Origin of the sequence: Agromyces mediolanus, assembly GCF_023715325.1 — a bacterium.
GTDB lineage: Bacteria > Actinomycetota > Actinomycetes > Actinomycetales > Microbacteriaceae > Agromyces > Agromyces mediolanus_A.
Map to the genome: position 1 here is coordinate 169058 of NZ_JAMBNX010000005.1, position 55723 is coordinate 224780.

56 protein-coding genes and 1 tRNA gene (2 of these 57 cut by a window edge) are annotated in these 55723 nt (G+C 71.0%); 36 read left to right on the forward strand and 21 right to left on the reverse strand.

The window, feature by feature from the left end:
- The 8 genes from kdpA to M3147_RS10765 form a co-directional block, all read right to left on the reverse strand.
- Nucleotides 1–1242, reverse strand: partial view of a potassium-transporting ATPase subunit KdpA gene (kdpA, locus tag M3147_RS10730; protein ID WP_251203468.1) — the 5' portion only. The gene continues 432 nt to the left of window position 1, outside the view; the window shows 1242 of its 1674 coding nt (coding positions 1–1242); its start codon is at nucleotides 1240–1242; its stop codon lies off the left edge, out of view.
- Entirely contained in the window at nucleotides 1242–1331 is a 90-nt protein-coding gene (locus M3147_RS10735; RefSeq protein WP_189085485.1) for a potassium-transporting ATPase subunit F, read from the reverse strand. The genes kdpA and M3147_RS10735 overlap by 1 nt, the downstream gene beginning before the upstream one ends.
- Entirely contained in the window at nucleotides 1328–1519 is a 192-nt protein-coding gene (locus M3147_RS10740; protein ID WP_251203469.1) for a hypothetical protein, read from the reverse strand. Before M3147_RS10740 ends, M3147_RS10735 begins: the two co-directional genes overlap by 4 nt.
- 137 nt (nucleotides 1520–1656) lie before the next feature.
- On the reverse strand, nucleotides 1657–2145 hold the full coding sequence (locus M3147_RS10745) for a GbsR/MarR family transcriptional regulator (protein WP_251203470.1): 489 nt from the start codon (nucleotides 2143–2145) through the stop codon (nucleotides 1657–1659).
- 27 nt (nucleotides 2146–2172) lie between these two features.
- Complete coding sequence (locus M3147_RS10750; RefSeq protein ID WP_251203471.1) at nucleotides 2173–3792, reverse strand: ABC transporter permease; 1620 nt, start codon at nucleotides 3790–3792, stop codon at nucleotides 2173–2175.
- Nucleotides 3789–4757 carry an ABC transporter ATP-binding protein gene (locus M3147_RS10755; RefSeq protein WP_251203472.1) on the reverse strand — a complete coding sequence of 323 codons (969 nt, stop codon included), beginning with the start codon at nucleotides 4755–4757 and terminating at the stop codon, nucleotides 3789–3791. The genes M3147_RS10750 and M3147_RS10755 overlap by 4 nt, the downstream gene beginning before the upstream one ends.
- A gap of 63 nt (nucleotides 4758–4820) precedes the next feature.
- Nucleotides 4821–5489 carry a potassium channel family protein gene (locus M3147_RS10760; protein WP_189085488.1) on the reverse strand — a complete coding sequence of 223 codons (669 nt, stop codon included), beginning with the start codon at nucleotides 5487–5489 and terminating at the stop codon, nucleotides 4821–4823.
- A complete protein-coding gene (locus tag M3147_RS10765; RefSeq protein ID WP_251203473.1) occupies nucleotides 5482–6927 on the reverse strand; it encodes a TrkH family potassium uptake protein in 1446 nt (481 codons plus the stop codon). The genes M3147_RS10760 and M3147_RS10765 overlap by 8 nt, the downstream gene beginning before the upstream one ends.
- Before the next feature lie 70 nt (nucleotides 6928–6997).
- Here M3147_RS10765 and M3147_RS10770 point away from each other — a divergent pair, with 70 nt between their 5' ends.
- Complete coding sequence (locus M3147_RS10770) at nucleotides 6998–7417, forward strand: ArsR/SmtB family transcription factor (RefSeq protein WP_251203474.1); 420 nt, start codon at nucleotides 6998–7000, stop codon at nucleotides 7415–7417.
- 169 nt (nucleotides 7418–7586) lie between these two features.
- Here M3147_RS10770 and M3147_RS10775 read toward each other — a convergent pair whose 3' ends face one another.
- Complete coding sequence (locus M3147_RS10775) at nucleotides 7587–8096, reverse strand: GNAT family N-acetyltransferase (protein ID WP_251203475.1); 510 nt, start codon at nucleotides 8094–8096, stop codon at nucleotides 7587–7589.
- Between the two features lie 120 nt (nucleotides 8097–8216).
- On the opposite strand from M3147_RS10775, the gene M3147_RS10780 reads away from it, so the two are divergent.
- The 5 genes from M3147_RS10780 to M3147_RS10800 all read left to right on the forward strand — a co-directional run bounded on the left by M3147_RS10780 (nucleotide 8217) and on the right by M3147_RS10800 (nucleotide 13870).
- Nucleotides 8217–8315, forward strand: coding sequence for a 30S ribosomal protein bS22 (locus tag M3147_RS10780; protein WP_003792170.1), 99 nt, complete (start codon nucleotides 8217–8219; stop codon nucleotides 8313–8315).
- Nucleotides 8316–8578: 263 nt separating this feature from the next.
- Nucleotides 8579–8845: a glutaredoxin family protein gene (locus M3147_RS10785; protein WP_251203476.1), complete on the forward strand. Its 267-nt coding sequence runs from the start codon at nucleotides 8579–8581 to the stop codon at nucleotides 8843–8845.
- 98 nt (nucleotides 8846–8943) lie between these two features.
- Nucleotides 8944–11292: an arylsulfatase gene (locus tag M3147_RS10790; RefSeq protein ID WP_308201063.1), complete on the forward strand. Its 2349-nt coding sequence runs from the start codon at nucleotides 8944–8946 to the stop codon at nucleotides 11290–11292.
- Nucleotides 11293–11294: 2 nt separating this feature from the next.
- Nucleotides 11295–12233, forward strand: a complete 939-nt coding sequence (locus tag M3147_RS10795; protein ID WP_251203477.1) for an HAD family hydrolase — start codon at nucleotides 11295–11297, stop codon at nucleotides 12231–12233.
- Between the two features lie 2 nt (nucleotides 12234–12235).
- Nucleotides 12236–13870 (forward strand): SulP family inorganic anion transporter, encoded by a 1635-nt coding sequence (locus tag M3147_RS10800; protein ID WP_251203478.1) that lies wholly within the window; start codon nucleotides 12236–12238, stop codon nucleotides 13868–13870.
- A gap of 56 nt (nucleotides 13871–13926) precedes the next feature.
- Here the strand turns inward: M3147_RS10800 and M3147_RS10805 are convergent, their stop codons facing one another.
- Both M3147_RS10805 and aspS read right to left on the reverse strand, forming a co-directional pair.
- A complete protein-coding gene (locus M3147_RS10805; RefSeq protein WP_251203479.1) occupies nucleotides 13927–14886 on the reverse strand; it encodes a formylglycine-generating enzyme family protein in 960 nt (319 codons plus the stop codon).
- Between the two features lie 53 nt (nucleotides 14887–14939).
- Nucleotides 14940–16325: an aspartate--tRNA(Asn) ligase gene (gene aspS, locus M3147_RS10810; protein ID WP_251203480.1), complete on the reverse strand. Its 1386-nt coding sequence runs from the start codon at nucleotides 16323–16325 to the stop codon at nucleotides 14940–14942.
- Nucleotides 16326–16402: 77 nt separating this feature from the next.
- Between aspS and M3147_RS10815 the strand changes: the two genes are divergently transcribed.
- Genes M3147_RS10815 through ccsB form a run of 5 tightly spaced genes read left to right on the forward strand, consistent with a single transcriptional unit; the run spans nucleotide 16403 to nucleotide 21257 of the window.
- Nucleotides 16403–17056, forward strand: a complete 654-nt coding sequence (locus M3147_RS10815; protein WP_251203481.1) for a histidine phosphatase family protein — start codon at nucleotides 16403–16405, stop codon at nucleotides 17054–17056.
- Entirely contained in the window at nucleotides 17056–17652 is a 597-nt protein-coding gene (locus M3147_RS10820) for a TlpA family protein disulfide reductase (RefSeq protein ID WP_251203482.1), read from the forward strand. The genes M3147_RS10815 and M3147_RS10820 overlap by 1 nt, the downstream gene beginning before the upstream one ends.
- Before the next feature lie 28 nt (nucleotides 17653–17680).
- Complete coding sequence (locus M3147_RS10825) at nucleotides 17681–18433, forward strand: cytochrome c biogenesis CcdA family protein (protein ID WP_251203483.1); 753 nt, start codon at nucleotides 17681–17683, stop codon at nucleotides 18431–18433.
- The gene (gene resB, locus M3147_RS10830) at nucleotides 18411–20162 is read left to right on the forward strand and encodes a cytochrome c biogenesis protein ResB (RefSeq protein WP_251203484.1); all 1752 of its coding nucleotides are present in this window, start codon (nucleotides 18411–18413) and stop codon (nucleotides 20160–20162) included. Before M3147_RS10825 ends, resB begins: the two co-directional genes overlap by 23 nt.
- Before the next feature lie 54 nt (nucleotides 20163–20216).
- Nucleotides 20217–21257: a c-type cytochrome biogenesis protein CcsB gene (gene ccsB, locus M3147_RS10835; RefSeq protein ID WP_251203632.1), complete on the forward strand. Its 1041-nt coding sequence runs from the start codon at nucleotides 20217–20219 to the stop codon at nucleotides 21255–21257.
- A gap of 201 nt (nucleotides 21258–21458) precedes the next feature.
- On the opposite strand, the gene M3147_RS10840 is transcribed toward ccsB, so the two are convergent.
- Nucleotides 21459–22688, reverse strand: coding sequence for an MFS transporter (locus M3147_RS10840; protein ID WP_251203485.1), 1230 nt, complete (start codon nucleotides 22686–22688; stop codon nucleotides 21459–21461).
- Between the two features lie 59 nt (nucleotides 22689–22747).
- Here M3147_RS10840 and M3147_RS10845 point away from each other — a divergent pair, with 59 nt between their 5' ends.
- Nucleotides 22748–23110, forward strand: coding sequence for a MerR family transcriptional regulator (locus tag M3147_RS10845; protein ID WP_251203486.1), 363 nt, complete (start codon nucleotides 22748–22750; stop codon nucleotides 23108–23110).
- Here M3147_RS10845 and M3147_RS10850 read toward each other — a convergent pair.
- The gene (locus M3147_RS10850; protein WP_251203487.1) at nucleotides 23100–24083 is read right to left on the reverse strand and encodes an o-succinylbenzoate synthase; all 984 of its coding nucleotides are present in this window, start codon (nucleotides 24081–24083) and stop codon (nucleotides 23100–23102) included. The genes M3147_RS10845 and M3147_RS10850 overlap by 11 nt on opposite strands.
- A gap of 54 nt (nucleotides 24084–24137) precedes the next feature.
- On the opposite strand from M3147_RS10850, the gene M3147_RS10855 reads away from it, so the two are divergent.
- The 3 genes from M3147_RS10855 to M3147_RS10865 are packed head-to-tail and all read left to right on the forward strand — an operon-like array spanning nucleotide 24138 to nucleotide 27329.
- On the forward strand, nucleotides 24138–25088 hold the full coding sequence (locus M3147_RS10855; RefSeq protein WP_251203488.1) for a 1,4-dihydroxy-2-naphthoyl-CoA synthase: 951 nt from the start codon (nucleotides 24138–24140) through the stop codon (nucleotides 25086–25088).
- Between the two features lie 31 nt (nucleotides 25089–25119).
- Nucleotides 25120–26316 carry an AMP-binding protein gene (locus tag M3147_RS10860; RefSeq protein WP_251203489.1) on the forward strand — a complete coding sequence of 399 codons (1197 nt, stop codon included), beginning with the start codon at nucleotides 25120–25122 and terminating at the stop codon, nucleotides 26314–26316.
- Nucleotides 26317–26339: 23 nt separating this feature from the next.
- Nucleotides 26340–27329, forward strand: coding sequence for a 1,4-dihydroxy-2-naphthoate polyprenyltransferase (locus M3147_RS10865; protein WP_251203490.1), 990 nt, complete (start codon nucleotides 26340–26342; stop codon nucleotides 27327–27329).
- A gap of 19 nt (nucleotides 27330–27348) precedes the next feature.
- On the opposite strand, the gene M3147_RS10870 is transcribed toward M3147_RS10865, so the two are convergent.
- On the reverse strand, nucleotides 27349–27666 hold the full coding sequence (locus M3147_RS10870; RefSeq protein WP_251203491.1) for a DUF4229 domain-containing protein: 318 nt from the start codon (nucleotides 27664–27666) through the stop codon (nucleotides 27349–27351).
- A 97-nt stretch (nucleotides 27667–27763) separates the two neighbouring features.
- Here M3147_RS10870 and M3147_RS10875 point away from each other — a divergent pair, with 97 nt between their 5' ends.
- The 3 genes from M3147_RS10875 (at nucleotide 27764) to M3147_RS10885 (ending at nucleotide 31107) form a co-directional block, all read left to right on the forward strand.
- Nucleotides 27764–28195, forward strand: coding sequence for a PLD nuclease N-terminal domain-containing protein (locus M3147_RS10875; RefSeq protein WP_251203492.1), 432 nt, complete (start codon nucleotides 27764–27766; stop codon nucleotides 28193–28195).
- On the forward strand, nucleotides 28188–30146 hold the full coding sequence (gene menD, locus M3147_RS10880; RefSeq protein ID WP_251203493.1) for a 2-succinyl-5-enolpyruvyl-6-hydroxy-3-cyclohexene-1-carboxylic-acid synthase: 1959 nt from the start codon (nucleotides 28188–28190) through the stop codon (nucleotides 30144–30146). Before M3147_RS10875 ends, menD begins: the two co-directional genes overlap by 8 nt.
- 103 nt (nucleotides 30147–30249) lie before the next feature.
- Nucleotides 30250–31107: a polyphosphate kinase 2 family protein gene (locus M3147_RS10885; protein WP_251203494.1), complete on the forward strand. Its 858-nt coding sequence runs from the start codon at nucleotides 30250–30252 to the stop codon at nucleotides 31105–31107.
- A 69-nt stretch (nucleotides 31108–31176) separates the two neighbouring features.
- Here M3147_RS10885 and M3147_RS10890 read toward each other — a convergent pair whose 3' ends face one another.
- Nucleotides 31177–32478, reverse strand: coding sequence for an isochorismate synthase (locus M3147_RS10890; protein WP_251203495.1), 1302 nt, complete (start codon nucleotides 32476–32478; stop codon nucleotides 31177–31179).
- A gap of 92 nt (nucleotides 32479–32570) precedes the next feature.
- Here M3147_RS10890 and M3147_RS10895 point away from each other — a divergent pair, with 92 nt between their 5' ends.
- The 5 genes from M3147_RS10895 (at nucleotide 32571) to M3147_RS10915 (ending at nucleotide 37749) form a co-directional block, all read left to right on the forward strand.
- A complete protein-coding gene (locus M3147_RS10895) occupies nucleotides 32571–33353 on the forward strand; it encodes a class I SAM-dependent methyltransferase (protein ID WP_251203496.1) in 783 nt (260 codons plus the stop codon).
- An 86-nt stretch (nucleotides 33354–33439) separates the two neighbouring features.
- Nucleotides 33440–34561 (forward strand): polyprenyl synthetase family protein, encoded by a 1122-nt coding sequence (locus M3147_RS10900; protein WP_251203497.1) that lies wholly within the window; start codon nucleotides 33440–33442, stop codon nucleotides 34559–34561.
- Between the two features lie 25 nt (nucleotides 34562–34586).
- On the forward strand, nucleotides 34587–35966 hold the full coding sequence (locus M3147_RS10905) for an FAD-dependent oxidoreductase (protein WP_308201064.1): 1380 nt from the start codon (nucleotides 34587–34589) through the stop codon (nucleotides 35964–35966).
- A gap of 77 nt (nucleotides 35967–36043) precedes the next feature.
- Nucleotides 36044–36757, forward strand: coding sequence for a prepilin peptidase (locus M3147_RS10910; RefSeq protein ID WP_251203498.1), 714 nt, complete (start codon nucleotides 36044–36046; stop codon nucleotides 36755–36757).
- A complete protein-coding gene (locus M3147_RS10915) occupies nucleotides 36754–37749 on the forward strand; it encodes an alpha/beta hydrolase (RefSeq protein ID WP_251203499.1) in 996 nt (331 codons plus the stop codon). Before M3147_RS10910 ends, M3147_RS10915 begins: the two co-directional genes overlap by 4 nt.
- A 28-nt stretch (nucleotides 37750–37777) precedes the next feature.
- Here the strand turns inward: M3147_RS10915 and M3147_RS10920 are convergent, their stop codons facing one another.
- Together M3147_RS10920 and M3147_RS10925 are read right to left on the reverse strand one after the other, a co-directional pair.
- Nucleotides 37778–38266: a YajQ family cyclic di-GMP-binding protein gene (locus M3147_RS10920; RefSeq protein WP_251203500.1), complete on the reverse strand. Its 489-nt coding sequence runs from the start codon at nucleotides 38264–38266 to the stop codon at nucleotides 37778–37780.
- 36 nt (nucleotides 38267–38302) lie between these two features.
- Nucleotides 38303–39142 (reverse strand): MOSC domain-containing protein, encoded by an 840-nt coding sequence (locus tag M3147_RS10925; RefSeq protein ID WP_251203501.1) that lies wholly within the window; start codon nucleotides 39140–39142, stop codon nucleotides 38303–38305.
- 123 nt (nucleotides 39143–39265) lie between these two features.
- On the opposite strand from M3147_RS10925, the gene M3147_RS10930 reads away from it, so the two are divergent.
- From M3147_RS10930 to M3147_RS10940, 3 genes are all read left to right on the forward strand, one after another.
- Nucleotides 39266–39430, forward strand: coding sequence for a hypothetical protein (locus M3147_RS10930; protein ID WP_251203502.1), 165 nt, complete (start codon nucleotides 39266–39268; stop codon nucleotides 39428–39430).
- Between the two features lie 19 nt (nucleotides 39431–39449).
- Entirely contained in the window at nucleotides 39450–40142 is a 693-nt protein-coding gene (locus tag M3147_RS10935) for a PH domain-containing protein (protein WP_251203503.1), read from the forward strand.
- A gap of 114 nt (nucleotides 40143–40256) precedes the next feature.
- A tRNA-Tyr gene (locus M3147_RS10940) sits at nucleotides 40257–40338 on the forward strand.
- A gap of 84 nt (nucleotides 40339–40422) precedes the next feature.
- Here the strand turns inward: M3147_RS10940 and M3147_RS10945 are convergent.
- Nucleotides 40423–40761 (reverse strand): hypothetical protein, encoded by a 339-nt coding sequence (locus M3147_RS10945; protein WP_251203504.1) that lies wholly within the window; start codon nucleotides 40759–40761, stop codon nucleotides 40423–40425.
- A gap of 200 nt (nucleotides 40762–40961) precedes the next feature.
- On the opposite strand from M3147_RS10945, the gene M3147_RS10950 reads away from it, so the two are divergent.
- Nucleotides 40962–41195 (forward strand): hypothetical protein, encoded by a 234-nt coding sequence (locus M3147_RS10950; RefSeq protein WP_251203505.1) that lies wholly within the window; start codon nucleotides 40962–40964, stop codon nucleotides 41193–41195.
- Between the two features lie 22 nt (nucleotides 41196–41217).
- Nucleotides 41218–41658: a hypothetical protein gene (locus tag M3147_RS10955; protein ID WP_251203506.1), complete on the forward strand. Its 441-nt coding sequence runs from the start codon at nucleotides 41218–41220 to the stop codon at nucleotides 41656–41658.
- A gap of 117 nt (nucleotides 41659–41775) precedes the next feature.
- On the opposite strand, the gene M3147_RS10960 is transcribed toward M3147_RS10955, so the two are convergent.
- The 3 genes from M3147_RS10960 to M3147_RS10965 all read right to left on the reverse strand — a co-directional run bounded on the left by M3147_RS10960 (nucleotide 41776) and on the right by M3147_RS10965 (nucleotide 43147).
- Complete coding sequence (locus M3147_RS10960) at nucleotides 41776–42276, reverse strand: DUF6941 family protein (protein ID WP_251203507.1); 501 nt, start codon at nucleotides 42274–42276, stop codon at nucleotides 41776–41778.
- 302 nt (nucleotides 42277–42578) lie between these two features.
- Nucleotides 42579–42833, reverse strand: coding sequence for a type II toxin-antitoxin system HicA family toxin (locus tag M3147_RS19630; RefSeq protein WP_368859830.1), 255 nt, complete (start codon nucleotides 42831–42833; stop codon nucleotides 42579–42581).
- 47 nt (nucleotides 42834–42880) lie between these two features.
- Nucleotides 42881–43147, reverse strand: coding sequence for a hypothetical protein (locus M3147_RS10965; protein WP_251203508.1), 267 nt, complete (start codon nucleotides 43145–43147; stop codon nucleotides 42881–42883).
- A gap of 226 nt (nucleotides 43148–43373) precedes the next feature.
- On the opposite strand from M3147_RS10965, the gene M3147_RS10970 reads away from it, so the two are divergent.
- From M3147_RS10970 to M3147_RS11005, 8 genes are all read left to right on the forward strand, one after another.
- Complete coding sequence (locus tag M3147_RS10970) at nucleotides 43374–43868, forward strand: helix-turn-helix domain-containing protein (RefSeq protein ID WP_251203509.1); 495 nt, start codon at nucleotides 43374–43376, stop codon at nucleotides 43866–43868.
- 8 nt (nucleotides 43869–43876) lie between these two features.
- Nucleotides 43877–44311: an ImmA/IrrE family metallo-endopeptidase gene (locus M3147_RS10975; protein WP_251203510.1), complete on the forward strand. Its 435-nt coding sequence runs from the start codon at nucleotides 43877–43879 to the stop codon at nucleotides 44309–44311.
- Nucleotides 44312–44329: 18 nt separating this feature from the next.
- Entirely contained in the window at nucleotides 44330–45556 is a 1227-nt protein-coding gene (locus M3147_RS10980) for a tyrosine-type recombinase/integrase (RefSeq protein WP_251203511.1), read from the forward strand.
- A 350-nt stretch (nucleotides 45557–45906) separates the two neighbouring features.
- Nucleotides 45907–49218 (forward strand): SpaA isopeptide-forming pilin-related protein, encoded by a 3312-nt coding sequence (locus M3147_RS10985; RefSeq protein WP_251203512.1) that lies wholly within the window; start codon nucleotides 45907–45909, stop codon nucleotides 49216–49218.
- Nucleotides 49219–49394: 176 nt separating this feature from the next.
- Nucleotides 49395–51023 (forward strand): ABC transporter substrate-binding protein, encoded by a 1629-nt coding sequence (locus M3147_RS10990; protein ID WP_251203513.1) that lies wholly within the window; start codon nucleotides 49395–49397, stop codon nucleotides 51021–51023.
- Nucleotides 51024–51200: 177 nt separating this feature from the next.
- A complete protein-coding gene (locus M3147_RS10995) occupies nucleotides 51201–52823 on the forward strand; it encodes an ABC transporter substrate-binding protein (RefSeq protein ID WP_251203514.1) in 1623 nt (540 codons plus the stop codon).
- 109 nt (nucleotides 52824–52932) lie between these two features.
- Nucleotides 52933–54288 carry an amidohydrolase family protein gene (locus tag M3147_RS11000; protein ID WP_251203515.1) on the forward strand — a complete coding sequence of 452 codons (1356 nt, stop codon included), beginning with the start codon at nucleotides 52933–52935 and terminating at the stop codon, nucleotides 54286–54288.
- A gap of 225 nt (nucleotides 54289–54513) precedes the next feature.
- A protein-coding gene (locus tag M3147_RS11005; RefSeq protein ID WP_251203516.1) for an amidohydrolase family protein crosses the window boundary here: on the forward strand, nucleotides 54514–55723 show its 5' portion. The gene runs 137 nt beyond the window's last position; the window shows 1210 of its 1347 coding nt (coding positions 1–1210); it begins with the start codon at nucleotides 54514–54516; the stop codon falls past the right edge of the window.

Below are 55723 nucleotides of genomic sequence, written 5' to 3' on the forward strand. Positions count from 1 at the left end.
GAGGCTCGCGAGCTTGATCTCCCGCGGCCCGATCTTCTTGCCGAGGTACTCGGGCGTGCGGCCGACGAGGAGCCCCGCGATGAACACCGCGATGACGGCGAGCACGAGCATGCCGTAGAGGCCGGAGCCGACGCCGCCGGGGGCGACCTCGCCGAGCATCATGTTCAGCATCGGCAGCATGCCGCCGAGCGCGGTGTACGAGTCGTGCATCGAGTTCACGGCGCCCGTCGAGGTGAGCGTCGAGGTCGTGGCGAACAGGGTCGAACCGAAGATGCCGAACCGGGTCTCCTTGCCCTCCATCGCGCCGCCCGCGAGTTCGGGTGCCGTGCCGCGGCCGGCGGCCTCGAGCGCGCTGAGCGCGACGAGCGAGAGCGCGAACAGCGTCGCCATGACCGCGAGGATCGCGTAGCCCTGCTTGTTGGAGCCGACGATCCGGCCGAAGGCGCGCGGCAGCGCGAACGGGATGGCGAGCATCAGCACGACCTCGAAGAGATTCGTCCACGCGGTGGGGTTCTCGAAGGGATGCGCCGAGTTCGCGTTGAAGAACCCGCCGCCGTTCGTGCCGAGGAGCTTGATGACCTCCTGGCTGGCGACCGGGCCGCCGGGCAGCTGCTGGATGCCGCCGGTGAGCGTGTGCACCTCGGTGAAGCCGGCGAAGTTCTGCACCACACCGCCGGCGAGGAGCACGATCGCACCGACGATCGCGAGCGGCAGCAGCACGCGCAGGCAGCCGCGCACGAGGTCGACCCAGAAGTTGCCGAGCGTGGGCGAGCCGTGCCGGGCGAAGCCGCGCACGAGGGCGATGGCGACGGCGATGCCGACGGCCGCGGAGACGAAGTTCTGCACGGCGAGCCCCGCGAGCTGCACGGTGTAGCCCATCGTCAGCTCGGGGGAGTAGGACTGCCAGTTCGTGTTCGCGACGAAGGAGGCCGCGGTGTTGAACGCGAGCCCCTCCGGCACGGCCGGCAGGCCGAGCGAGTACGGCAGCACCGCCTGCGCCCGCTGCAGGACGTAGACGAGCAGCAGGCCCACGAGCGAGAAGGCGAGCACGCCGCGGAGGTACGCGGGCCAGGACTGCTCGGCGCGAGGATCGACGCCGATGAGGCGGTAGAAGCCGCGCTCGACGCGCCAGTCGCGGTCGCTCGTGTAGGTGCGGGCGAGGTAGTCGCCGAGGGGGCGGTAGAGGAGGGCGAGGATCAGCGCGAGGGTGGCCGCCTGCAGGGCGGCGAAGAGCACCTCCATCAGAACCTCTCGGGCTTCACGAGGGCGATGACCAGATAGATGACGGCGGCGATGCCCAGCGCGGCGGCGAGGAGCTCGAAGACGATCACAGCTTCTCGACCCCCTTGGCGATGAGGGCGACGACCGCGAACACGGCGAGGATGCCGAGGATGGCGACGACGTCGAGCACGGGGACTCCAGGATCGGGCGCCGCCTGCCGCGGTCGCGGCGGGCGGGCAGCGCATCGGCTGCACCTGCGATGCAACACCCGCGGCGGGCCCGTCGGGCGGGTCCTCACGGTTCCCTAACGCCGGCTCCAGGCTTCCCTACGCGCCCCTCACGGCCTGGCCCGCTCCCTGGTCCGCTGAGCCTGTCGAAGCGGTGGCGCTCCCCTCGACAAGCTCGGGGAACCAACAAGCTCGGGGAACCGACCGCCTACTCCCCGCGGCGCAGCGCCTCGCGCTCGACCTCCCACTCCTCGAGGAGCTCCGGCATCCGTGCCGCCATGAAGCGGAAGAACCCGGCCATGTCCCGTCCCCGCGCGGCCGCGGCGTCGTCGTGGGCGGCGTCGGCGATCTCGTCGATGAGCTCTGCGAGCCGCGAGTAGATCGGCAGTCCGCTCGTGAGCACGGCGTGCCAGGTGTCGTCGAACAGGCGGTAGCGGTCGCGGCGGCTGTCGGGGCTCGAGATCCGGTGCGCCATCCGCGCCGTCTGCAGGTACCGCACCGCGCCCGACACGGCGGCCGCGCTCACGCCGAGCCGCTCGGCGAGCTCGGCGGCCGTGGAGCCCTCGGCGGGCGAGGCCACGAGGGCCATCAGCACGCGCGAGGGCATCCGCGGCATCCCGGCGGCGGTGAGCATCGCCGCCCCCTCTTCGGCGGCGGCGATCGCGCGGTGGCGGCCGCGGTCCTCGGATGCCGTCACGCGTCCCTCCTCACGTCGATCCGTCGCTCAATCGCCCGCCGCGAGCTCGCGCCGCCGCATCAGGCCGAGGGCGAGCACGCCGCCCGCGGCGACGGCGCCGAGCAGCCACCAGAGCCCCTTGACGTCGACCCCGTCGGCGGTGGCGACGGGCGTCACGGCGACCGGCGAGAGGTTCGTCACCCAGTCGGGCAGTCCGAACAGCGGACCGAACATGCCGAGCAGCAACGCGACGAGCACGAGCACCCAGCCGAGCGCGATCGTGAGCCGCGGTGCGAGCACGAACACGAGCGCCGTGAGCACCAGGAACACTGCCGCGGCGGCGAGCTGGCCCGCTCCCGCGACGAGCGCGTCCCAGGAGAGCGAGGCGTCGGCGCCCTTCGCCTGCACGCCGAGCCAGGCGCCGAGCACCGCGGCCGCGCACACGGCGAACGCGGCCCCGAGGCCGACGAGGAGGAACGCCCAGAGCCAGCGCACCCGGCCGACGGGCGCGGCGAGCACCTGCTCGGCAGTGCCGTGCGCCTCCTCCTGACGTGCCCGCGTGACCGTCTGCACCGCCGCGCACGCGGCGAGCACCCCGACGATGGTGAAGAAGATCACGACCATGCCCTGCTCGAGGCTGCCGCCCTTCGAGAGCGCGGCGAACAGCTCCTCGACCGCCGGGATCTTCGTGCCGATCTCGTCGATCACCGCGCCGAGGCTCGTGGCGAGCGCGCCGGTGAGGAGGCCGCCGATCGCCCAGCCGACGACGGAGCCGCGGGCGAGCCGCCACACCAGTCCGAGCGGTGAGCCGAGGCTCGCGGGGGCGTCGAGTCGGCCGGCGCGCTCGGCGATGAAGCTGCCGTCGAGGTCGCGCACGCGCTGCAACCCGAAGGCGAGCCCCGTGAGCGCGACGGCGACGATGCCGCAGAGCACGAGCGGCCACCACGCGTCGTCGGCGAACGGGCGGGCGTTCTCCGCCCAGCCGAACGGCGAGAGCCAGGTCAGCCAGGAGCTCTCGATGCGCTGCAGGTCCGCCGACGGCGTGCCGAGGGCGTTGCCGAGCCCGCAGACGACGAAGCTCACGAGCAGCACCCACACGCCGAGCGAGTTCGCCCCGCGCGAGGTGCGCATGAGCTGCGCGGCCACGAGCCCGACGCCGAGGAAGACGAGCCCGACCGCCGCGGCGGCGAGCCCCGACACGATCGAACCGAGGGGTGCGTAGCCCGCCCCGGCGAAGCACGCCGCCACGAGCACGGCGAGCGCGAGGTTCGCGCCGAACCCGTGCAGCACGGTGGCCGTGAGGGGCGCGGTGCGCCCGGCCGGGGTGGCGGCGACGAGTTCGGCGCGGCCCAGTTCCTCGTCCATCCGGGTGTGCCGCACGGCGAGGAAGCTCGACATGAATGCCGCCATCATCGCGAGGAACGGCAGGATCAGGAACAGCGTGAACGCGTCGAGCTCCGCGCCCGACGGCAGCCCGCGGAAGAGCATGATCACCGGATTTGCGGCGACCGCGGCGAGCACCTCCCGGCGGTCGGCCTCGGTGCCGTAGGACTGCGCCACCCCGCCGATCGCCGCGATCGCGAGCAGCGCAGTGCCGCCGACCCAGAGCACGAGCTGCCAACGGTCGCGCCGCAGACGCTGGCCGAGCAGCGCGCCGACGGTGCTCATCGCCTGGCTCCGGCGGCGGATGCCTCGTCGGCGGATGCCGCGTCGGCGCCGATCTCGTCGCCGTAGTGCCGCAGGAACAGCTCCTCGAGCGACGGGGGCTCGATGCGCAGGCCGGTGACGTGCCGGCCGGCGAGCGCGGGTAGGATGCCGGCGACGCGGTCGCTGTCGACCGTGAACCGGGCTCGCCCGTCGGTGACGGCGGCGTCGTGGATGTCGGTGATGCCGGCGAACACGGCGCCGCCCGAGGCATCCGCTCCGTCCGTCGCGTCGAAGGAGACCTCGGTGCGGGTGAGGTGGCGGAGCTCGGGGAGGGTGCCGCTCTCGACGACGCGCCCCGCGCGGATGATCGACACCCGATCGCACAGCTGCTCCACCTCGGAGAGGATGTGGCTCGACAGCAGCACGGTCGCACCGGCCGCGCGCACGCGCGCGATCTCGCGACGGAACACGAGCTCCATCAGCGGGTCGAGACCGCTCGTCGGCTCGTCGAGGATGTAGAGCTCGGCGGGCACCGCGAACGCCGCGATGAGCGCGACCTTCTGCCGGTTGCCCTTCGAGTACGCGCGGCCCTTCTTGCGCGGGTCGAACTGGAACGCGTCGACGAGTCTGGCCTTCTCCGCCCGGTAGCCGGCGTCGCGGTGCGCGGCTCCGCGCAGCCGGGCGAGGAAGTCGATCGCCTCCCCGCCGGAGAGGTTCGGCCAGACGCTCACGTCGCCGGGCACGTAGGCGATGCGCCGGTGCAGGGCGACGGCGTCGCGCCAGGGGTGGGCGTCGAAGACGCTCGCCACCCCGGAGCTCGCGCGGGCGAGGCCGAGGAGGATGCGGATCGTCGTGGATTTCCCCGCGCCGTTCGGGCCGAGGAATCCGTGCACCTGGCCGGCGTCGACCTGGAGGTCGAGCCCGTCGAGGGCGCGGGTGCGACCGTAGCGCTTCACGAGGTCGCTGGTGCGGATGACGGTGGTCATGGGCGGGACGCTACGCCGATTTCACGAATTCGTGAATCTTCCTAACGGAATCCTTACGGCCCGCTACTCGAGCGCGGCGAACTTCTCGATGTCGCCCTCGGTGCCGGTGACGATGATGAGGTCGTGGTTCGACACCACGGTCTTCTCCGTCGCGTAGGTGAACGGTTTGCCCGGGCTCTTCACGCCGACGACCGTGACGTTGTGCTTCGTGCGCACGCCCGACTCGGTCAGGTTCTTGCCCCGGATCGGCTTCGGCGGGTACATCTTCACGAGCGCGAAGTCGTCGTCGAACTCGATGAAGTCGAGCATCCGCCCGCTCACGAGGTGCGCGGTGCGCTCGCCGGCCTCGCGCTCCGGATAGATCACGTGGTTCGCCCCGATGCGTTGCAGGATCTTGCCGTGCGAGGCGGAGATCGCCTTGGCCCAGATCTGCGGCACGCCGAGGTCGACGAGGTTCGCCGTGATGAGGACGGAAGCCTCGATCGAGGAGCCGACCGCGCAGACCGCGGTCGAGAAGTCCTGGGCGCCGATCTGCTTCAGCGCGTCGATGTTCTTCGCGTCGGCCACGACGGCGTGCGTGACCCGCTCGGCCCACTTCTGCACGAGCGACTCGTCGGTGTCGACGGCGAGCACCTCGCGGCCGAGCCGGTCGAGCTGCCCCGCGGTCGCGGCGCCGAAGCGGCCGAGGCCGATCACGAGGACGGGGGCGTTGTGCTTGATGCGATCAACCAACGATGGGCCTCTCTTCCGGTCGTTTGAACAGCTGTCGGCGGGTGCTCGCGGCGAGCGCCGCGGCGAAGGTGACGGTGCCGACGCGTCCCATGAACATCGTGGTCGCCATGACGTACACGCCCTCCGGGGGCAGCTCGGCGGTGAGCCCCGTCGACAGTCCGGTGGTGGCGAAGGCGGAGATGACGTCGAAGAGCACGTTCTCGAACGGCGCCTTCGTGATCTGGAGGATCGCGATGGATGCCGCGGCGACGATCGTCGCGCCCCAGAGCACGACCGAGACGGACAGCCGCAGCATGTCGCGCGGGATGCGCCGGCCGAACGCCTCCATCGAGGGGGCGCCGCGCGCCTCGGCGACGGCGGCGAGGAACAGCACGGCGAGGGTCGTCACCTTGATGCCGCCCGCAGTCGACGCGGAGCCGCCGCCGATGAACATCAGCATGCTGCTGACGAGCTGGCTCGAGCCGTACAGGTCGTGCATGTCGATCGTCGCGAAGCCGCCGGATCTCGTCATCGCCGACATGAAGAACGACTGGAAGATCGTCGGTCCCGCGTCGAGATGGCCGTAGGTCTTCGGGTTCGCGTGCTCGAGCAGGATGAACATCGCCGCGCCGGCGATGAACAGGATGATGGTCGTGGTGAGCGTGAGCTTCACGTGCACGCTCCACTTGCGCGGGGTGCGCCAGGCCTTCGCGAGCGCGAAGATCACCGGGAAGCCGAGGCTGCCGAGGAACACGCCGATCATGAGCAGCGACTGCATCCAGTAGTCCTGCTCGAACGGTGCGAGCCCGCCCGGGTTCGGCGAGAATCCGGTGTTCGTGAACGCCATGGCCGAGTAGTACAGGCTGTACCAGATCGATTGCCCGACGTCGTATCCCGCGGCGAGCATGCTGGGCATGAGCCCGATCGCGAGCGCCGCCTCGATGACGAGGGCGCTGACGGCGACGGTGAAGAGCAGGCCGCCGACCTCGCCGAGGCGGATGGCCTGACGCTCGGCGACGGGTCCGACGTGCAGTCGCGACGGGTTCGTGTCGCTCGCGGCCATGAGCTTCGCCCGGAGTCCGAGCCGCCGCGAGATCACGAAGCCGAGCGTCGTCGCGAGGGTCAGCACACCGATGCCGCCGATGTTCACGCCCAGGTAGACGAGCCCGTGCCCGAACGGCGACCAGTACGTCGCCATGTCGACCGTCGACAGGCCGGTGACGCAGATGACCGAGACGGCGGTGAACAGCGCGTCGTGCAGCGGAGTGGCGGAGGCCTCGCCAGCGCGTGCGATCGGCAGCGAGAAGAGCAGGGTGAAGACGAGGATGAGCGCCGAGAAGACGAGGATGGCGAATCGTGACGGCGAGTGCTTCACCAGCCCGTCGACGGCGTCGCGGACGACCCCGAGCCAGCTGCGGCTCCCGCGACCGGGGTTCCCGATCGTCGGCGGTGCGTGCATCCAGCTCCCTCCAGCCTTGCGTGACGCGTGTGTCATGGTACTCCCCGGCGCGAGTGGCTACCCTTGCACCATGGCGGACATCTTCGACGTGGTGGCGGATTCGACCCGGCGAGACATCCTCGCCGTGCTTCTCGAGCGCGAGCAGAGCGAGCCGTCGTCCGGTGGGGAGATCAGCGTGTCCGAGATCGTCGCCGCCCTCGGCGTCAGCCAGCCGACCGTGTCGAAGCACCTCAAGGTGCTCCGCGAGGCGGGGCTCGTCGCCGTCCGCGAAGAGGGACAGCACCGCTATTACCGGCTCGACCGGGAGCCGCTCGAGACGATCGAGGACTGGCTCATTCCGTTCACGGCATCGGATGCCGCCGCCGACGCCGCGACCCTCGCGAGCGCCGCCATCGCCCTGAACGACGAGCAGCGCGCCTTCGCCTCGCGGCTCGGCGCCGCCTTCGCCGAGACGGCGCAGCGGGTCACGCAGGCCGTCAAGCGCAAGTAGCCCTGGTTCCCCGAGCCCGTCGAGGGGCCTGGTTCCCCGAGCTCGTCGAACCATTCGCTTCGACGGGCTCAGCGAACCACCTGGTTCCCCGAGCTCGTCGAGGGGCGAGGGGCCGCTTCGACGGGCTCAGCGAACCAGGCGCTTCGACGGGCTCAGCGAACCACCTGGTTCAGCGGAGCGGCTTGATCATCTCCAGCTCGAGTCCGCCCGGCGCGAGCTCGTACTCGCGGCTGCGGCCGGTGGGCGTGAACCCGAGCTTCTCGTAGAAGCGTCGCGCGCGACCGTTGGTCTCGTGCACCTCGAGGCGCAGGGTGTCGCCGAGGCCGAGTGCCCAGCGTTCGACCCCGTCGAGCAGCTCCCGGGCGACGCCGTGCCCGTCACCGCGGCGGTCTGGCGCGACGAAGACGCCGACGAGCATCGGGCCCGTCGCGGCATCCGGCACGTACCCGCCCATCGTGCCGATCCAGCGCTGGCCCTCGATCGCGACGAGCGCGGTCTGCCCGGGCGTCTCGCCGCGCTTGGCGCGCAGGCGCCAGCCGGCCTCGTCGACGTCGAGCGCGTGCTCGAGCGTCTCGGCGTAGGCGACGGGCTCGTCGCGGAGCATTTCGAGGCGGAGGGCGCGCACCTCGCGCCAATCCGCTTCGCGGGTGGGACGGATGGTGAACGGCGCGCCAGGCATCCTCCGACGCTACCCGAGGCCGCGGTCGGGGCCCGCAGATGAATCGGGTAGACTACTCCGAGGCTCTTTGGGCCCTCGGCTGCGGCACGCGCGGCCGACACGATCTTCAGTGAGGTTTCGATGGGTTCCGTCATCAAGAAGCGTCGCAAGCGCATGGCGAAGAAGAAGCACCGCAAGCTTCTTCGCAAGACGCGCCACCAGCGTCGCAACAAGAAGTAGTCGTTCGACTACGGCTGAGCGTCAGGTCTGCGGACCTGGCGCTTTTCGCTGTCCCCGGATGGTTCGCTGAGCCGGTCGAAGCGGATGGTTCGCTGAGCGGGTCGAAGCGGATGGTTCGCTGAGCCCGTCGAAGCGCCCCTCGACGAGCTCGGGGAACCATCGGGCCCCTCGACGGGCTCGGGGAGCCACCGGGCCCCTCGACGAGCTCGGGGGACCAGGGCCTCGACAAGCTCGGGGGACCAGGCGCGGCGTAGGCTGAGGGGATGGCCCGAGACCTCCGCCTCACCCTCGTCGGCAAGCCCGGCTGCCACCTCTGCGACGACGCTCGAGACGTCGTCACCGCCGTGCGCGAGGAGCTCGCGCAGCTTCCCGAGGCGCCCGCGATCGCCTTCGACGAGCAGTCGATCCTCGACGACGAGGCGCTCGCCGAGCGCTTCGCCGAGGAGATCCCCGTCGTGCTCATCGACGGCGAGGTGCACACCTACTGGCGGGTCGATCCGGTGCGTCTGAAAGCGGCGCTGCTCGGCTGAATCCTCCGAAACCCCTCTAGCGCGATGCGCATCTCTCTGGCTAGGTTGGCGGTGGAGAGCGGTCGCAGCCGACCGCCGTGATGATCCGGGGGGACGTCGTGGCTCGTGAATTCCGTGGCACCATCAACATCGGCCTGAAGGACTCGACTGAGGACTGGGACGCCTTTCTGCCGGATCAGGCTCCGGATGGCGCGCCCAATGTCCTGGTGATCCTCTACGACGACACCGGGCAGGCCGCCTGGTCGCCCTACGGCGGCCGCATCGAGATGCCGACCCTGCAGCGCATCGCCGATCGCGGGCTCACGTACACGCAGTGGCATACGACGGCGCTGTGCTCGCCGACCCGGTCGACGTTCCTCACCGGGCGCAACCACCACCAGAACGGCTTCGCGTCGATCTCCGAGACGGCGCTCGGCTTCCCGGGGTACAGCTCCCGCATCCCCACCGACTGCGCGCCGATGGCGACGGTGCTGCGGGACGCGGGCTGGTCCACGTTCTGGGTCGGCAAGAACCACAACGTGCCCGTCTACGCCTGGACCGCGGGCTCCAGCAAGAAGGAGTGGCCCCTCGCGATGGGGTACGACCGCTTCTACGGCTTCATCGGCGGCGAGACGAACCAGTGGTACCCCGACCTCGTCGAGGACAACCACTACACCGAGCAGCCGTATCTGCCCGAGGACGGCTACCACCTCTCGAAGGACCTCGCCGACAAGGCGTTGGAGTTCATCCGCGACTCGAAGCAGTCCGAGCCGGAGAAGCCCTGGTACCTGTGGTTCTGCCCGGGCGCGAACCACGCCCCGCACCATGCGCCCGAGGACTACATCGCCAAGTACAAGGGCAAGTTCGACGACGGCTACGAGGCCTACCGCGAGTGGGTGCTGCCGCGCATGATCGAGCGGGGCATCCTCCCCGAGGGGACCGAGCTGTCGGCGCTGAACCCGCTGCCGCCCGAGGCGTCCATCCCCGGTGACGCGGTGCGCCCCTGGGACGAGCTGTCGGACGAGGAGAAGGCGCTGTTCAGCCGGATGGCCGAGGTGTACGCGGCGTACAGCGAGTACACCGACGTGCAGGTCGGCCGCATCATCGACTACCTCGAGGAGTCCGGGCAGCTCGACAACACGCTCGTCATCTACGCCGCCGACAACGGCGCGTCCGGCGAGGGCAGCCCCAACGGCTCGGTCAACGAGAACAAGATCTTCAACTCGTACCCCGACCTGATGGAGGACAACCTCCCGCTCCTCGACGAGCTGGGGTCGCCCGCCACCTACAACCACTACCCGACGGGGTGGGCGGCGGCGTTCTCGACCCCGTACAAGATGTTCAAGCGCTACACCTACCAGGGCGGCATCGCCGACCCGCTCGTGATCTCCTGGCCGGCCGGCATCCGTGCGAAGGGCGAGGTGCGCACGCAGTACCACCACTGCACCGACATCGTGCCGACGATCCTCGACGTCTGCGGGGTCGCGTTCCCGGAGACGTACAACGGCGTCACGCAGAAGCCCCTGCCCGGAGTCTCGATGCGGTACTCCTTCGACGCGGAGGTCGACACCCCGACGCAGAAGGTCACCCAGTACTACGAGATGCTCGGCAGCCGAGGACTCTGGCACGACGGCTGGAAGGCCGTCACCGAGCACGGCCCGATGAGCGGCGGCGGCATGGGCGGCAGCTTCCAGAGCGACACCTGGCAGCTCTTCCACACCGACGTCGACCGCTCGGAGGTGCACGACCTCGCGAGCGAGCAGCCCGACAAGCTCGAGGAGCTGAAGGCGCTCTGGTACGCGGAGGCGGGCAAGTTCGACGTGCTGCCGCTGAACGACTACAACATGGGCAAGCCCGAGGAGCTGGCCGAGTACTTCTCCCGGCAGTACCACGTCTCGCAGCCGAAGAGCGGACGCTTCATCTACTACCCGGGCACCTCCGAGGTGCCGGAGCACTCGGCCGCGAACACGCACAACCGTTCGTTCAAGGTGTTCGCCGAGCTCACCACGGCGGCCGACACCGAGGGCGTCGTGTTCGCTCAGGGGGCCCGCTTCGGCGGGCAGTCGATGTTCGTGAAGGACGGCCGGCTGCACTACAGCTACAACTTCCTCGGCCTGGAGGAGCAGACCATCGACGCGCCGCTGCCGGAGGCCGGCGAGCACGTCTTCGGTGTCGAGTTCCAGAAGGAGGGGATGGACGAGCACTTCCAGCCGACCGGCACGATGACCCTCTACATCGACGACCAGGCCGTCGCCTCCGCGTCCATGCGCACGCTCCTGCTGCAGTTCACGCTCTGCGGGGAGGGCCTCTGCGTCGGCTACGACGGCGGCGACGCCGTCTCGGCCGCGTATGCCGGACAGCGCTTCGACTACCGGGGCGGGGCGATCGACAAGGTCGTCTTCGACCTCGCCGACGACCACTACCTCGACGTCGAGAAGCAGTTGGCGGCGCTCCTGTCGAGGGACTGACGGTGCCGGCGAGCGCGGGCCACGATCGGCTGCCCTCGTGGGCCGACACCCCGACCCGCGAGGCCATCCTGTCGTTCATCGACCGCGTCGCTCACGGCCCCGACGCCGTGCCCGAGGCCGAGCGCGTCGCGGTCTTCGACAACGACGGCACGCTGTGGACCGAGAAACCCATGCCGACCCAGCTGCACTACATCGTGGAGCAGTGGAAGCGGCAGGCCGAGACCGACCCCACGCTCGCCGAGAAGCAGCCGTACCGCGCGGCGGTCAGCGGGGACTACGCCTGGCTCGGCGGCGCCCTCGACCGGCACTACCAGGGGGACGACACCGATCTGAAGCTTCTGATCGGGGCGGTCGTCGGGGTCACCGCCGGGATGAGCGTCGAGGACTACGCCGCCTCGGTGTCGCGCTTCTACGAGGAGGCGAAGCACCTGACCCTCGGCACCCCGTACGCCGACGCCGTCTACGCCCCGATGATCGAGCTGCTCCGTGAGCTCGAGGCGAACGGCTTCACCGTGTACCTGGTCTCGAGCGGCGAGCGCGACTTCATGCGGCCGATGACGGAGCAGTACTACGGCATCCCGCCGGAGCACGTCGTCGGCTCGGCGCTCGGGCTCGAGTTCGACGAGGACACGGGCGACGTGCGCTACACCGCGGGGCTCGACTTCTTGGACGACGGTCCGGAGAAGCCCGTGCGCATCTGGAGCCGGATCGGCCGGCGCCCGGTGATCGCGGGCGGCAACTCGAACGGGGACCTGCCGATGCTCGCCTACGCGCGCGCCGGCGGCGGGCTCGCGCTGCTCGTCCACCACGACGACGACACCGGTCGGGGCGATGCGCCGTACGACGCGGGCGCCGAGCGGGCGCTCGCCGAGGCATCCGATCGTGGCGTCACCGTCGTGAGCGTGAAGCGCGACTGGTCGCGGATTTTCCCGGAGGGCTGAGGATGCCGGAGACCGCCGCCGCCCGCAGGGGGCGGCTCCTGCTGCCGACCCTCGCGGGGTACCGGCCGTCGTCCATCCCGCGCGACCTGCTGGCCGGTCTCTCCGCCGGGGCCGTCGTCGTGCCGCAGGCGATGGCGTACGCGACCATCGCGAACCTGCCCGTGCAGCTCGGGCTCTACACCTGCATGGTGCCGATGTTCGTCTATGCGATGCTCGGCGGCTCCCGCGCCATGAGCGTGTCGACGACCTCGACCATCGCGACCCTCACCGCGACGACGCTCGTGAGCGCGGGCGTCGCAGCCGACTCGGACGACCCGGTGCCCGACCTCATGGCGCTCACCCTGCTCGTCGGGCTCATCCTGCTGCTCGCCCGACTGTTGAAGGCCGGGTCGGCCGTCGAGTACATCTCGAAGCCGACGATCATCGGCGTGCAGGTCGGCGTGGGTGCGACCGTCGCCGTCGGTCAGCTGCCGAAGCTGCTCGGAGAGGATGCCGAGTTCACGGGGCACGGCTTCATCCGCTCCATCGTCGCGGCCGTCGAGGCGCTGCCGGGGGCGAATCTGCCGACCGTGCTGCTGTCCGTGGGATCGATCGCGGCGCTGTTCCTGCTGAAGCGGTTCGCGAAGCGGGTGCCGGGGCCGCTCGTCGTCGTCGCCGCCGGGATCCTCCTCGTCTGGCTCGCGGGCATCGACCGCTTCGGCGTCGACCTCATCGCCGCGGTCCCGCAGGGCTTCCCCGCGTTCGAACTGCCGTCGTTCGCCCACTTCGGGGGCATGCTGCCCGGGGCGCTCGCGATCGCCATGATGGCGTTCCTCGAGTCGGCGGCGGTCGCCCGAGGCATCCGCAAGCCCGGCGAGCCGCAGATCGACAGCAACCGGGAGCTGTTCGCCACGGGAGCGGCGAACACCCTCGGCCCCTTCTTCCAGACCCTGCCGGCCGCCGGGGGCTTCTCGCAGAGCGCCGTGAACCAGGGAGCCGGGGCGCGCTCGCAGCTCGCCTCGCTCACGACCGTGGTGCTCGCGGTGCTCGTGGCGCTGTTCCTCGGCCCGGTGCTGAGTCTGCTGCCGCAGGCGACGCTCGCCTCACTCGTGTTCGTCGCGGTGATCGGGCTCGTCGAAGTCGGCGCGATCGTCGAGCTCTGGCGCACGAGCCGCAACGACTTCTGGATCGCGGCGCTGACCGCCGTGGTGGGGCTCAGCGCCGGCCTGCTCTACGCGGTGCTCATCGGCCTCGCGGCGACCTTCGTCGTCATCTTCCGCGAGCTCGGGCGGGTCCGAGTGGAGGCGGGGGAGTCACGGGCGGGGGTGCTGCCCGTGCGGCTGCTCGGCGGCATGTTCACCGCGAACGCGCTCGCCTACGAGCAGGCGGTGCTCGCCCTCGTCACCGGGCGCGCCGGGGTCTCGGCCATCGCCCTCGAGCTGACCCGCCTCGAGACGACGTCGATCACCGTGCTCGACATGCTCGCCGATCTCGATCGGGAGCTCGGCGGGATGGGCATCGAGCTGCGCCTCGCCGCGGTGCCCGAGTCGGGGGCGGCGATGGCCCGGCGCGGTGCCTGGTTCGCGGGCATGGAGCGCGCGGGCCGCGTCTATCCGACGCTCGAGGCGGCGACGGCGGCGCCCCTCGCCGCGGGCTAGCTCGCCGTGGGGTAGCTCGCCGCGGGCTAGCTCGCCGTGGGGTGTGGCGCTCCCGTTCAGCGCGCGCAGCGGAAGCCGATGTGCGTCGTCGCCGAGTCGTCGGCCTGCGGTGAGCGGGCCGACGGGCGGTAGCGCAGGCAGTAGTCGGGGGAGCAGAGGTGCGAGCCGCCCTTCAGCACCCGTCGCGGGATGCGCGAGCCGGGCTCGGCGGAGGCGGCGGCGAGCAGGTTCGGCCGGGTGCCGGCGTCGACCGCGGCGTCCGCCGCCCCGGGCACGACGTGGCGCTCGGTGTAGAAGTCGCTCGTCCACTCCCAGACGTTGCCCGTGACGTCGTAGAGGCCGTAACCGTTCGCCGGGAAGGTCATCACCGGGCTCGTGCCGACCCAGCCCTCGGCGCCCGTGTTTCGGTACGGGAACGAGCCCTGCCAGCGGTTCACCATCAGCCGCCCGTCGGGATGCTCCGCGTCGCGCGGGAACTCCTCGTCGCCCCAGGCGAAGCGGGCGCCGTCGACCCCGCCGCGGGCGGCGAACTCGAGCTCGGCCTCCGTCGGCAGGCGTTTGCCGGCCCAAGCGGCGTAGGCCGAGGCATCCTCGAAGGAGACCTGGACGACCGGATGCGTCGGACGCTCGGCGAGGGCGTCGAAGGCCGGCTCGCCCTCGGGAGCCGCGCCGAAGGGATGCCGCCAGCTGGCGCCGGGCCCCCAGCGCCACCACTGCCGCCAGTCGCGGAGGTCGACGGGGCCGGCCGTGGGCGTGAAGACGAGGCCGCCGGGCACGAGCTCGGCGGGGTCGGCGCCGGGGAAGTCGGCCGGGTCGAGCGGGCGTTCGGCGACCGTGACGTAGCCCGTGTCCGCGACGAAGGCGGCGAACTGCTCGGTCGTGACCGGATGCAGGTCGAGCTCGAATCCGGCGACGGTGCGCTCGTGCACGGGGGTCTCGTCGGCGTAGAACTCGTTCGAGCCCATGCGGAACGTCCCGCCCTCGATGCGGAGCATGGGCGTGATGGCGGCGGTCATGCTCCGAGCCTACGGCCGCCGCGCGCCCCGCGCGCCGGCGGGCGGCGAGCCGGTTAGGGCAGCAGGCGGGTGGGGCCGCGGAAGAGGTACGTGGTCTCGCGGATCGACGACTCGCCCAGCATCAGCATCAGCACGCGCGCGAGACCCATGCCGAAGCCGCCGTGCGGGGGCACGCCGTAGCGGAAGAAGTCGAGGTAGAACGAGAGTTCCTCGGGCTCGAGCCCCTTCTCGCGGGCCTGCGCCTCGAGCACCTCCACGCGGTGCTCGCGCTGCGCGCCCGTCGAGATCTCGACGCCGTTGAAGATCAGGTCGTACGAGTTCGTGAGCGACGGGTCGCCTTCGTGACGCATGTGGTAGAACGGCCGGATGCTCGACGCGTAGTCGGTGAGGAAGACGAATTCGTGCCCGTACGTCTCGCGCACGTACTGCGAGATGCGGCGCTCGCCCTCGGGGTCCATGTCGTCGTCGGCGCGGGGGATGACGTAGCCCTGCTCGGCGACGATGCGCTTCGCCTCGGCGAGCGGGATGCGGGGGAACGGGCGCTGCGGCACCGTCACCTCGACGTCGAAGAGCTCGCGGATCTCGTCGCCGTGCTTGTCGGCCACGGCCTGGAAGCCCGCGACGATGAGCTCCTCGTGCAGCGCCATGACGTCTTCATGCGAGTCGATCCAGCTGAACTCGGTGTCGATCGAAGTGAACTCGGTGGCGTGGCGCGAGGTGAAGGACGGGTCGGCGCGGAACGCCGGGCCGACCTCGAAGATGCCGCCGAAGCCGGCCGACTGCGCCATCTGCTTGAAGAACTGCGGGCTCTGCGCGAGGTACGCGACCGTCTCGAAGTACTCGAGCTGGAAGAGCTCGGCGCGCGACTCCGAGGCGCTCGCCATGAGCTTCGGGGTCTGGATCTCGATGAAGCCCTTCTCGACCCAGACGTTGCGCAGCGCGTGCAGGAAGGTCGTCTGCACCCGGAAGATCAGGCTCTGCTTCGGCTGGCGCAGGTCGAGGAAACGCCAGTCGAGGCGCTTGTCGAGCGAGGAGTCGGCGGCGATGGGCGTCTCGAGCGCCTCGCTCACGACCTCGAGCGAGCCGATCTTCACCTCGAGCCCGCCGAGCTTCACGCGCTCGTCGTGCTTCAGCTCGCCCGTGACCCGCACGAAGGTGCCGTGCGAGAGCGCCGAGATGGACTCGGTCAGCGCGAGGGCGGCGGCGGAGCCGGGGCCCTCGGCGGGCGCGTCGTCCGTCTGGTTCCCTGAGCCCGTCGAAGGGCCTGAGCCGGTCGAAGGGCGCGTCGCCGGGTTCACGAGCTGGGCGGCGCCCGACTCGTCGCGCAGGATGATGAACTGCACCTTCTTCTGATCGCGGACGGTCTCCACCCAGCCGGCGACGGTCACGGGGCCGTCGGGGAGCGCGGCCAGGTCCTGGATGAGGGTGCGGTGAGTCACCGCATTATCCTACCGGCGTGCCGCGGGAGGCGGAGTCTCGGCGGATTCATAGGGACCCCCAACTTAGAATTGGACCCGTGCCGGCCGAGCAAATCCATCTCGTGCGCCATGGCGAGGTGTCGAACCCCCAGGGCGTGCTCTACGGTCGGCTGCCGGGGTACGGGCTCTCCGAGCTCGGCCGTCGCATGGCCGAGGCCGCCGCGGCAGATCTCGTCGCGCGCGGACGGTCGGTCAGCGCGCTCGTCGTCTCGCCGCTGCAGCGCACCCGGGAGTCGGCCGCGCCGATCGCCGCCGCCTTCGAGCTCGAGCCCATCATCGACGAGCGGGTCATCGAGCCCACGAACCGATTCGAGGGCACGCGCATGCGCGGCCCCGGCGGCTCGCTGCGCAATCCCACGAACTGGCCCGCGCTGATGAACCCGTGGCGCCCCGGCTGGGGCGAGCCGTACCGCGCGGTCGTCGCGCGGATGGTGGCGGCGATCGTGGATGCCTCGGCCTCCGTCGACGGCGGCGACGTCGTCGTCGTGAGCCACCAGATGCCGATCTGGATGACCCACCTGCACCTCGCCGGGCAGCCGCTCGCGCACGACCCGAGGCGGCGCCGCTGTGCGCTGTCGAGCATCACGACGCTCGAACCCTCCTCGGCGGCGGCTCGCGGTCTCGTCGAGATCGGGTACCGGGACCCTGCCGCCACCCTCGCGGCCGGGGCGAGCGATGTAGGAGCAGTCTGATGAAGAAGTTGGTGGTCGCCACAGCCCTCGCGGCGGCCTCGATCGTGGTGCTGGCCGGCTGCGCGAGCGACCCCCTCGCCGAGCAGTACCTCGAAGGCAGCGGGAAGAACTACATCGCCGGCGACGGCACCATCTCCGAGTTCGACACCGCCTCGCGGGGCGAGCCGGTGTCCTTCACCGGCCCGACGGTCGACGGAGGCGCCTTCGACTCGGCGAATGCCGACGGCGACGTGACGGTCGTGAACTTCTGGTACGCGGGGTGCGCGCCCTGCCGGGCCGAGGCGCCGATCCTGCAGGAGGTCTACGAGGCGTACGGCTCCGGCGAGGGCGAGGTGCTCTTCGTCGGCGTGAACGTGCGCGACCAGGCGGGCACCGCCCGTTCGTTCGAGGAGGACTACGGGGTGCGGTACCCGTCGATCCTCGACGTCGACTCCGGCGATGTCCAGCTCGCCTTCGCGGGCGACGTGCCGCCGGCGGCGGTGCCGACGACGATCGTGCTCGACCGAGAGGGCCGGGTCGCCGCGCGCGTGCTCGGCGAGCTGGAGGACGCCTCGATCCTCCGCGGCCTCGTCGACAAGCTCCTCGAGGAGCAGTGACGCACGTGAGTCACCTCGGAGGCCGGCGATGACGCCCGGCGAACTCGTCTTCAGCGGCCAGCTGATCGTCGCGATCCCGATCGCGATGGCGGCCGGCATCATCTCCTTCCTCTCCCCGTGCGTGCTGCCCCTCGTGCCCGGCTACCTGGGCTACCTCGGCGGCTTCACGGACGCCTCGGCCGACGCGTTGGCCGAGCGCCGCAACCGCCGCAGGCTCCTGCTCGGCGTGCTGCTCTTCATCGCCGGCTTCACGGTCGTCTTCCTCGTCTACGCCTCGCTCGCGGGGGCGGCGGGCGCGTGGCTGCGGGCTTGGCAGGACCCGATCACGAGGGTGCTCGGCGTCTTCATGATCGTGATGGGTCTCGTCTTCGTCGGCCAGTTCACCTTCCTGCAGCGGCAGCTGAAGCCCAGCTGGCGGCCCGCCACCGGACTCGGCGGCGCCCCGCTGCTCGGCGTGGTCTTCGGGATCGGCTGGACCCCTTGCATGGGTCCGGCGCTCGCCGCCGTGCTGAGCCTCAGCCTGAACGCGGAGTCGGCGTGGCGGGGGGCCATCCTCGGCCTCGCGTACTGCGTCGGCCTCGGCATCCCGTTCCTCCTCGTCGCGTTCGGCTTCGGCTGGGCGACCGGGGCGCTGGCGTTCCTGCGCCGGCACATCCGCACCATCAACCTCATCGGCGGCGGCCTGCTCATCCTGATCGGCGTGATCATGGTGTCCGGGCTGTGGACCGCGTGGATGAGCGATCTGCAAGGGGTGATGAGTGGTATCGACCTCGTCCTCTGACCGCTCCGGCGGCGTCGACCCGCTGCGTCCGGCCGACCACTTCGACTCGCCGGAGCCCGCGCCGGGCGACGGCCCGGGGGTGTCGCAGCCGAAGCTCGGCTTCGTCGGCTGGCTGCGGTTCGGCTGGCGCCAGCTCACGAGCATGCGCACCGCCATCCTGCTGCTCCTGCTGCTCGCGATCGCGGCGGTGCCGGGCTCGCTCGTGCCGCAGCGCTCGAGCGACCCCAACGGCGTCACGCAGTACTTCACCGACCACCCCGACACGGCGCCGGTGCTGGACTCGTTCCAGATGTTCGACGTCTACACCTCGTCCTGGTTCTCGGCGGTGTACCTGCTGCTGTTCGTCTCCCTGATCGGCTGCATCATCCCGCGCACGAAGCACCACTTCGCGGCGATGCGCGCCCGCCCGCCGCGCACGCCCGTGCGGCTCGGCCGGCTCGCGGGCTACACGGAGCGCCCGCTGCCGGACGGGGTGGATGCCGAGACCGCCATCGCCGAGGCGACGAATCTGCTGAAGCGCGCGCGGTACCGTGTCGAGCGTTACGATCTGCGCGGCGAGCCGAGCGTCTCGGCCGAGCGCGGCTATCTCCGCGAGACCGGGAACCTGATCTTCCACACCGCGATGGTGGGCATCCTGGTCGCGGTCGGCATCGGCGGGGGATTCGGCTTCGCCGGCCAGCGGGTCATCGTCGAGGGCCAGTCCTTCGTGAACACGCTCGCCGCGTTCGACTCCTTCAACCCGGGCCGCTTCTTCGACCCGGCCACGCTCCCGCCCTACAAGCTGTCCCTCCGCGAGCTCGACGTGGTCTACGAGACGCAGAACCGGAACGCGATCGGCCTGCCGATCGACTTCACCGCGTACGTGACGATCACCGACCAGTCGGGCGCCGCCGAGAAGGCGCAGGCCAAGGTCAACGAGCCGCTGCGCACGCGTGGCACGGACGTGTTCCTGCTCGGCAACGGCTACGCACCGCACATCGTGGTGCGCGACCCCCAGGGCGAGATCGTGTTCGACGACGCCGTGCCGTTCCTGCCGCAGGACGCGAACCTGACGTCCATCGGCGTCGTGAAGGTGCCCGACGGTCTCGACGATCAGCTCGGCATGGTCGGCTTCTTCTATCCGACGCAGGACGTGCTCGGAACGGGGGCCTACACCTCCACCTACCCGGACCTGGTGCTGCCGGTGCTCACGTTGAACGTGTACGAGGGCGACCTCGGCATCAACGACGGCACGCCGACCTCGGTCTACACCCTCGACCCTTCGGGCATGGACCAGCTCACGGGCGGGGACACGGGCGTCGACTCCATCGAGCTGAAGCCGGGCGAGCAGACCGAGCTGCCGGGTGGCCGGGGCACGGTCGAGTTCGTCGACGACACCCCCGATGCGTCCGCCGCCGGGCAGGAAGGTGCCGCCGCCGACCGTGACTACGCGGAGTCCGTGAAGCGCTTCGCGTCGTTCGACATCCAGCACGATCCGGCCCAGGGCTGGACGCTGGTGTTCGCCATCCTGGTCCTCTTCGGCCTGCTCGCCTCGCTCTTCGTGCCGCGCCGCCGCATGTGGGTGAAGGTCGCGACCCGACGGGACGGCACCCGGGTGATCGAGTTCGCCGGCCTCGCCCGCGGCGAGGACCCCGGACTCGAGGAGGCGGTCGCCGCCTTCGCCAGCAAGCTCGCCGGCCCCGTGGCCGAAGCCGAGACCCCCCAAGACACCGCGAAGCCCACGACGTAAGGTAGATCCGTGCCCAGTCTCGATGAAATCTCAGTGCTCAGCGTGTACTCGGCCATGGCCGTGTACGCCATCGCCTTCATCGCCTTCTCGATCGACCTGGCGAAGCGCGGGGCCGCCGCGGCCAGAGCGGCCGACGAACCCGGGCTGGTGACGGATGGCGCCGCCGAGCTGCCGGTCGCCGAGCGCGAGAGGGTCGGTGCGCTGCGGGTCGCCTCGGCGACCGCCGCCACGCCGAGGGCGTCCGGAGGCGCCGGAAGCGGCGAGACGCCGGGCCGCTCCTCGCGCTGGCGCAGCGCCACCGCCGACGGCGCGAGCGTCGCCTACGGTCGCTCGCCGGCGCTGCGCGTCGGCGTCGCGATGACGGTGCTCGCCTGGCTGCTCCACCTCACGGCGACCGTGCTCCGCGGCCTCGCCGCGGGCCGGGTGCCGTGGGCCAACATGTACGAGTTCGCCCTCACCGGCACGCTCATCATCACGACGGTCTTCCTCATCGTGCTCCTCGTCGCCAAGCACGATCTGCGCTTCCTCGGCACCTTCGTCAGCGGGCTCGTGCTCGTGCTGCTCGGTGCCGCGACCGTGAACTTCTACGTCTCGGTGGTCCCCCTGCCTCCGGCGCTGCAGTCGGCGTGGCTCGTCATCCACGTGTTCGTGGCGACGGCCTCGGTCGGCTTCTTCGCCCTGAGCTTCGCGCTCTCGGTGGTGCAGCTCATGCAGTCCCGCCGAGAGTCGCTCGTCGCCTCGGCGAAGGCGGCGAAGAAGTCGTTCCTCGCGACCCTGCCCGACTCGTCCACCCTGGAGAACCTCGCTTACCGGGTCACGATCGTCGGCTTCATCCTGTGGACCTTCACCTTGATGGCCGGCGCGATCTGGGCCGAGGCCGCATGGGGTCGCTACTGGGGCTGGGACACCAAGGAGGTGTGGACCTTCATCATCTGGGTGGTCTACGCCGGCTACATCCACGCCCGGGCGACGCGCGGCTGGCGTGGCTCGCGCTCGGCGTGGCTCGCGATCATCGGTTTCTCGACGGTGCTCTTCAACTTCACCGTGGTGAACCTGTTCTTCAAGGGCCTGCACGCCTACTCCGGCCTGCTCTGACCCGCCCTTCCGCCCTGCTCTGACGCGCCCCCGCCCCCGCCCCGCCCCGCCCCGCCCCCGCCCCGAGAGGGTCGTTTCGCGACATCCGGCCGGCCTCCTCGCCGTGCGGATGCCGGAATGCGACCCCCTCGAGGGTGAGGGGCGGCGGTCAGAGGGTGGGCGGCGGTGATCAGGCGGTTGGGCGGCGGTGAGCGGCGGTGATCAGGCGCGGGGCAGGCGGGCGAATGCGGTCCGCACGGCCGCCGCGATGAGGGTGGCGACCGCGACGAGCCCGAGCGCGAGCCAGGGCAGCGAGCCGACGCCGAGCGCGTCCAGCGCGACCCCGCCGAGGAGCGCGCCGACCGCGATCGAGCCGTTCCAGGTCGCGACCACCATCGACTGGGCGACGTCGGCGGCCTCGCCGGCGATCCGGGCGGGCGCGGCCTGCAGCAGCGTCGGCGCCCCGCCGTAGGCGAGGCCCCACAGCGCGATCGCGACGAGCACGACGACGGGCTGCGCTGCGGCGAGCCCGATCGCGACCATGGCGACGCCGAGCGCGGCCGCGGAGATCAGCACCATCGCGCGCAGATGCCGATCGACCAGGGCGCCCGCGGTGAGCACGCCCGCGACCGCGAAGCCGCCGAAGAGCAGCAGCGCGAGATCGAGGTGCGCGGCCACGCCGGAGGCCACGGTGAGCGGGGCGATGTACGTGTACGCGACGTTGTGCGCGAGCACGAACGCGGCGGTCGTCGCGAGCACGGCGGCGAGCCCGGGCAGCCGCAGCACCTGCCGGAGGCCGGGCCGCTCGGCGGCGCGCTCGCCGCGGAAGGCGGGCAGCGCCGCGGCGGCCCAGATCGCGAGGCCGGCGGCGAGGGCCGCCATCACGGCGAAGGCGGCCCGCCAGCCGAGCGCCGTACCGAGGCTCGTCGCGATCGGCAGTCCGAAGGCGAAGGCGAGCGGGGTGCCGACCATCGCGACGGACAGCGCCCGCCCCGAGTGGGCGGGCGGCACCATCCGCATCGCGTAGCCCGCGGCCATCGCCCAGAGGAGCCCGGCGAGCATGCCGCCGAGGATGCGCGCCACGAGGATCGTGAGGTAGTCGCCCGCGAGGGCGGTCGCCGCGTTCACGAGGATGAAGCCGGCGACGAGGGCGAGGAGCAGCGGCTTGCGCGGGATGCCCCGGGTGAGCGCCGTGAGCGGGATGGCGGTGACCGCGGTCGTCAGCGCGTACACGGCGACGAGCGAGCCGATCTGCGATTCGGAGACCCCGAGCTCGGCGCTCATGAGCGGCAGCAGGCCGGCCGGCATGATCTCGGTGACGACGCCGGTGAAGACGATCGCGGCGAGGGCGAGGAGTGCGTTGAACGGCAGTCGTCGGCTGGAGCGGGCGGATGCCGCGGCCGCGCGCCGCGGTTCGACGGCGGGGGTGGAGTCGGTGATCGGAGCGGTCATGTCGCCAGTCTGAAACCTTGACACTAGTGTGAAGGTCAAGCCGGATGAAGGAGGACGTCATGCGCATCGGCGAACTCGCGGACCGCACCGGGGTGTCGACCCGCCTGCTCCGCTACTACGAGGAGCAGGGGCTCGTCTCCTCGAGCCGCCAGTCGAACGGGTACCGCGACTACCCGGAGCCCGCCGTCGAGCGCGTGAACCAGGTGCGCGGGCTGATCGAGGCGGGCATCCCGACCGCCGTCATCCTCGACATGCTGCCCTGCCTCGCGAGCACCTCGGTGGTCGAGGCGCCGGTCATCGCGCAGGAGCTCGCCGAGACGCTCGCCGAGCGGCGTGCGCAACTCGAGCAGCGCATCGGCTGCCTCGCGCGGAACCGCGACGCGATCAGCGCCTACCTCGACCGCGCGACGATCACCGGTTGAGCTCCGCGAAGCAGCGCTCGAGCCGGGCGAGCCACCAGCTCGTGCGCTCGGCATCGGCCGCGTAGCGGTCGAGCAGCACCGGGTCGGGCACCACCCGACGCACCGGCACCGTGCCGTCCTCGGGTGCCAAGGGTTCGGCCGTGACATCCGCCGCCAGGAGCGAGGCGGTGCCGAGCCCGCAGTCGAACGGGAGCTCGGGGACCGCGGCGGCGAGGTGCGCGCCCATCGCGAGCCCGACGCTCGTGTCGAGCGCGCTCGACACGTTCACCGGCAGCCCCGCGCGCTCGACGATCTCGAGCGCCCGGCGGATGCCGCCGAGGGGCGCCGCCTTCACCACGAGGAGATCCGCCGCGCCCGCCTCGGCGACGGCGAGCGGGTCGGCCGCCCGGCGGACGCTCTCGTCGGCGGCGACGGGGATGCCGAGGTACGCGGTGCGCTCGCGGATCTCGGCGAGCTCCTCGACCGTGGCGCACGGCTGCTCGAGGTACTCGAGGTCGAACTCCGCGAGCGCGTGCACCGCGCGCTCGGCCTCGTCGACCGTCCATCCGCCGTTCGCATCGAGCCGGACCCGGCCCTCGGGGCCCAGCGCCCGGCGCACGGCCGCGACGCGCGCGACGTCCTGCGCGAGCGTCTGGTCGGCCGCCGCGACCTTCACCTTCGCCGTGCGGCAGCCGGGGAAGCGGGCGAGCACGGCCGGCACGCTGTCGGGGTCGACGGCGGGCACGGTCGCGTTCACCGGCATGCGGTCGCGCAGCGGCGCCGGCGGCGTCGTCCACCCGAAGTCGATCGCGGCGGCGAGCCAGACGGCGGCCTCCTCGTCGCCGTACTCGGCGAAGGGGCTGAACTCGGTCCACCCCTCCGGGCCCTCGAGGAGCAGCGCCTCGCGCACGTCGATGCCGCGGAAGCGGGTCACGAGCGGCAGGGCGACGACGCGGGCGGTGGCGAGGAGCTCATGCAGCGACGGCTGGACCATGCGCCCAGTCTCCCGCACCCCGGCGGGGCCCGCAGCGGGAATAGGCTGGGAGTCATGAGCGCCGAGGTGTCCGAGCTGTTCGATCCGAGCGAATGGGTGGATGCCGCACCCGCCCTCGCGGGCCCCGACGGCTTCACCGATCTCACGTACCACCACTCGAAGGACGGCCGCATCGCCCGGGTCGCCTTCGACCGCCCCGAGGTGCGCAACGCCTTCCGGCCGCACACCGTCGACGAGCTGTACCGCGCCCTCGAGGACGCCCGCACGAACCCGCGCATCGGCGTCGTGCTGCTCACGGGCAACGGGCCGAGCGCGAAGGACGGCGGCTGGGCGTTCTGCTCCGGCGGCGACCAGCGCATCCGCGGCCGCGACGGCTACAAGTACTCCGACGCCGAGACCGCGATCGTCGACGGCGCAGGCGGCACCGCCGACCCGCACGGGCACGCGGCCGTCGGGCGCCTGCACATCCTCGAGGTGCAGCGGCTCATCCGCTTCATGCCGAAGGTCGTCGTCGCCGTGGTCCCGGGCTGGGCGGCGGGCGGCGGGCACTCCCTGCACGTGGTCTGCGACCTGACGATCGCGAGCCGCGAGCACGGCCGCTTCAAGCAGACGGATGCCGACGTCGGCTCCTTCGACGCGGGCTACGGCTCCGCCTACTTCGCCCGCCAGATCGGGCAGAAGTTCGCCCGCGAGGTGTTCTTCCTCGCCGAGGAGTACTCGGCCGAGCGCGCATACGAGATGGGCGCGGTCAACCGGGTCGTGCCGCACGCCGAGCTCGAACGCGAGGCGATCGCCATGGCGCGCACGATCCTCACCAAGTCGCCGACGGCGATCCGCATGCTGAAGTTCGCCTTCAACGCCGTCGACGACGGCATGGTCGGTCAGCAGGTCTTCGCGGGCGAGGCGACGCGACTCGCCTACGGCACCGACGAGGCCGTCGAGGGCCGCGACGCATTCCTCGAGAAGCGCGCGCCCGACTGGGGGCCGTACCCGTGGCACTTCTGAGCCGCCGCGCCCCGGCAACAGGGCCCGTCCGGTGAAACCGCTGCAGCGGGTTCCCTCGGGCGAGCTTCCGCGGCTGCGCGCGGCGCTCGCCGCGGCGCTCGACGGCGGGCCGGCGATCTGGCCGGTGCCGGATGCCGCGGCGGCCGGTGGGGCCGAGGAGGCATCCGCCCTCGCCCCCGCGCTCCGCGAGGTGGCCGACGATATCGCGCTCGTCGTCGAGACGAGCGGCTCGACCGCGGCGCCGAAACGGGTCGCCCTCGGTGCCGACGCGCTCGTCGCGAGCGCGGAGGCCACGCACGACGCGCTCGGCGGTCAGGGGCAGTGGCTGCTCGCCCTGCCCGGCCACTACATCGCCGGCGCACAGGTGCTCGTGCGCTCGCACCTCGCCGGGCTCGACCCCGTGCCCGTGCCGGACGGGCCGTTCACCGCGGCGGGCTTCGCGGCCGCCGCCGCGACGATGCTGTCCGAGGTGCCGCACTACGCCTCCCTCGTGCCCGTGCAGCTCGCCCGGCTCGTCGAGGGCGCCGACCGGGACCCCTTCGTGGCCGCCGCGCTGCGCTCCTTCGACGCCGTGCTCGTCGGCGGGCAGGCGCTCGGCGCCGACCTCGCCGAACGGGCCGAGGCGCTCGGCGCGAGGATCGTGCGCACCTACGGCTCCAGCGAGACGGCGGGCGGATGCGTCTACGACGGCCGGCCGCTCGACGGGGTCCGACTGCGCGTCGTCGACGGCGAGGTGCAGCTCGGTGGGCCCACGCTCGCGAGCGGCTACCTCGGCGACCCCGAGCGCACCGCCCGTGCCTTCCTCACCGAGCGCGGCACCCGCTGGTACCGCACGGGCGACCTGGGGGAGCTCGGCGACGACGGGCGGCTCCGCATCCGCGGCCGCGCGGACGACGTGATCGTCTCGGGCGGCGTGAAGGTCGCGCTCGGCGAGGTCGAGCGCGCGGTGCGCGGGCTCCCCGGGTTCGCGGAGGCCGTCGTGGTCGGGGTGCCCGACGCCGACTGGGGCGAGCGGCCCGGCGTCGCCGTCGGGGCGGCCGCGTTCGCCGGACTCGGTGACGACGCCGTCCAGCTGCAGCTCGCGGCGCTCGCGAGCGCGACGGATGCCGCGGGGCTGCCGCCCGCCGGCCGGCCGGTGCGGCTCGCCGCGCTGCAGGCGATCCCCCGGCTCGACTCCGGAAAGCCCGACCGTCGGGCCGTCGCCGCGCTCCTCGCTGCCGGGGCATAGCGTGCGGAACTAGGCTGAACGCCGTGGTACGCCAGAAGCCCAAGCGCCCCGACCCCGCCGCCCGCCGCACGAAGGCCCCCGGCCGGAGCGGCCATCCCGCCCGCGCCGCCCAGGGCGCCGCCGTCTCGCGCGGGCCGGCCACGGTCGGCGACTGGATCTCCGGCGCCCGCCTGCGCACCCTGCCCCTCGCGATCGCCCCGGTCGCGCTCGGCACGGGGGCGGGCGTCGTGGCCATCGCCGACGGGCCGTGGCATCCGACCCGCGCCGTGCTCGCGCTCATCGTCGCGCTCGCGCTGCAGATCGGCGTGAACTACGCGAACGACTACTCCGACGGCATCCGTGGCACCGACGACCACCGGGTGGGACCGGCGCGCCTCACCGGCTCTGGGCTCGCGAAACCGAAGCACGTGCTCGCGGTCGCGCTGTCGTTCCTCGGCATCGCGGCGCTCGCGGGCCTCGCGCTCGTCGTCATCACCCAGCAGTGGTGGCTGCTCGCCGTCGGCGCCGCCGCGATCGTGGCCGCCTGGTTCTACACCGGCGGCAAGCGGCCGTACGGCTACGCGGGGCTCGGCGAGCTCTTCGTGTTCGTCTTCTTCGGCCTCGTCGCGACGGCCGGCTCGGCGTTCGTGCAGGCGCTCGATGTGAACCTCGAGGCCTGGTCGGGCGGCGTCGGCGCGGGCCTGCTCGCCTGCGCCGTGCTCATGGCGAACAACCTGCGCGACGTCGACCAGGACCGCGCCTCCGGCAAGCGCACCCTCGCGGTGCTCGTGGGCGCCCCGATCGGCCGTGCGCTGTTCTGCGTGTTCATGCTCGTGCCGTTCGGGATCGCCGCGTTCTGGGCGCTGCTCTATCCGACGGCGTGGCTCGTGCTGTTCGCCCTGCTCGCGGCCCTGCCGGCGTGCGTCATCGTCGTCACGGCGCGCACCGCGAGGGAACTGCTCATCGCGCTGCAGCTCGCGAGCCTCACGGCGCTCGTCTACGGCGTCGGGCTCGGGCTCGTCTTCGCGTTCTGAACGGTGAGCCCCGCCGGCGCTACTCGGTGCGCTTCGGCGCGGACGCGTCGGCCGGGCGGGCGGATGCGTCCTGCTCGACGGCCTCGACGGCCGCGTCCTCCACGGCGTCGTCGTCGCGGACGAGGGGCTGCTCGCGGTGCCGGGCGGCGTAGAGGTCGCCCGAGAGGGCCTCGCGCGGCTTGCGCAGCAACAGGAGCGACGCGCTCAGCCCGAACACCGCCGCGACGAGGGTCGAGACCCACACGTTCACGTTCGCGATGAGCAGCACGGCGAGCGGCACCGCGAAGAGCAGGATGCGCAGCGCGGTGTACCAGATCCAGACGGGCACCGATTTCACCCTGTCAGTGTAGGCGCGGCGGCTGAGCGCGGGCTGCGGGCGAGCATGCCCCGCGGTCTCCCAGCCTGCCGTGATCTGGCGCGCCTAGACTGGGGGCATGCCGAGGCTCGCTGTCATCGTCGTGGCAGCCGCGATCGTCTTCTGGATCTACACGATCGTCGATTGCGCGCTGTTCGATCGGCTGCGCGTGCGCGGCCTCCGCAAGGGCTGGTGGGTCGCCCTCGTGATCCTCGTGCCGGTCGTCGGCGGCGTGCTCTGGTTCCTGATCGGGCGGGGCCGCCGCAACCGCAGCGGACGTTCGCTCGCACCGGACGACGACCCCGAGTTCCTCAGCCGACTCGGCTCCGACGCCGTGCAGGAAGAGCGCATCCGCCGCCTCGAGCAGGAACTCGCCGAGCTCGACGAGGAGCCCGGCTCGACCGACGACGGGCACGACTCCGGCGCCGGCCACCCGAGCCGCGGCGACCGCGGCCCGCATGACCCGGAGGGCCCGAGCGACCCCGGCCAGCCCGGTCGACCGCATGACTGACCCGGATGCCGCGGGCGGTGCGCCCGAGGCATCCGGACCCCGGCGGAGCCCAGCGAGCGACTTCGCGGTCGCGCTGCTCGCCGAACTCGAACGGCTCGGCGTCACGGACGTCGTCGTGGCGCCGGGTTCGCGGTCCCAGGCTCTCGCGCTCGCCGCCGCCGAGTTCGAGCGCGCGGGCCGGCTGCGACTGCACGTGCGCATCGACGAGCGCAGCGCGGGCTTCCTCGCGCTCGGGCTCGGCGTGGAGACGGGGCATCCGGCCGCGGTCGTCGCGACCTCCGGCACGGCGATCGCGAACCTGCACCCCGCGGTGCTCGAGGCGCACCACGCGGGCGTGCCGCTCCTCGTGCTCGCCGCCGACCGGCCGGCGGAGCTCCGGGGCATCCGCTCCAACCAGACCACCATGCAGCCCGGCATCTTCGCCGGAGCGGTGCGGCTCGAGCGCGACGTCTCGGCCCCGGAGGGCGCCGCGGGAGAACCGGATGCCGCGGCCGAGCTCGCCCGGCTCGCCGTCGCCGCGGCGGAGGGGCGGGACCCCTCGGGCGATCCGGTGCCGCATCCGGGCCCGGGCCCGGTGCTGCTGAACCTGCAGCTGCGCGAGCCGTTGTCCGCCCCCACCGGGCTGCCGCCCCGAGCCGAGACGAGCCGCACGGCCGACTCCGTCACGCCGCCCGGCGACCGCGCGGCGCAGCCCAGCCACGCCGGACTGCTCGCCCGCGGCCCCCGCACCGTGGTGGTCGCGGGAGCCGGAGCCGGCCCCGCCGCCGAAGCCCTCGCCCGCGCGGGCGGCTGGCCGCTCCTGGCCGAGATCACGAGCGGTGCCCGCTTCGGGCCGAACCTCGTGCCCGCGTACCGCGAGGTGCTGGCCGAGCCCGGCCTCGGCGATGCGGTCGAGCGAGTGATCGTCTTCGGGCACCCGACCCTCTCCCGCGAGGTGCCCGCGCTCGTGCAGCGAGACGGCGTCGAGACCGTCGTCGTCGCGCCGAGCGGCGTCGAGTGGTTCAACCCGGGGCACCGGGCCGACCGCTTCGAGCGCGCCGTCCACGTCGAACCGGGCGCCCCCGTCGAGGGCGAGCGCGCCTGGCTCGGCCGCTGGCTGCAAGCGGGCCGCGCGCTGGCCGCCGAGAGTGCCCCCGCCGAGCCGGTCGCCGTGCGCAGCGGCGTCGACGAGACCGGGCACGTCACCGACTTCGCCGCGCAGCGCGCGTTCCTCGACGCCCAGCTCGGTCGCATGCGCGAACCGATCGGCCGGCGCCTGCTCGCCGAATCGGTGTGGGCGGTGAGCTGGCCGCACGACCGGCTCGTCCTCGGCGCATCCCGGCTGATCCGCGACGCCGACCGCGTCGTGCCCGGCCGGCGCATCCACGCCCACGCCAACCGCGGTCTCTCCGGCATCGACGGCACCGTCGCGACGGCGCTCGGGATCGCGCTCGCGAGTCAGCAGCCGGCGGGAGCCGGTGCCGAGGAGGCATCCGCGGCCCCGGCCGTGCGCGACACGTTCGACCCCGCGGGAGGCGGCGACCTCGCCGCGATGCTCGCCCGCGCCGCCGAGGTCGAACAGCAGCTCGCCGCGGCGAAAGCCGGCCTCGCCGCACAGGAGGCCCGCGCGCGCGCCGAGTCGAGCGTGACCCGGGTGGTCCTCGGCGACCTCACCCTGCTGCACGACGTCGGCTCACTGCTGCTCGGCGCGGGCGAGACGCGTCCGAGGATCCTCGTCGTCGTCGGCAACGACGGCGGCGGCACGATCTTCGACTCGCTCGAGGTCGCGGGATCCGCCCCGGCGGAGGCGTTCGACCGGGTGCAGTACACCCCGCAGTCGGTCGACCTCGAGGCGCTCGCCCGGGCCTACGGCTGGCGCTACCGTCGCGCCGCGATGCGTTCGGAGCTCGAGGCCGCGCTCGCCGAGGCCGTGACCGAGCCGACGATCCTCGAGGTCCCGCTCAGCCGCTGAGCCCGGCGGCCACCGGGGGCGGGGGACTGGCCCGCCCGGCCCGCTCGCGTCATGATGGAGGCCACGCGGCATCCGCCGTGGAAGCGTCACGAGGGGAAGCCGCATGGATCGCGAATCGTTCTGGACGGCGGATCCCGTCGAGCTGCTCCGCGTCGGGCCCGGCTTCCGCCTCGCCGACGCCGACACGGATGCGCATCCCGGCTTCGACGGCGACAAGGCCGCGGGGCAGGCCGCGCTCGCCGAGGGGGCTGCCGTGCTGAACCGGCTGCAGGAGCAGCTCTTCGCGAACAACGTCGTGAACGGCGACGAGCGGCGGGTGCTGCTCGTGCTGCAGGCGATGGACTCCGCGGGCAAGGGCGGCATCGTGAATCACGTGATGGGCGCCGTGGATCCGCAGGGCGTGCAGCTCGCCGCGTTCAAGAAGCCGACCGCCGAGGAGCTGGAGCACGACTTCCTCTGGCGCATCCACAAGCAGGTGCCCGCGGCCGGCAAGATCGGCGTGTTCGACCGCTCGCACTACGAGGACGTGCTCATCGGGCGGGTGCGGGAGCTCGCGCCGCCCGAGGAGATCGAGCGGCGCTACGGCGCGATCAACGACTTCGAGGAGGAGCTCGCCAGCACCGGGACCTCGATCGTGAAGGTCATGCTGCACCTCTCGAAGGACGAGCAGCGCGCGCGTCTCGCCGACCGGCTGGCCCGGCCCGACAAGCACTGGAAGTTCAATCCGGGCGACATCGACGAGCGAGCCCGCTGGGACGACTACCAGGCGGCGTACCAGCTCGTCTTCGAGCGCACGGCGACGGCGGATGCCCCGTGGTTCGTCGTCCCCGCCGACCGCAAGTGGTACGCCAGGCTCGCCGTGCAGCACCTCGTGATCGACGTGCTCGAACGGATGGCGCTCGAGTGGCCGAAGGCCGACTACGACGTCGCGGAGCAGCAGCGCCGGCTCGCGGCATCCTGACCGCGGGTCCTCGAACCACTCGACTTGCCCGACTTTCATGAAAGTTGGGCAAGTCGAGAAGGTGGACGGTCAGCCGCCGAAGGCCTCGACGATGGGCCGGAACTTCATCTCGGTCTCGGCGAGTTCCTCGGTCGGCACCGAGTCGTGCACGATGCCGCAGCCCGCGTACGCCGTGACCGTGCCGTCGCCGTCGACCTGCGCGCAGCGCAGCGCGATCGCCCACTCGCCGTCGCCCTCACCGTCGACCCAGCCGACGGGCCCGGCGTAGCGTCCGCGGTCGAAGCCCTCGAGCTCGGCGAGGGTGTCGAGCGCGATCCGCCGGGGCGTGCCCGCGACCGCGGCCGTCGGATGCACCGCCCGCACGAGGTCGAGCGAGGTCGACCCGTCGCCGAGGGTTCCCTTGAGGTCGGTCGCGAGGTGCCAGAGGTTCGGCAGCTGCAGCGTGAACGGCTCCGGGCTCGAGTCGAGGCGGCGGGTGTGCGGGGCGAGGCGCTGCACGGCGCTCGCGACGGCGAGGGCGTGCTCGGCGAGGTTCTTCTCGCTCGCGGCGAGCTGGGCGGCGTGGTCGCGGTCGGATGCCTCGCCGGCGCCCCGCGGGGCGGTCCCCGCGAGCACGCGTGCGGAGACGGTGCCGTGGTCGACGCGGACGAGCGTCTCGGGGCTCGCGCCGATGAGCCCGTCGACGGCGAACACCCAGGTGTCGGGATAGTCCTCGGCGAGTCGGTTGATGGTGGCGCGGAGGCCGGCGTCCTCGTCGAGCTGCCCGATGAGATCGCGGGCGAGCACGACCTTCTCGAGCTCGCCGGCGTCGATGCGGCGCACCGCTTCGGCGACGGCCGTCTCGTAGTCGTCCGGCGTCAGCCGGCCGGGCTGGAACGCGACGCGCGGCACCCGGCGCTTCGGCGCGGGCACCGGCAGGAGCGCGGATGCCTCGTCGCCTCCGGCCGCGGCGAGCGCCCGCCCGTCGGCGGAGTCGGCGAGGGCGATGCGGGTGATCCAGGAGCGGCCGTCGCGGCGGCCGAGGATGAGCTCGGGCACGATCAGCACGCTCGTCGCGGCCGAGTGCGCGGCGAACGCGAAGGCGCCGAAGGCGACGAGGCCGGTGCCGGGCAGGCCGACCCGGTCGTCGAGGTCGGCGGCGGCGGCGATCGAGGTCCAGGCGGCCGCGGCATCCTCGATCCGGTGCTCGCCCGAGGTCTCGATGCGGAGCACCTCGCCGAGCCCGACGACGCCCTCACCGCGCCGTAACCAGACGAGCGGGTTGCGAGGGTCGGTGCGGGGGATCAGCGGCTCGGTCTCGTCGACCGCGACCGTGCGAACGATGAGCCGCGAGCCCGCGGGGGCGGGGGAGGCGGCGGCATTCTGGCTCACCGCCCCAGCCTACGCCCGCCCTCGCCGGGCCTGCCGCCCGCCGCCGCGGGGCCTGCCGCTGGAGACTCAGGCACCGGCCGTAGACTCGGGGGATGACCCGCGCAGACCTCGGCAAGAACCCGGAGCAGGTGTCGGCCATGTTCGACCGGGTGGCGGCGAACTACGACCGCACCAACACCCTGCTCTCGGTGGGCAACGCCCCCCTCTGGCGCGTCGCCACGACCCGGGCGGTCGACCCGAAGCCGGGTGAGCGCATCCTCGACATCGCCGCGGGCACCGGCACCTCGAGCGCGAGTCTCGCCCGCAGCGGCGCCTCCGTGGTCGCCGCCGACTTCTCGCCCGGCATGATCGAGGTCGGCCGCCGTCGTCAGGCGCACGTGCAGAACCTCGTCTTCGTCGAGGCCGACGCCATGCACCTGCCGTTCGACGACGACGAGTTCGACGCCGTCACAATCTCCTTCGGCCTGCGTAACGTCAGCGACCCGAAGCAGGCGATCCGCGAGTTCCTCCGGGTGACGAAGCCGGGCGGCCGGCTCGTCATCTGCGAGTTCTCGCACCCGCAGGCCTCGCTCGTGCGGGCCGGCTACGGCGCCTATCAGCGCTGGGTCATGCCGCCGCTGGTCAAGCTCTCGAGCTCGAACGACACCGCGTACGAATACCTGAACGAGTCGATCAACGCGTGGCCCGTGCAGTCGGAGCTCGCGGGATGGCTGCGCGAGGCCGGCTGGCGTGAGGTGGCCTGGCGCAATCTGACCCTCGGTGTCGTCGCTCTGCACCGTGCGCGCAAGCCCCTCGCGGCGTCGAGCGAGCCCCGCCCCGCCGAGCAGACCGCCGCCGAGCAGACCGCCGGCGAGCACGACGCCGCCGGCGAGTAGGGCTCGCCGCCCGGGCGATGTGCCCGGCCCACCTTCGCCACGGGCGATAGCCGAGCGGGCTTCGCCGCACAGGTAGGCTGGACAGCGTGAAATCGAGCCTCCAGGGCGCGCGTCGCGGGTCCTCCCTCGCCGCCAACCTCGGTCTGAGCGAGCGTGTCTTCGCGTCCGCGGCCGATCGAGCGATGGCCCGGGCCATCGACGACGGACTCGACCGGGTCGAGGCCGGGCTCGTCGACGAGGTGCGCTTCACCGCACCGGTGGCGGATGCCTCGACGCGCTACCTGCTCGAGGCCGGCGGCAAGCGGGTGCGCCCGATGCTGACCCTGCTCGCGGCCCAGCTCGGCGAGGGGGTGACCGACGAGGTCGTCATCGCGGCCGAGGCCATCGAGATCACGCACCTCGCGAGCCTGTACCACGACGACGTCATGGACGAGTCCGACCGTCGCCGCGGGGTGCCCAGCGCGCACGCGGTGTGGGGCAACTCGATCGCGATCCTCACCGGCGACCTGCTCTTCGCGCGGGCGAGCCAGCTCATGGCCCGGCTCGGCGAGCGGGCGATCCGCATGCAGGCCGACACCTTCGAGCGGCTCGTGCTCGGGCAGCTGCACGAGACCGTGGGCCCGCAGCCGGGCGACGACCCGGTGGCGCACTACATCCAGGTGCTGGCCGACAAGACCGGGTCGCTCATCGCCGCGGCCGCGCAGTCGGGCGTGATCTTCTCCAATGCCGACCCGGCGCTCGAGGCGCCGCTCGTGGAGTTCGGCGAGAAGATCGGCGTCGCGTTCCAGCTCATCGACGACGTCATCGACCTGTCGCCGCGCCCCGCCGAGACCGGCAAGGTGCCGGGCACCGACCTGCGCGCCGGGGTCGTCACCCTGCCGCTGCTGCGCCTCCGGGAGCTCGCCAAGCATGATGCCGACGCGGCATCCCTGCTGGTGCGCATCGAGCGCGATGTGCTCCCCGTCCCCGCCGACGCCGTGGGCGACCCGCTCGACACCAACACGCAGGCCGCGAGGATCGTGCCGTCGAAGGAGACGGTCGACGCCATCGTGGCGGAGCTGCGTGAGCACGAGGCCACCAGGGTGACGCTCGCCGAGGCGCACCGCTGGGCGGACGAGGCGGTCGCCGCGCTCGCGCCCCTGCCAGAGGGCAGTGTGAAGAAGGCGCTGACGCGATTCGCCGAGACCATCGTGGAGCGCTCGAGCTGAGCTCGGGCGAGAGGAGAACGAACACGTGACGAGGAACAAGCTGCGCCTGGCGATCGTCGGAGCAGGCCCCGCCGGCATCTACGCCGCGGACATCATGCTGAAAGCCGAGCGCAACTTCGACGTCTCGATCGACCTGTTCGACCACCTGCCGGCGCCCTACGGCCTGGTCCGGTACGGCGTCGCCCCCGACCACCCCCGCATCAAGGGCATCATCACGGCGCTCCGCGAGGTGCTCGACCGCGGCGACATCCGCATCTTCGGCAACGTCCGCTTCGGCAGGGACCTCACCCTCGACGACCTGAAGCAGCACTACCACGCGGTCATCTTCGCCACCGGCGCGGTGCGCGACGCCCCGCTGCACATCCCGGGCGTCGAGCTCGAGGGCTCGTACGGCGCGGCCGATTTCGTGAGCTGGTTCGACGGGCACCCCGACGTGCCCCGCACCTGGCCGCTCGACGCGAAGCAGGTCGCCGTCATCGGCAACGGCAACGTCGCGCTCGACAGCGCCCGCATCCTCGCGAAGCACGTGGAAGACCTCATGGTGACGGAGATCCCGGCGAACGTCGCCGAGGGGCTCGCCGCCTCGCCCGTGACCGATGTGCACGTGTTCGGGCGCCGCGGCCCGACCTCGGTGAAGTTCACGCCCCTCGAGCTGCGCGAGCTCGGCGAGCTGCGCGACGTCGACATGATCGTGTACGACGAGGACTTCGACTACGACGACGCCGCGAAGGCGGCCGTGTCGGGCAACAAGCAGGTCTTCGTCATCGACAAGGTGCTGCAGCAGTGGCGCCAGCGCCCGGTCGGGCAGGCGTCGCGCCGCCTGCACCTGCACTTCTTCTCGAAGCCGCTCGAGTTCGTCGACGACGGCACGGGCCGGGTCGGCGCGATCCGGTACGAGCGCACGAAGTCCGACGGGGCGGGCGGCGTCGTCGGCACCGGCGAGATCCGCGAGCTGCCGGTGCAGGCCGTGTACCGCGCGGTCGGCTACTTCGGTTCGCCGCTGCCGGGTGTGCCGTTCGACGAGAAGTTCGGCGTGATCCCGAACCACGAGGGCCAGGTGCTCACTCGTGACGAGGAGACCGGCGAGGCGCGCCAGCTCTACGGCGTCTACGCGACCGGCTGGATCAAGCGCGGGCCGGTGGGCCTCATCGGGCACACGAAGTCCGACGCGATGGAGACGGTGAAGCACGTCATCAACGACCTCGGCAACTGGTGGCAGCCGGAGCACCCCGAGGAGGAGGCGATCGTCGAGCTGCTCGAGTCGCGGGACATCCGCTGGACCGACCTCGACGGCTGGCACCGCCTCGACGAGCACGAGCTCGCACTGGGCGAGGCCGAGGGGCGCGTGCGCATCAAGGTCGTGCCCCGCGACGAGATGGTCGACCTCTCCCGCGGCGAGGTGTAGCCGTCCGATCCGCGCGTCGGGGTGACGCTGTGGACAGAAACGAGGGCCCGGCCCGCCGCGATCGCTAGCCTCGCCGGATGCCCCTCGCTCCGCAGGACTTCGCCCTGGTCGGCCTCGCCGCGCTCGGCGCCCTCCTCGGCTGGTGGCCGCTCGCCGCGTGGGTCGGGCGCACTCGGCTCGATCCGGCGCGCCCGGGCTGCGGCGTTCGCACCGCCGCGGCGTCGACGACCGCCGGCGCCTTCGGGGCGCTCGGCTGGCGCTTCGGCACGACCGCGGCCGCCGAGGGCGCGGAGGCGGATGCCTCGAGCCTCGTCGTGCTCGGTGCGTTCCTCGTGTTCGCGGCGGCCGGGACGGTGCTCGGCATCGTCGATGTGATCGAGCACCGTCTGCCGAACGCGGTGCTCGGTCCGGCCGGCCTCGCCGTGGCCGGACTGCTCGGCGTCGCGGCTGCGCTCGACGGGGCCGGCGCCCGTCCGGGTCGGGCGCTGACCGCCCTCGTCGGTGCCGCCGTGCTCTTCGCCCTGTTCCTCGCCGTCGCGCTCCTCTCGCCGCGGGCGATGGGCATGGGCGATGTGAAGCTCGCGGCCCTCGTCGGCGGCGTGATCGGCTGGGGCGGGCTGACGAGCTGGGTGGTCGGAGTCGTCGCGATGTTCCTCGTCGGCGGCCTCGTCGCGGTCGTCGGGCTGGCGCTGCGACGGGTCACGGCGGGCGGCGCCATCCCGTTCGGTCCGGCCATGCTCGCCGGGGCGCTCCTCGCCATCGTCGCCGTGCCCGCTAGCCTGGGGCCATGACCGCCACGTGGCGCCCCGACGTGCTCGGGACGGGCTTCGAGCAGCAGACCCTGCCGCTCGGGTCCGACGGTGAGGGCGAGCTCGTCGCCACCCTCGTGCGGTACACGCCGCCCCCGGCATCCGGCTGGTGGCCGTTCGCCCGTGCCCCGCGGGGGCCGGTCGCCGGCTGCGACGTGCTGTCGGTGCACGGGTGGAGCGACTACTTCTTCAATCCCGAGCTCGCGCGATTCTGGGCCGACCGGGGCGCACGCTTCTTCGCCCTCGACCTGCGCAAGTACGGCCGGAGCCTGCGCCCCGGGCAGACTCCGGGGCTCATCACCGACCTCGCCGACTACGACGCCGACCTCGACGCGGCGCTGACGGCGATGCGGGCCGGCGGCCCGGCCCGCCCGCTCATCCTGATGGGGCACTCGACCGGGGGGCTCACCCTCTCGCTCTGGGCCGACCGGCACCGGGGACGGGCGAGTGCGCTGGTGCTGAACAGCCCGTGGCTCGAGTTCCAGCTGAGCCGCGTGGGGCGCGAGGCGCTCGCCCCGGTCTTCGCGCTCGGCGCCCGAGTGCACCCCCTCGCGCCGCTGCCGAACGTCGACCTCGGCTTCTACACCCGCGCGGTCGCGAAGGAGCAGGGCGGCGAGTGGGAGTACGACCACGCGTGGCGACCCGACCGCGGCTTCGCGACGAGCCCGGTCTGGCTGAACGCGATCCTCGCCGGTCACGCACGGGTGGCGGCCGGGATCGACGTGGGAACGCCCGCGCTCACCCTGCTCTCGGCGCGCTCGAGCATCCTCACCCGCTGGGACGAGTCGATGCGCGCGAGCGACAGCGTGCTCGTCGTCGACGAGATCGCCGAGCGCGCGCTGAAGCTCGGGCCGGAGGTGACGGTGTCGCGCATCGACGGCGCGCTGCACGACGTGACCCTCTCGCGGGAGCCCGCGCGCGCCGCCGCGTACGCCTCGATCAGTCGCTGGCTGCGCGGCTACGCGCCGGCCTGATCCCCACCGCTCGCGCGCCGGCCCGTGCTCAGCGGAAGTTGACGAACTGGAGGTCGACCTCGAGGTCGGCGCCCTTCAGGATGCGGATGACCTCCTGCAGATCGTCGCGGCTCTTCGAGGACACGCGCAGCTCGTCACCCTGGATCTGCGACTTCACGGTCTTCGGGCCCTGCTCGCGGATGATCTTGCCGATCTCCTTGGCCGCCTTCTGGTCGATGCCCTGCTTCAGCGCGATCTCGATGCGGAACTCCTTGCCCGAGGCGTAGGGTTCGCCGGCGTCGAGGCTCTTCAGCGTGATGCCGCGCTTGATGAACTTCGACTGCACCACGTCGAGCACCGCCTTCACGCGCTCCTCGGAGGAGGCCTTGAGCAGGATCTTCTCTCCGCTCCACTCGACCGAGGCGCCGACGCCCTTGAAGTCGTAGCGCTGCTCGAGCTCCTTGCGGGCCTGGTTGACCGCGTTGTCGGCCTCCATCTTGTCGACCTTGGAGACGATGTCGAACGTCGAATCTGCCATGCCGCCAGTCTAACCAGGGCCGCACGGCGGGGCGCCTCAGCCGAGCACGTGCAGCGCGTCGCCGACCGCGACCGTGTCGCCGGCCGAGGCATCCAGCACCGGAACCAGGCGCACCCCGAACCAGGTCTTGCCCTCGCGGCGGCGGTGCCGGGCGAGGGTGCGGATCGGCTCCTTGCCGCGCACGAGCGTGTCGGGATCGACCGTCGTCATGACGCAGCGGTCGCAGCAGCCCTCGACGCGGAACTCGACCTCGCCGATGCGCACCCGGGCCCACGTCTCCTCGGCGAACGCCGTCTCGCCGTCGACGACGAGGTTCGGCCGGAAGCGCTCCATCACGAGCGGCGGGGGCGCGTCCTCGCCGCGCTCCACGGCGTCGGCCGCGGCGAACTCGTTCAGCAGCGCGAGGGAGGCCTCGCTCGCGAGGAGCAGGGGCGAGGCGTCCGCGAGGGTCAGCGAATCACCCGGCCGGCCGCCGTAGTCCGGTTTCACGGGGCGCGCGGTCGGGTCCGGCTGCCAGACGAGCCGGAGCGGCCGGCCGATGCGCGCGCTGATCCAGGCATCCGCCGCCTCGCCGGCCGGCAGCGCCGTGCCCTGACGCGAGTGCCCGACCGGAACGGGCGCCACGTCGCGCGGGGCGGCGACGAGGAGGCTGCCGGCATCGTGCTCGGCGCCGAGGCGGAGCGCGTCGTCGGCGAGCGGGGTCGCGGCGAGCCCGAGCAGGGCGTTCTCCTCGCGTGCCGTGACGGACGCACCGTCGGGGTCCACCACGGCCCAGCGGCGGTCGCCGGCGAGCCCCCAGGGCAGCACGGTCGCGCGGGGCACGTCGAATCCGGCGAACGACTTGACCGGGTGGATGCGGACGCGCGTGAGCTGCATCACAGCACCGTACCCGCAGCGGTCGGAGACGGTCATCTTGGCCCCCGTCCGCGTGTCACGGTGGCGGCCCCCGTTCGGGTGGGGTAGAAACGTCGGCGGACTCCGATCGAAGGGATCGCCCGCGTGAAGTGGATCAGACCGCTCGTCATCGTGCTCGTCGTCGTGTTCGCGCTCTTCTACATGATCAGCCGGCCCGAGGACGCGGCGAACCTCGTACAGGGCGCCGTGAACGGGGTCGCCACCGCCGTCGACGGGGTCGGCCGGTTCTTCACCTCGCTCGCCTCCTGAGCCCTCGGCGGATGCTGCCGTGAGCGTGTTCGGCCTCGACCCGAAGGTCGAGCGGCATCTCATCGCCGACGACGGTGAGGTGATCATCGACGAGGTCGGCAAGCACTGGGCCGCGAAGGTCGGCTGCGTGCTCGAGATGATCGCCGCGCTGCCGGTGCTCCTGCTGCTCGCGGTGCTGCCGAAAGCGCTGTACTTCATCCCGCTGCTCGTGGCGCTGGGGCTGCTGCTGCACGGCCTCTGGCGCTACCTCGGCCTCCGGATGGACCGCTTCGTCATCACGAACATGCGGGTCTTCCGGGTGCACGGCATCCTGTCCCAGCGGATCGCGACCATGCCGCTCTCGCGCATCCTCGACATCTCCGTGCACACGCCGTTCGTCGGGCGCATCATCGGCTACGGGCACTTCATCTTCGAGTCGGCCGCGCAGGATCAGGGGCTCCGCGAGATCCGCTTCGTCGGGCGGCCGGATGAGCGGGGGATGACGATCCAGCGGGTCATCCAGCGCGCGGGTCTCCGCGGGCGGATGCATCCGCCGGACTTCCCCATGCCGGAGTACGACCCGACGCGCGTCGGCCAACTCGCCGCCTACGACGCGGCTTCCGCCGGGCAGATGGCGGCGCGGGCGGAGGCGGATGCCGCGGCCGACACCCGCGATCTCAACGCGACCCGCGACTACGGCGACGAACTGCCCTGGTGGCGGGAGTCCCGCTGACCCGGGCGCACCCCGGGCGATGCGACCGGCTTCCGACTCGATTTCGCCAGCGGGCACGGTCCGAGTATCCTTGTGAGGCCCCCGGTTGTGTGCAGAACGTGGTCGGGTGCACATGGCGAGTTACCCAAGCGGCCAAAGGGATCTGACTGTAAATCAGACTGCTCAGCATTCGGGGGTTCGAATCCCTCACTCGCCACTCCCGCGGAATGACGCGGATGTTCAGGGCCTCACGCGATCGACCTGCGTGAGGCCCTGAGCCGTCTGCACCGTATGTTGCACCCTATGGCCGCGCCGGATCGATGGCGTTGATGCGCACCCACTCATCGATGTCGTCCACGTTGTAGATGACGGTTCGCTCGGTCGGCTTGTAGTAGCGCGGAGGCCGCTTCGCGCCGCGCAGATACTCCAGGTGCCGCACGGTGAGGCCGGGAACGTGCTCCACGACCTGCTGGGGCGACATCCACTTCGTGGGCAACTGGGCTGCGGGGTTCGAGGAGGGTGGGGGGCTCATGGGTTCATCGCCGCTTGGGTCACTGAGGGCACGTTCCTCCGCTATCTCATCGAGGACGTCGAGGAAAGCATCGGCTGCGGCCGCGAGCGCTTCGTCACGTGTTGGCATGCCCTAGTTCTACTCGAACTGCCTGGCCCGTGAACTGGGCGGCGATCCTGGGCTGCATATCCGGATAGGCTGTGCGCGTGTCTCGTGCTTTGGGAGTGATTCCGTTGGGGCTCACGGCGCTACTTCTCGCAGGCTGCAGCTCTGCTCCGTCAACCGCGGCTGCAGCGGAGACATGCGGTGGCAGCGGCTCCGGGATAGCAGTGGCGGACGATGGGCTTCTCGAGTACGACCAGAGCCAGGATGAATCCGGCGACGCGTGGAAGTGCCTCCTCAACGAGCTCGTCGCAGAGAGCGCCGACCAGTACACGATTACCCAGGGTTTGGACGAGAGCCTGGGGGCTCAGGACGGCACATTCGGAGGGCTCACAGCGGTGTGGGCATTGAACCCGTCGCGCGGCATCCAGATGTCGTTCTGGCCAACCATCACCGACTAGCGCGTAGCTCAGTGGGTGCGCAGTGGCAGGCCCAGTCGACTACCTGGCGGCGAATGCTGCGCTCGAGGCGCTGTTCGGTGCGCAGCCTGCGCAGGCGGAAGGTACCGGAAGCTGGAGTCCGAACGGCTCCTCGTTCTCGATCCCGAGTAATTGGTCATGCAGTGCGACCGGACGAGATGGCGCTGTCTACTTTCAGGTGTGCGTCGTCCGAAGCGGCAACTACGTCCAGGCGGCCACCATCGTCAACAACACCGGCAACTCGCAGAGGCTGGTCGGCGTCGATCAGACGCCGTCTTCCTCGACTACCACGTACCAGTCGCATGTGAAGTGTGCGATCTCGGGTGTGGCCGCGAAGAGCATCTCGGTGTGCTTCTCAGCGACCGCCCAATCCTCCGCCCTGGTGCGCTACTTTGCGAGCTTCGATTGGCCCTGGGACATCTACAACCCGAGCCCCTGGGCCTAGACGAGAACCGCCCCGGCATCGCCATGCCGGGGCGGTTCTATGTCTGGGCCGCTACTTAGACGAGTGCACGTCGGGCGGCCATGAGGCGCCGTCGGGAACCGACAACTACGATGGACGTCAACCGACGACGGGGCCGGGAGCCTGGCCAACCACCGCGAACGAGTACTTCCAGGTGCGCGAGTCGTCGCCGTCGAGACGGACCCGGACCTCGTAGCGCCCGTTCGGCGCGAGGGGCAAGCCGTTGTTGAAGTCGAAGACGAACTGGATTTGGCCGCCGACGTGATCCCTGAGAGCAGCTGGCACTTGCACGTTTGGGCGCTCAACGGAGACGATTTGGGCAATTCGCAATGGCTGGGACTCGCCTGCTGGCCCGGGCAGGGACACAAGATTGTCGTCTGCGTCGACGATTGCCATCTCCAGCGGGAACTCGGCCGGACAGAACTCGATAGGAATTCTCACCGAAATCCAAATCGCGAACTTCGAGGTCACACCCTGCTGGAAATCGAACCCTACAAGGGTGATGCCGGCACCGATGATGTTGCCCTTGCCACCCGCATCATTGTTGGCAAAATCTGCGAGAACGATGTTGACCGTTGCCGCCTGCGCGATGTCACTCACCAGATTGCCCGTTCCGGCTCGCGAATGGCGGCGCCGTGCCGCGAGGCTCTCGCTGGCGCTGATGCTCTGACGGGAGCGTTTGAAGAGGAAATGTGAGCGAAAGGCGACGAGAGCGCTGCGCCATCCTCGAGTCGCTCTACAAGGGACCTACCGCTAAGGCCGGCGTTGGCGAGGCCTTCACGGACGAGCTCTCGGGTCGAAGCGAAATCCGCAGCAAGGGCTGAGAACCCGGGCATCGAGTCAGAGTCCGCCCACCATGCCCCTGGCTCACGGTGGTACGTCACGTTGACGGTGTCCATCACTTAGCTCCTCAATCCAAGGAGCGCAGCCGCTTCTTCGTCGGTCAGCTGAGCGTCCTTTGTCAAGATCTTACGCACGAGGCCTGGAGGAATCTCCACACCTTGATGAAACGCAAAAGTTAGCGTCGGTCTTCCTGTCGCCTCGAGTGTCCTGTGCGAGCCCTGGCGGCGTACCTCCTGGTATCCGAGCTCCCGGCCGAGCAAGGTGAACAGCTTGCTCGCCTTCATCGACGGGTACGTGGGCATCCCATCGAGCATGACAGAGCCCCGGATGGGTGGCGCACCCTCATTCGAGGGTCAAGGAACTACGGCAGAGGAACCAAGCGCGATTCATCGAAGTCACGGACGACGGCGGCCCTCAGGGCCTCACCACCCGCACTGCACATCGTGATCGTCCATCCCACACGCACCCTTCCCGGGTGGGTGATCATCGGCGGGACGTTGTCGGCGTCGGCGTCGGCGTAGATCGGGGTCGGGGTGTCGGTGACGCGCCACCGCTGCTCGCGCCAGTACAGGCGCACGGGGCAGTCCTGCTCGAGCCAGAGGGTGACGTGGTCGGTGAGGGTGATCATGGTGCGCCTCCGGGCTTGCCGTCTCGGCGAGAGTCATCCCGGCCAGCTTCCGCAACGCTCGGATCGAGGCCCCGGCGCTTGCTGGTTGTTCTGGCATGTCAAAGGCTTAGGCAATCTTTGACATTGTGGCAAGCGGATCAAGTCAAGAACTCAGGGGCATCACTGACTTCATGTCAAATACATCACGAGATTACATGCGGAATGTCAAGGGTTGTAGCCTCGGGGCATGTCAAAAAAAGAGTTCGCGAACTTGTCCATGACTGACAGGGCGAATTTGGCAGCAAACGTCAAGGCGCTTCGACAAGAAGCTGGAATGACACAGGCACAGCTCGCGGAGGCTGCCGGCGTATCACGCGCGACGGTCAACAACCTCGAGAGTGGGGCGACAACGCCGCAGGCGAATGTGCTCGACCGCGTGATGCGCGTCTTCGGGATCGGGCCAGATCCGGATTACTCGCCGCGCACGGAGCTTTGGCTGACGATGATCGGCTCCCTCATCGAGGCGATCCCGGAGGCGCGGCGCGAGGCAGCGGTCAACACCGTGCTCCGTTCCCTTGGCAACGCGGTTCGTGCTGGCGCTGTCACTGTCGGCGCACCCGTGGATGATGAGTTCGCCGACGAGGACTTCGACGTGGCGACGGGGCACTTGACCCAGCAGGACGTGGATCTCATCGCGAAGAAGGGGACGCGTCGCGCCGACCAGGTGCCGCACGCAGAGTAGGAGATTGGATGCGTGAACTGGTCCGGGTGGCGGCTTCGATGGGGCTCCGTCTGCACTGCGCTCATCTACCCGACGACACGCTCGGGTACTACGCGCCGGATGAGGCGAGGATCTACTTCGACATGCGCCTCACGCCGATCGAGCGTCGGAGTGTCGTCGCCCACGAGCTCGGTCACGCCCACTATGGCCACACCTGCAGCAACGCATCGACAGAGCGGCAGGCGAAGATCTATGCCGCCCGGCTCCTCATCAACGCGCGCGACTACGCAGGTTTGGAGCGCGTCAATCCCGACCAGCACCACCTGGCGGAGGAGCTCGGCGTGACGGCCGAACTCGTTGAGATATTCGAGACCTACTGCCTCACTCGCCTGCGGGGCGTGACGTATGCGCTTCCGAAGATGGGCGTCGGGCAAGCCACACTCGCCGCCGCGCCGGCGTACTAGAACAGAGGGAGTTCCACTATGGGTCGAGCGGCCAAAGGTGATGGCAGCATCTTCAAGACGCCCACGGGGTATCGCGGCTACGTCACAATCAACGGGCGCCGCAAGTACGCCTCGGGATCGAAGAAGACCGAGGTTGCTCAGAAGCTCCGCGAGATCAAGAACCAACGCGACAACGGCATCATCACGGTGGGACGATCGCCCAAGCTCGGCGCGTGGATCGGGCACTGGATGAAGGCCACCGAAGAGAAACACAAGATCAAGACCCACGCTGGCTACCAGTCGATCATCGATGACTACCTTCCTACGTGGCTTTCTGACGTGACCCTCGCCAAGCTCACTGCCGAGCACCTAGAGGAGGCCTACGACGGGCTGCGTCGGAAGCCGCTTTCGGGTGCCACGATCTACCAGCTGCACTCGATCATCCGGGCCGCGCTGACGCTCGCGCACAAGCGTGGGCACGTCCCATACAACGCAGCGAAGATGGTCGTCTCGCCACCTGTCGCAGCGAGCAAGAGAGTGGTCCCGTTCTCGGATGCTGATCTCGCCCGCATCTTCACCGTCTTGGAGGACTCCAGATCGAAAGCGCGATGGACGTTCGCTCTCGAGCTCGGGCCACGCCCCGGCGAGTCGCTCGCGCTCGAGTGGCCACATATCGATTTCGCCGAGGGCTCGATCCGTATTGAGCAGCAGATCCAGACGGTCGAGAAGCGGCTGCGACTCGTGAAGTACACGAAGACGGACTCGAAGTCGGCGCCCGAGTATCGCAAGCTGCCGCTGCCAGGACACCTCGCCGATGTCTTCCGCGAGCACCGCGAACTACAGCTTGCCGAGATGAGCCGGGCGAGCCGGTGGGAGGACTGGCGCGATGAAGACGAGCCCGCCGAAGCGGTCCACGCATTCGTCTTCACATCGGCGCGTCGCCCGGGTCGGCCGATCACTCCCTCGGGCGACTCTCAGCAGTGGGCCCGTTTGGTCGAACTCGCGGGGCTCCCGCATGCGAAGCCCTACACGGCTCGACATACGGCTGCATCTCGAATGATCGCAGCTGGCATCGACCTCACTGTCGTCGCGGAGATTCTCGGGCACGCCGACATCAAGACGTTGATCAAGGTCTACGCGCACGCGCTTGAGGAGCGGAAGCGAGCGGCAGCCGACTTGCTCGAGCTCGCGTGGCGGGGGCGATCCGCTGCACCGTATCCTGCACCCTATGAGACAGGCTCGATGCGATCTAGCGCGAGTCGGTGAGCGTAGTAGCGGCCCCTAGTCCCGCGTGACTACGGGCCGGAGCGACTCCAAGCGAGTCCCAGTCGCGTCCACTGTGACTGACTGTAAATCAGACTGCTCAGCATTCGGGGGTTCGAATCCCTCACTCGCCACCACCACAGGGATGATCGCCGAACTCGGTACGTGCCGTTCGCGGATCCCGAGCAGAGTTCGCACACGAAGGAGGCCACCGGATCTCGGTGGCCTTCTTCGTTCCTCCGGGCGTCGTCGCTCGCACTCCTCTCGTCTCGCCCAAATTGACCGTTGCGCGGATCGCCGATTGAGAGGACGATCGCAAAGATGAGGGATCCACAGATATCTCGGGTGTACTCATGACGAGCGCGTCCGCACCGACTCGCCTTCGCCGACGGTTGGCCATCGCGTGCACCGTCGCACTCGCTGCGGTGCTCGCGGTCGCGGCCCCGATGGGTGCCGCTGCGGTGAACCCGAATCTGGCGACCAACATCTCCGCGGTCACGTCACCGGTCTACTCGGGCGATCGGCTCGTCTATGACGCCCAGTTGAGCTGCTCGGCTCCGGCGAGCTGTCAGAACGTCACCCTGCACTTCTCGAAGCCCGCGGGGGCCTCGGGCGTCGGTGCCGTCGCGTCGCCCTACCCGCCCGGTGTCTCGAGCGTGGTCGCCAACGCGGACGGGACGATCGACATCGTCTACTCCGCGACCGCGCCCGGGGTGACGAGCGAGCTGAACATCTCCTGGCCGACGGCCAACTACGTCACCCTGCCGGGCCCGCAGACCACGACGATGACGGTGTCGCAGCCGGGGGAGACCGATCTCCAGCAGTCCGCGACGATCCAGCTCGACGCGAGCAGCGACCTCGTGCTCTCGAAGAGTGGAGCGCAGCAATCGAATCCGATGGAGAACTACCAGTACTGCATCAGTTACGGCGTCACCTACCCTGACGAGCCCGCCAGCCATGGTGCCTTGGCGTTCAACAACGTGGTCGTCACGGATCCATTGCCCGCAGGAGCCATCTATGTGAGCTCCACGAACGACGGCGTCTTCGATGCAGGAACGAACACCCTCACCTGGACCCTCCCGCAGGTCTCCACCTCCAGCGATCTCTGCGTGACCGTGCAGTTCGACGCGAGCCTGGTCGGCACGACGGTGACGAACACGGCGTCAGCGACGGGGACTCGGATCGACGGGACGGTCGAAACGAAGACGGCGTCCGCGCCCACGGAGATCGTCGATGCTGCGCCCGCCTACGACGTCGCAGGGACGAAGACCGGGTCCGAGATGGCGCCAGGGCAGGACAACTATTGGATCCTGCAGGGGATCAACCGGTCGAATGTCTCGGTCGACATGTCGATGACCGATCAGGTCCCGGTCGGCCTGGACACGGTCTTCGTCGCACGCGGATACAACAGCTTCCTCATCGGTGCCGGCTCGACGGTCACGTTCACCTACGCCGACAACTCGAGCGATACGCTGCCGTTCGACTCGGGAGCCGCAGTGGCCGTCCCGGCTGGGAAGCCCAGGGTGATCACGGTGGCACTGCTGCTGAAAGGCATCCCGGTCGGTGCGAACGTGAACCCGGAGATCCACGTCACCGTGAACCCGGACGAGCTGCCGCCCGGCGGGCAGATCACGAACTGCTTCACGATCGGGGTCCCCGGCAGCGACTTCACCCCGGTGGACTCCTGCGGCACGACGGGAACGAGCACCGTGCCCACGCCTCGACCTGGTCTGGGCAAGGCCGACCTCACGGCGTCGGCGGCACCCGGCGGCACCGTGCGGTTCCGCCTGGACCTGAGCAACAGCACGGAGACCACCGACTGGCGACCCGACCTCTACGACCTGCTGCCGAACCAGCTCACGTATGTCTCCGGGACCTTCACCTCGTCGGCGAGCAACACGGCGAACTGTCCCGCAGGTGCCGACTTCGACGAAACCGTCACCCCGTCCTATGCCGGCGGGGTCCCCGGAGCCGATGGCACCCGCACCCTGGTGCGGTGGACCCTGAAACAGGGGGTCACCGGCCTGGTGTTCGTGCCGTTCGGCCCGGCCTGCAGCTACACCTACGACACGACCGTGAACCCGGGCGTCGCCGCGGGGGAGTACACCGGCAACACCAGCAGCGACTACGACCATTACCGCGGCAACCTCGTCTACGCGTATGACCGCGATCGCATCATCCCGACCGCGCAGACGGCCGGCTGGGTCGCGGACGTGCGGGATGTGAACGAGAACGGGAACACGATCGAGCAGACCAGGGATGCCGCGGCGGACTTCACCGTCGCCAACTCGTCGGCAGCGTGGATCACCAAGCAGGTGAGCGGGGATCAGGACGGCGGGACCTGGTTCGACTCGGCCGAGGTTCCGGGACAAGCCGACCAGTCGGGGACGTCGACCCCCGGCGGCACCGTGTCCTATCGCGCGAAGCTCGGGAACTTCGGGAACCAGAACCTCACGAACATCATCGCGTACGACCTGCTGCCGCTGCCCGACAACCACGGCATCACCAACGGTCGATACGACGACCAGCCCGCCGGTGGCAACACCTGGACGCCGGCGATGACCGGGCCGATCGACACCGCCGGCAGCCCGGTCACCGCCACCTACTCGACGAACCCCGACCCGTGCCGTCCCGAGATGGACAACACGCCCGGGCACACCGCACCGTTCTTCTGCGGGGGCGCTCAGGACCCGTCGTGGGTGAGTGCGGCCGCGGTGACGGACTGGGCCGCGATCCGCTCCGTCCGGTTCGATGCCGGGAACGCCGTCGTCACCCCGGGAGAGAACTTCGAGTTCACCTGGACGATGCAGGCCCCGACCACGCTCGCGGACGGGTCCGCGATCCGAGGCGGGGAGACCACCTGGAACAAGATCGCGATCTCCGCGGTCAAGGTCTCCGATGGAACGAAGCTGCTCGCGGCGGAAGCGCCCTGGGTCGTCGACAAGATGGCCGTCGGCGGCAGCCTGCTCATCCACAAGCAAGACGGCAGCGACCCGTCGAACGCCCTCGAAGGTGCCGTGTTCGACATCCGCGACTCCACCGGGGCGACCGTCGGGACGATGACGACGAACGCGGCGGGGGATGCCGCGATCCACAACCTTCCGCTCGGCGCCTACACGATCGTGGAGACTTCCGCACCGGCCGGGTACGAACTCGACTCGACGCCCCGCGCGGCGAACGTGTTCGATTCCGCTCCAGTGCCGCTCACGATCACGAACGTGCTCCTGCCCGCGGTGCTCGGCGGGATCAGCATCCACAAGCAAGACGCGAGCGAACCGACGAAGGCCTTGGGCGGCGCCGTCTTCAGCGTCCAGAACGGCGAGGGAGCGGTCGTCGGCACGTTGACCACCGACGCCCGTGGCGATGCGCACCTCGGCGGCCTGCCGCTCGGTGACTACACGCTCGTCGAGACCACTGCGCCGGGCGGGTACGTGCTCGATCCGACGCCGCGCGTCCTCACCGCCGCGACCGACGCCATCCCGTCGACCATCACCAACACACCGGTCGGCCCGACGCCCGCGCCGGTGCCCGCCGCCGGAAGCGGGACGCTGTCCGCGACGGGTTCGGATCTCCCCGTGGTTCCGGGAGCGGTCGCGGCGATCGCCGTCCTGCTCGGGGCACTGATCGTGATCGGCGCTCGACGCCGTCGCAACAGCGGCGCCTGAGTGCCGTGATCGGTGCGGTGACCGCGGCACGGTGACCGCGGTGCGGGAGTCGGCTTCGGCATCCCGGAATAGTGGCTATGCCATTGACGAGCGTGCCCGAAACTCTTACTATTCTGGCTAGCCCACTATGCTGTGAGGCTTCCTCTGTTCCCGACAACGACGTTAGGACCTCCCCCATGCACATCCCTGCACCCTTCCGCGCGCGCCCGAAGCGGGCGTTCGCCGCCTCGGCGATCGTGGCGGCCGGCGCGCTCCTGCTCGCCGGCTGCGCGCCCGCCTCGCCGGCGGCGCCGCCCGACGCGCCGTCGGCGGAGCTGCTCGACGGCGGCACCCTGAACATCGGCATCGGCGCCGACCCGGGCAACCTCGACCCCGCGCTCGCGGTGACGCTCAGCAGCTCCGTCATCTACGAGTCCATGTGCGACAAGCTCTTCAACGCCGACAGCACGGGCGCCGTGTTCCCGCAGCTCGCGGCCGAGCCTGCCGTGCTCGCCGACGACGGCCTCTCGGCCGAGGTGCGGCTGCGCGAGGGGGTGATCTTCGCTGACGGCACCCCGTTCGACGCCAGCGCGGTGGCGTTCTCGATCGAGCGCTTCCAGGAGCTCCCCGGCTCGCAGCGGGCGGCCGACCTGCGCCCGATCAGCGAGGTCGAGGTCGTCGACGAGCACACGGTGGTGCTGCACTTCTCGACGCCCATGCCCGAGGGGGCGCTCTACGAGAAGATCGCAGGCCGGGCCGGCATCCAGGTCTCGCCGACCGCGGTGGCCGAGCTCGGCGACGAGGGCTTCGCCGAGGCGCCGGTCTGCGTCGGGCCCTTCAAGTTCGAGAGCCGGATCGCGCAGGACAGCGTGACGCTCGTGAAGGATCCGGGCTATTTCCGCGCGGACGAGGTGCACCTCGACGAGGTCGTCTATCGGATCCTGCCCGACTCGAGCGTGCGCACGACGAACCTGCGCTCGGGCGACCTGCAGGTCGTGCATCGCGTCTCCCCGACGGATCTCGCCGTGCTCGAGGCGGACGACTCGATCGCCGTACAGACCTACCCGAGCCAGGGGCACGACTACATCGAGTTCAACATGGGCAACACCGACGGCGCCGAGAGCCCGGCCGGGGTCGTGGACACGCCGTGGGCGCAGAACCCGCTCGTGCGCGAGGCCTTCCAGGCGGCCATCGACCGGGAGGCGCTGAACACCGTCGTCTACGGCGGGGCGTTCGAGCCGGCCTGCGGGTTCATCGCTCCGCAGTCGCCGCTCTCGACGCCGGCGCTGCAGGAGTGCTCCGCGCACGATCCGGAGCTGGCCGCCGAGCTGCTCGAGGAGAGCGGGGTCGCCGTGCCCGTCCGCGGCTCGGTGACCTTCAGCAACTCGCCGGAGTTCCGCCGCATGGCCGAGCTCATCCAGCAGATGGCGGGGGAGGCGGGCTTCGAACTCGAGTTGAACCCGCAGGAGTCCACGGCGTCCATCGAACTCGTGCAGTCCGGCGACTTCGAGCTGTATCTCGGCACCTGGACGGGCTTCCTGGACCCGACGATCTCCCGCTTCGTGCGGAGCGACGACCCGTCGAACTGGGCGCGCTATGCGAACCCGGATGTGGACCGGCTCCTGGACGAGGCCGGCTCCACGCTCGACCAGTCCGAGCGCAGCGGCGTCTACGAGGAGATCGACGCGATCCTCCGGAAGGACCTCCCGATGGTCTTCCTCGTGCGGCCCGGTCACATCGTCGCGTACAGCGAGGAGATCGCGGGCCTGGACTTCCGCGCGACCGGCTCGCCGTCGCCGGCCTTCGCGGGCTTCGTCGCAGAGTGAGCCGGTCCGGCGGGCGGATGCCTCGGCGCAGCCGCATCGCGCATCGTCGGGCGTCGCCCGCCGGAAACTCCCTCTTGACGGGCGCGAGCCGTCGTTCCTAGCATTGCGGCTAAGCCACTTTGAGTGCACCTTGGAACGCTCGAGGTCATTCTGCCCCACATTCCGAAAGAGGTCACCATGTTTCACTTCTCCTCCGGCCGCCGCCGCGGCCGAGCGGCCCTCGCCGCAGTCGGGCTCGGCGCCGTGGCCGTGCTCGCGCTGACGGCCTGCGCGGGCGGCGGCAGCACGCCGGACAGTCCGAGCGCGAGCGCCGAGCTGCGCGAGGGCGGCACGCTGAACTTCGGGCTCGCCGGCGACCCGGGCAATCTCGACCCCACGTTCGCGGTCACCCTGAGCAGTTCACTCGTCTACCAGTCGATGTGCGACCGTCTGTTCCAGTTCGATCAGGACGGCGAGGTCTTCCCACAGCTCGCCGCCGATCTCGCCGAGTTCAGCGAGGACGGCACGAAGGCGACCATCACGCTCCGCGAGGGGGTGACCTTCGCAGACGGCACGCCGATGGACGCCGAGGCGGTCCGGGCGACGCTCGAGCGCTACCAGACGGCGCTCGGCTCGCAGCGCGCGGTGGACCTCACCCGCGTGACCGGCATCACGGCCGTCGACGCGCAGACGCTCGAGCTCGACTTCGACGGGCCGATGCCCGAGGGCGCCTTCTACTCGAAGTTCGCTGATCGGACGGGCATCCCCCTCTCGCCCACCGCGCTCGCCGCGGGGGACGACGCGTTCGCGCAGCAGCCCGTGTGCGTCGGGGCCTTCAAGTTCGGCAGCCGCGTCGCCCAGGACAACGTGACCCTCGTGAAGGACCCCGGGTACTACCGGGCCGACGAGGTGCACCTCGACGAGATCGTCTACCGGGTGCTGCCCGACTCGAGCGTTCGCACGACGAACCTCCGGTCCGGCGATCTCCAGGTGATCTACCGGGTGTCCACCATCGACCTGCCGTCGCTCGAAGGCGACCCGGCGGTCGAGGTCACGCAGTTCCCCAGCACCGGCCACGACTACTTCATGTTCAACATCGGCAACACGGCCGGCGCCACGCAGCCCGCCGGTGAGCGGGACTCCCCATGGGCCGACCCGCTCGTGCGCCGGGCGTTCGAACTCGCGGTCGACCGCGACGCGCTGAACGCGGTCGTCTACAGCGGGGTGTACGCACCGGCCTGCGGGTTCATGGCCCCGCAGCAGCCGCTCACGACGGAGCCGACGCTCGAGTGCACGAAGGCCGATCCGGAGGCGGCGCAGGAGCTCCTCGTCGAGGCGGGGGTCGAGACGCCCGTCGCCGGTTCGATCACCTTCAGCAACTCGCCCGAGTTCCGGCGGATCGCCGAAACCGTGCAGCAGATGGCCAACGCGGCCGGCTTCGCCATCGAACTCGACCCCCAGGAGTCGACGGCGTCGATCGAGCTCGTGCAGTCGGGGCAGTTCGACCTGTACCTCGGCACGTGGACGGGCGGCGTCGACCCGACGATCGACCGCTTCGTGCGGAGCACCGACCCCTCGAACTACGGGCGCTACGCGAACGCCGAGGTGGACCGGCTCCTCGACGAGGCCGACGCCGAGATCGACCCGGAGGAACGGGCGGCGCGCTATGCGGAGATCGACGCGATCCTGCGCGAGGACGTCCCGCTCGTCTTCCTCACGCGGCCGCAGCACATCAGCGCGCAGAGCGCCGAGCTCGGCGGCCTCGAGTTCCGCGCGACCGGCGCTCCGGCTCCGGCGTTCGCCGGCTTCATCGCCGAGTGACCCGAGCGGGGCGCGGGCGGCGACGCCGTCCGCGCCCCCGACCGCCCGGCGACTCCGGCGGGCGACCGCTTCCCCGCGACGCCGCGGGGCGAAGGAAGAAGGAGAACACGTGGACGACGGAACGAAGATCCTGTTGCGCGGCGGCACGGTGCTGACGCTCGATGACGAGGCGACCGTGCACGAGGCGACCGATGTGCTGATCGAGGGCGATCGCATCGCCGCGATCGGCCCGGCGCTCGACGCGCCGGGCGCGGAGGTGATCGATGCCGCCGGGGCGATCGTGTCGCCGGGCCTCGTCGATTCCCACATCCACATGTGGCAGTATCCGTGGCGCGGGACGATGCAGCGCAAGTGGGGCGCGCCGTACATCGAGAAGCTCTATCGGATGCGCCCGAGCTACACCCCGCAGGACACCTACGACGCCACGGTCGGCGCGGCGTACGCGATGCTCGATCTCGGCGTGACCGGGGCGCTCGACTACCTGCACGGCGCGAATCAGACGCCGGCGCACCTCGATGCCTCGGTCGATGCGCACGTCAGGGCGGGGATGCGCGTGGCGCTCGGCTACTCCCTCACGCTGAACGCCGACGCCAGGGACGACGTGCGCGAGCCGGCAAGACGAGCTCGACTGGAGGACCTGGACCGTCTCCGGGTCGACACCCGGGTGCTCGACTCGCCCACCCTCGACCTCGCCCTCGCGACCGTGAACCCCACCGACGAGCTGATGCCGGCGCTGATCGAGGAGTTCGCCTTCGCCAGGGAGCGCGGCCTGCAGATCACGATCCATCAGAACGACTACGGCGAGGTGGCCGCGCTGCACCGGGCTGGCCTGCTCGGCCCCGACCTCGTCGTCGTGCACTCGAACCCCATCTCGGAGCGCGAGCTCGACTGGATGGCCGAGACCGGCGTCGTCATGTCGGTGACCTCGCAGTCCGAGTCGCTCTCGGGCAAGACGATGATGCCGACGAGGAAGGCGTTCCGGCGCGGGGTCCGGCTGGCCTTCGGCGTCGATTCGGCGGTGTTCACCCCGCTGAATCTGCGCACCGATCTGAAGGCCGTCTTCAACGCGCTGACGACGTTGGACGGGGACGACGTGTACCGGACCATCCGGATGCCGGTCGACCCCGAGCTCGATCCGGCGACCGTCGACTTCGAGGACGTCCTGCGCGCGGGGTCGGCGGGCGGCGCCTACGCGATCGGCACCGGCGGCCGTCAGGGGGTGGTCGCCGTCGGCCAGCTGGCCGACATCGCGGTCATCAGACCGCGCGATCCGGAGCCTGCGCTGGCCGACCCGGCGGCGTACCTGCTGCTCGGCGCTCCGCCGGCCGACGAGGTGGAGACCGTGCTCGTCGGCGGTCGGCCGCGGAAGCGCGACGGGCGTCTGCTCGGAATCGAGCCGGAGGAGCTCGCGGAGCTGAACTCCCGGGTCCGTCGACGCGCCATCGCCACCTACGAGGGCCGTTGACCGCGCACGACGGCGTGCCGGTTGACACCGCGGAGCGCACCTTCTAGCATTGTGGCTAAGCCACTATGCGGACCCTCGCGGAACGGCTGACGACGGTGTCGGCCGGGACCCGGCATCGCCGTGGCTCGGCCCGGACGGGACCTCCGGGCCGAGCCGGCCGGCCGCCGACGATCCTGTGCGTCGGCGGCCGGCGCCCCACCCACACGAAACCACTGGGAGTCGAAGATGACTGATCGCAGAATCGTGCTGCGAGGCGGCACCGTCGTCACGCTCGACACGGCGGCGAGCGTGCTCCGCGAGACCGACGTGCTCATCGACGGTGATCGGATCGCTCGCATCGCGCCGGACATCGCGGCGCCCGGCGCCCTCGAGATCGACGCGCACGACGCGATCGTCGCACCGGGGCTCGTCGACACCCACGTGCACACCTGGCAGTACCCCATGCGGGCCGAGATGCAGCGCAAATGGGGGCAGAACTACCTCCGCGTCTACCACCGCATCCGTGACGGCTACACGCCCCAGGACACCGGTGACGCCGCGCTCGCCGCCGCGTACGAGATGATCGCTCACGGCGTCACCGGCGCCGTCGACTTCCTGCACGGCGCCAATGCCACCGCGGAGCACGTCGAGGCCGCCGTCGACGCCCACCTCCGGGCCGGCACCCGCACCGTCGTGCACTCGGGCACGAACACGGGCGTCGGCCACCCCGACGCGGAGGCCGCGAGACTGCGCCGCCTCGACGAGCTCGTCGCGCTCCGCAGCGCGCCGAAACTCGCGGGATCCCGGCTCCTCGACCTCGGTCTGGGCCTGCCGACGCCGAGCGGCGAGACCTTCGACGCCGTCTGCGAGGAGATCGCCTTCGCCCGGGAGATCGGCGCCCGGATGACGTTCCACCAGAACATGCCCGGCGAGATCGCCCGTCTCCACGAGCGCGGGCTCCTCGGACCCGACCTCGTCTCCGGGCACTCCAACGCGATCACGGACCGCGAGCTCGACGCCATGGCCGCGACCGGCACCGTCCTCTCCGTCACGCCGGGCGCCGAGATGCTCTCCGGCCGTTCGATGACCCCGACCCGGCGAGCCGTGCAGCGCGGCGTCCGGGTGAGCTTCGGCGTCGACACGGCCCTCTTCACTCCGCTCGACCTGCGGCCCGAGCTGAAGACGATCTTCCTCGCGGTCGCCGCCCACGACGGTGCCGAGCTCCGCGACGCCGTCCGGATGCCGATCGATGCCGAGCTCGACCCGCCCACCCTCACCTTCGAAGGGGTGCTCCGGGCCGGCAGCGTCGGCGGAGCCCACGGCCTCGGCCTGGGCGATCGGCTCGGCACCGTCGAGCCGGGTGCGCTCGCCGACCTCGTCGTCATCCGACCACGCGACCCCGACGGCGCGCTCGCCGACCCCGCCGCGTACCTCGTGCTCGGCGCCCCGCCGGCCG

Bases quoted from the DNA above. Each gene is read 5' to 3' on its own strand.
- M3147_RS10750 (WP_251203471.1), bottom strand. From the start codon at position 3,792: ATGAGCACCGTCGGCGCGCTGCTCGGCCAGCGTCTGCGGCGCGACCGT.
- M3147_RS10755 (WP_251203472.1), bottom strand. From the start codon at position 4,757: ATGACCACCGTCATCCGCACCAGCGACCTCGTGAAGCGCTACGGTCGC.
- M3147_RS10765 (WP_251203473.1), bottom strand. From the start codon at position 6,927: ATGCACGCACCGCCGACGATCGGGAACCCCGGTCGCGGGAGCCGCAGC.
- M3147_RS10770 (WP_251203474.1), top strand. From the start codon at position 6,998: ATGGCGGACATCTTCGACGTGGTGGCGGATTCGACCCGGCGAGACATC.
- M3147_RS10775 (WP_251203475.1), bottom strand. From the start codon at position 8,096: ATGCCTGGCGCGCCGTTCACCATCCGTCCCACCCGCGAAGCGGATTGG.
- M3147_RS10780 (WP_003792170.1), top strand. From the start codon at position 8,217: ATGGGTTCCGTCATCAAGAAGCGTCGCAAGCGCATGGCGAAGAAGAAG.
- M3147_RS10785 (WP_251203476.1), top strand. From the start codon at position 8,579: ATGGCCCGAGACCTCCGCCTCACCCTCGTCGGCAAGCCCGGCTGCCAC.
- M3147_RS10800 (WP_251203478.1), top strand. From the start codon at position 12,236: ATGCCGGAGACCGCCGCCGCCCGCAGGGGGCGGCTCCTGCTGCCGACC.
- M3147_RS10805 (WP_251203479.1), bottom strand. From the start codon at position 14,886: ATGACCGCCGCCATCACGCCCATGCTCCGCATCGAGGGCGGGACGTTC.
- M3147_RS10820 (WP_251203482.1), top strand. From the start codon at position 17,056: ATGAAGAAGTTGGTGGTCGCCACAGCCCTCGCGGCGGCCTCGATCGTG.
- M3147_RS10825 (WP_251203483.1), top strand. From the start codon at position 17,681: ATGACGCCCGGCGAACTCGTCTTCAGCGGCCAGCTGATCGTCGCGATC.
- ccsB (WP_251203632.1), top strand. From the start codon at position 20,217: ATGGCCGTGTACGCCATCGCCTTCATCGCCTTCTCGATCGACCTGGCG.
- M3147_RS10840 (WP_251203485.1), bottom strand. From the start codon at position 22,688: ATGACCGCTCCGATCACCGACTCCACCCCCGCCGTCGAACCGCGGCGC.
- M3147_RS10845 (WP_251203486.1), top strand. From the start codon at position 22,748: ATGCGCATCGGCGAACTCGCGGACCGCACCGGGGTGTCGACCCGCCTG.
- M3147_RS10850 (WP_251203487.1), bottom strand. From the start codon at position 24,083: ATGGTCCAGCCGTCGCTGCATGAGCTCCTCGCCACCGCCCGCGTCGTC.
- M3147_RS10855 (WP_251203488.1), top strand. From the start codon at position 24,138: ATGAGCGCCGAGGTGTCCGAGCTGTTCGATCCGAGCGAATGGGTGGAT.
- M3147_RS10875 (WP_251203492.1), top strand. From the start codon at position 27,764: ATGCCGAGGCTCGCTGTCATCGTCGTGGCAGCCGCGATCGTCTTCTGG.
- menD (WP_251203493.1), top strand. From the start codon at position 28,188: ATGACTGACCCGGATGCCGCGGGCGGTGCGCCCGAGGCATCCGGACCC.
- M3147_RS10885 (WP_251203494.1), top strand. From the start codon at position 30,250: ATGGATCGCGAATCGTTCTGGACGGCGGATCCCGTCGAGCTGCTCCGC.
- M3147_RS10895 (WP_251203496.1), top strand. From the start codon at position 32,571: ATGACCCGCGCAGACCTCGGCAAGAACCCGGAGCAGGTGTCGGCCATG.
- M3147_RS10910 (WP_251203498.1), top strand. From the start codon at position 36,044: ATGCCCCTCGCTCCGCAGGACTTCGCCCTGGTCGGCCTCGCCGCGCTC.
- M3147_RS10915 (WP_251203499.1), top strand. From the start codon at position 36,754: ATGACCGCCACGTGGCGCCCCGACGTGCTCGGGACGGGCTTCGAGCAG.
- M3147_RS10920 (WP_251203500.1), bottom strand. From the start codon at position 38,266: ATGGCAGATTCGACGTTCGACATCGTCTCCAAGGTCGACAAGATGGAG.
- M3147_RS10925 (WP_251203501.1), bottom strand. From the start codon at position 39,142: ATGCAGCTCACGCGCGTCCGCATCCACCCGGTCAAGTCGTTCGCCGGA.
- M3147_RS10945 (WP_251203504.1), bottom strand. From the start codon at position 40,761: ATGCCAACACGTGACGAAGCGCTCGCGGCCGCAGCCGATGCTTTCCTC.
- M3147_RS19630 (WP_368859830.1), bottom strand. From the start codon at position 42,833: ATGCTCGATGGGATGCCCACGTACCCGTCGATGAAGGCGAGCAAGCTG.
- M3147_RS10965 (WP_251203508.1), bottom strand. From the start codon at position 43,147: ATGATCACCCTCACCGACCACGTCACCCTCTGGCTCGAGCAGGACTGC.
- M3147_RS10970 (WP_251203509.1), top strand. From the start codon at position 43,374: ATGTCAAAAAAAGAGTTCGCGAACTTGTCCATGACTGACAGGGCGAAT.
- M3147_RS10975 (WP_251203510.1), top strand. From the start codon at position 43,877: ATGCGTGAACTGGTCCGGGTGGCGGCTTCGATGGGGCTCCGTCTGCAC.
- M3147_RS10980 (WP_251203511.1), top strand. From the start codon at position 44,330: ATGGGTCGAGCGGCCAAAGGTGATGGCAGCATCTTCAAGACGCCCACG.
- M3147_RS10985 (WP_251203512.1), top strand. From the start codon at position 45,907: ATGACGAGCGCGTCCGCACCGACTCGCCTTCGCCGACGGTTGGCCATC.
- M3147_RS10990 (WP_251203513.1), top strand. From the start codon at position 49,395: ATGCACATCCCTGCACCCTTCCGCGCGCGCCCGAAGCGGGCGTTCGCC.
- M3147_RS10995 (WP_251203514.1), top strand. From the start codon at position 51,201: ATGTTTCACTTCTCCTCCGGCCGCCGCCGCGGCCGAGCGGCCCTCGCC.